Source organism: Streptomyces fulvorobeus, assembly GCF_013167895.1.
In the GTDB taxonomy this organism is placed as follows: domain Bacteria; phylum Actinomycetota; class Actinomycetes; order Streptomycetales; family Streptomycetaceae; genus Streptomyces; species Streptomyces fulvorobeus.
The window spans coordinates 6,105,712-6,162,779 of record NZ_BLWC01000001.1 but is presented as its reverse complement, the minus strand read 5'-3'; the positions used below and the strand labels follow the sequence as shown (position 1 = coordinate 6,162,779).

The 57,068-nt window shown below is 69.2% G+C and carries 47 protein-coding genes and 8 pseudogenes (1 of these 55 running past the window's edge); 22 read left to right on the top strand and 33 right to left on the bottom strand.

Going from position 1 to position 57,068, the window contains the following annotated elements:
- Nucleotides 1-27: 27 nt before the first annotated feature.
- The 8 genes from Sfulv_RS27920 to Sfulv_RS27885 form a co-directional block, all read right to left on the bottom strand.
- Nucleotides 28-1,713: an alpha-keto acid decarboxylase family protein gene (locus Sfulv_RS27920; protein ID WP_173317202.1), complete on the bottom strand. Its 1,686-nt coding sequence runs from the start codon at nt 1,711-1,713 to the stop codon at nt 28-30.
- Between the two features lie 181 nt (nt 1,714-1,894).
- Nucleotides 1,895-3,106, bottom strand: coding sequence for a metal-dependent hydrolase family protein (locus tag Sfulv_RS27915; RefSeq protein WP_173317201.1), 1,212 nt, complete (start codon nt 3,104-3,106; stop codon nt 1,895-1,897).
- A gap of 45 nt (nt 3,107-3,151) precedes the next feature.
- Complete coding sequence (locus tag Sfulv_RS27910) at nt 3,152-4,768, bottom strand: flavin monoamine oxidase family protein (RefSeq protein WP_173317200.1); 1,617 nt, start codon at nt 4,766-4,768, stop codon at nt 3,152-3,154.
- Nucleotides 4,769-5,100: 332 nt separating this feature from the next.
- Nucleotides 5,101-5,946, bottom strand: coding sequence for an oxidoreductase (locus Sfulv_RS27905; protein WP_173317199.1), 846 nt, complete (start codon nt 5,944-5,946; stop codon nt 5,101-5,103).
- 393 nt (nt 5,947-6,339) lie between these two features.
- A complete protein-coding gene (locus tag Sfulv_RS27900; protein WP_256669163.1) occupies nt 6,340-7,614 on the bottom strand; it encodes a metal-dependent hydrolase family protein in 1,275 nt (424 codons plus the stop codon).
- A gap of 90 nt (nt 7,615-7,704) precedes the next feature.
- Nucleotides 7,705-9,444, bottom strand: coding sequence for a flavin monoamine oxidase family protein (locus tag Sfulv_RS27895; RefSeq protein WP_173317198.1), 1,740 nt, complete (start codon nt 9,442-9,444; stop codon nt 7,705-7,707).
- On the bottom strand, nt 9,444-11,018 hold the full coding sequence (locus Sfulv_RS27890) for a glutamate--cysteine ligase family protein (RefSeq protein WP_173317197.1): 1,575 nt from the start codon (nt 11,016-11,018) through the stop codon (nt 9,444-9,446). Before Sfulv_RS27890 ends, Sfulv_RS27895 begins: the two co-directional genes overlap by 1 nt.
- 154 nt (nt 11,019-11,172) lie before the next feature.
- Nucleotides 11,173-11,826, bottom strand: coding sequence for a hypothetical protein (locus tag Sfulv_RS27885; protein WP_173317196.1), 654 nt, complete (start codon nt 11,824-11,826; stop codon nt 11,173-11,175).
- 887 nt (nt 11,827-12,713) lie between these two features.
- Between Sfulv_RS27885 and Sfulv_RS27880 the strand changes: the two genes are divergently transcribed.
- The gene (locus tag Sfulv_RS27880; RefSeq protein ID WP_173317195.1) at nt 12,714-13,715 is read left to right on the top strand and encodes a GlxA family transcriptional regulator; all 1,002 of its coding nucleotides are present in this window, start codon (nt 12,714-12,716) and stop codon (nt 13,713-13,715) included.
- Nucleotides 13,712-14,320, top strand: coding sequence for a DJ-1/PfpI family protein (locus Sfulv_RS27875; RefSeq protein WP_173317194.1), 609 nt, complete (start codon nt 13,712-13,714; stop codon nt 14,318-14,320). Before Sfulv_RS27880 ends, Sfulv_RS27875 begins: the two co-directional genes overlap by 4 nt.
- A 397-nt stretch (nt 14,321-14,717) precedes the next feature.
- Here the strand turns inward: Sfulv_RS27875 and Sfulv_RS27870 are convergent, their stop codons facing one another.
- Entirely contained in the window at nt 14,718-15,089 is a 372-nt protein-coding gene (locus tag Sfulv_RS27870) for a substrate-binding domain-containing protein (protein WP_173317193.1), read from the bottom strand.
- A gap of 179 nt (nt 15,090-15,268) precedes the next feature.
- Between Sfulv_RS27870 and Sfulv_RS27865 the strand changes: the two genes are divergently transcribed.
- Nucleotides 15,269-15,844 carry a hypothetical protein gene (locus Sfulv_RS27865; RefSeq protein ID WP_173317192.1) on the top strand — a complete coding sequence of 192 codons (576 nt, stop codon included), beginning with the start codon at nt 15,269-15,271 and terminating at the stop codon, nt 15,842-15,844.
- Between the two features lie 112 nt (nt 15,845-15,956).
- Nucleotides 15,957-16,559 (top strand): annotated as a pseudogene (locus tag Sfulv_RS27860) (transposase); the annotation flags it as partial.
- A 291-nt stretch (nt 16,560-16,850) separates the two neighbouring features.
- On the opposite strand, the pseudogene Sfulv_RS27855 reads toward Sfulv_RS27860, so the two are convergent.
- Nucleotides 16,851-16,986, bottom strand: a pseudogene (locus Sfulv_RS27855) (helix-turn-helix domain-containing protein); the annotation flags it as partial.
- Nucleotides 16,987-17,752: 766 nt separating this feature from the next.
- Here Sfulv_RS27855 and Sfulv_RS27850 point away from each other — a divergent pair.
- Both Sfulv_RS27850 and Sfulv_RS27845 read left to right on the top strand, forming a co-directional pair.
- The gene (locus Sfulv_RS27850; RefSeq protein ID WP_173317191.1) at nt 17,753-18,505 is read left to right on the top strand and encodes a 3-methyl-L-tyrosine peroxygenase-related protein; all 753 of its coding nucleotides are present in this window, start codon (nt 17,753-17,755) and stop codon (nt 18,503-18,505) included.
- A 58-nt stretch (nt 18,506-18,563) separates the two neighbouring features.
- Complete coding sequence (locus tag Sfulv_RS27845) at nt 18,564-19,247, top strand: O-methyltransferase (protein ID WP_173317190.1); 684 nt, start codon at nt 18,564-18,566, stop codon at nt 19,245-19,247.
- 262 nt (nt 19,248-19,509) lie between these two features.
- On the opposite strand, the gene Sfulv_RS31625 is transcribed toward Sfulv_RS27845, so the two are convergent.
- Nucleotides 19,510-19,797: an SPW repeat protein gene (locus Sfulv_RS31625; RefSeq protein ID WP_173317189.1), complete on the bottom strand. Its 288-nt coding sequence runs from the start codon at nt 19,795-19,797 to the stop codon at nt 19,510-19,512.
- 319 nt (nt 19,798-20,116) lie between these two features.
- Here Sfulv_RS31625 and Sfulv_RS27835 point away from each other — a divergent pair, with 319 nt between their 5' ends.
- A complete protein-coding gene (locus Sfulv_RS27835) occupies nt 20,117-20,527 on the top strand; it encodes a RidA family protein (RefSeq protein ID WP_173317188.1) in 411 nt (136 codons plus the stop codon).
- An 839-nt stretch (nt 20,528-21,366) separates the two neighbouring features.
- On the opposite strand, the gene Sfulv_RS27830 is transcribed toward Sfulv_RS27835, so the two are convergent.
- Nucleotides 21,367-21,936 (bottom strand): hypothetical protein, encoded by a 570-nt coding sequence (locus tag Sfulv_RS27830; RefSeq protein WP_173317187.1) that lies wholly within the window; start codon nt 21,934-21,936, stop codon nt 21,367-21,369.
- 1,190 nt (nt 21,937-23,126) lie between these two features.
- Nucleotides 23,127-23,627 carry a hypothetical protein gene (locus Sfulv_RS27825; RefSeq protein WP_173317186.1) on the bottom strand — a complete coding sequence of 167 codons (501 nt, stop codon included), beginning with the start codon at nt 23,625-23,627 and terminating at the stop codon, nt 23,127-23,129.
- 219 nt (nt 23,628-23,846) lie between these two features.
- Between Sfulv_RS27825 and Sfulv_RS27820 the strand changes: the two genes are divergently transcribed.
- Both Sfulv_RS27820 and Sfulv_RS27815 read left to right on the top strand, forming a co-directional pair.
- On the top strand, nt 23,847-24,629 hold the full coding sequence (locus Sfulv_RS27820) for a helix-turn-helix transcriptional regulator (protein ID WP_173317185.1): 783 nt from the start codon (nt 23,847-23,849) through the stop codon (nt 24,627-24,629).
- Between the two features lie 554 nt (nt 24,630-25,183).
- Nucleotides 25,184-25,690: a hypothetical protein gene (locus Sfulv_RS27815; protein WP_173317184.1), complete on the top strand. Its 507-nt coding sequence runs from the start codon at nt 25,184-25,186 to the stop codon at nt 25,688-25,690.
- Between the two features lie 501 nt (nt 25,691-26,191).
- On the opposite strand, the gene Sfulv_RS27810 is transcribed toward Sfulv_RS27815, so the two are convergent.
- The 4 genes from Sfulv_RS27810 to Sfulv_RS27795 form a co-directional block, all read right to left on the bottom strand.
- On the bottom strand, nt 26,192-27,022 hold the full coding sequence (locus tag Sfulv_RS27810) for a glycoside hydrolase domain-containing protein (RefSeq protein ID WP_173317183.1): 831 nt from the start codon (nt 27,020-27,022) through the stop codon (nt 26,192-26,194).
- 20 nt (nt 27,023-27,042) lie between these two features.
- A complete protein-coding gene (locus Sfulv_RS31620; protein ID WP_371874708.1) occupies nt 27,043-27,291 on the bottom strand; it encodes a hypothetical protein in 249 nt (82 codons plus the stop codon).
- A gap of 120 nt (nt 27,292-27,411) precedes the next feature.
- Nucleotides 27,412-27,939, bottom strand: a complete 528-nt coding sequence (locus Sfulv_RS27800) for a DUF6584 family protein (RefSeq protein ID WP_173317182.1) — start codon at nt 27,937-27,939, stop codon at nt 27,412-27,414.
- Nucleotides 27,940-28,359: 420 nt separating this feature from the next.
- Complete coding sequence (locus Sfulv_RS27795; protein WP_173317181.1) at nt 28,360-28,887, bottom strand: hypothetical protein; 528 nt, start codon at nt 28,885-28,887, stop codon at nt 28,360-28,362.
- 481 nt (nt 28,888-29,368) lie between these two features.
- On the opposite strand from Sfulv_RS27795, the gene Sfulv_RS27790 reads away from it, so the two are divergent.
- A complete protein-coding gene (locus tag Sfulv_RS27790) occupies nt 29,369-29,809 on the top strand; it encodes a VOC family protein (protein WP_173317180.1) in 441 nt (146 codons plus the stop codon).
- A gap of 524 nt (nt 29,810-30,333) precedes the next feature.
- Here the strand turns inward: Sfulv_RS27790 and Sfulv_RS27785 are convergent.
- Entirely contained in the window at nt 30,334-31,194 is an 861-nt protein-coding gene (locus Sfulv_RS27785) for an SDR family oxidoreductase (protein WP_173317179.1), read from the bottom strand.
- 136 nt (nt 31,195-31,330) lie between these two features.
- Between Sfulv_RS27785 and Sfulv_RS31615 the strand changes: the two are divergent.
- Nucleotides 31,331-31,540: pseudogene (locus Sfulv_RS31615) on the top strand (winged helix-turn-helix transcriptional regulator); the annotation flags it as partial.
- Nucleotides 31,541-31,785: 245 nt separating this feature from the next.
- On the opposite strand, the pseudogene Sfulv_RS27775 reads toward Sfulv_RS31615, so the two are convergent.
- Nucleotides 31,786-32,063 (bottom strand): annotated as a pseudogene (locus Sfulv_RS27775) (hypothetical protein); the annotation flags it as partial.
- A gap of 260 nt (nt 32,064-32,323) precedes the next feature.
- On the opposite strand from Sfulv_RS27775, the gene Sfulv_RS27770 reads away from it, so the two are divergent.
- Both Sfulv_RS27770 and Sfulv_RS27765 read left to right on the top strand, forming a co-directional pair.
- Nucleotides 32,324-33,088 (top strand): hypothetical protein, encoded by a 765-nt coding sequence (locus Sfulv_RS27770; RefSeq protein WP_173317178.1) that lies wholly within the window; start codon nt 32,324-32,326, stop codon nt 33,086-33,088.
- Between the two features lie 9 nt (nt 33,089-33,097).
- Nucleotides 33,098-33,760 carry a class F sortase gene (locus tag Sfulv_RS27765; RefSeq protein WP_173317177.1) on the top strand — a complete coding sequence of 221 codons (663 nt, stop codon included), beginning with the start codon at nt 33,098-33,100 and terminating at the stop codon, nt 33,758-33,760.
- A 175-nt stretch (nt 33,761-33,935) separates the two neighbouring features.
- On the opposite strand, the gene Sfulv_RS27760 is transcribed toward Sfulv_RS27765, so the two are convergent.
- On the bottom strand, nt 33,936-34,844 hold the full coding sequence (locus tag Sfulv_RS27760) for a hypothetical protein (RefSeq protein WP_173317176.1): 909 nt from the start codon (nt 34,842-34,844) through the stop codon (nt 33,936-33,938).
- The gene (locus tag Sfulv_RS27755) at nt 34,841-35,302 is read right to left on the bottom strand and encodes a hypothetical protein (RefSeq protein WP_173317175.1); all 462 of its coding nucleotides are present in this window, start codon (nt 35,300-35,302) and stop codon (nt 34,841-34,843) included. Before Sfulv_RS27755 ends, Sfulv_RS27760 begins: the two co-directional genes overlap by 4 nt.
- Before the next feature lie 135 nt (nt 35,303-35,437).
- On the opposite strand from Sfulv_RS27755, the gene Sfulv_RS27750 reads away from it, so the two are divergent.
- Together Sfulv_RS27750 and Sfulv_RS27745 are read left to right on the top strand one after the other, a co-directional pair.
- The gene (locus Sfulv_RS27750) at nt 35,438-38,797 is read left to right on the top strand and encodes a CHAT domain-containing protein (RefSeq protein ID WP_173317174.1); all 3,360 of its coding nucleotides are present in this window, start codon (nt 35,438-35,440) and stop codon (nt 38,795-38,797) included.
- A 30-nt stretch (nt 38,798-38,827) separates the two neighbouring features.
- A complete protein-coding gene (locus tag Sfulv_RS27745) occupies nt 38,828-39,991 on the top strand; it encodes a tetratricopeptide repeat protein (RefSeq protein WP_173317173.1) in 1,164 nt (387 codons plus the stop codon).
- 667 nt (nt 39,992-40,658) lie between these two features.
- Here Sfulv_RS27745 and Sfulv_RS27740 read toward each other — a convergent pair.
- Nucleotides 40,659-41,074 (bottom strand): annotated as a pseudogene (locus Sfulv_RS27740) (zinc-binding dehydrogenase); the annotation flags it as partial.
- 170 nt (nt 41,075-41,244) lie between these two features.
- On the opposite strand from Sfulv_RS27740, the pseudogene Sfulv_RS27735 reads away from it, so the two are divergent.
- Nucleotides 41,245-41,355, top strand: a pseudogene (locus Sfulv_RS27735) (transcriptional regulator); the annotation flags it as partial.
- A gap of 562 nt (nt 41,356-41,917) precedes the next feature.
- Complete coding sequence (locus Sfulv_RS31295) at nt 41,918-42,550, top strand: hypothetical protein (RefSeq protein ID WP_173317172.1); 633 nt, start codon at nt 41,918-41,920, stop codon at nt 42,548-42,550.
- 631 nt (nt 42,551-43,181) lie between these two features.
- Here the strand turns inward: Sfulv_RS31295 and Sfulv_RS27725 are convergent.
- Entirely contained in the window at nt 43,182-43,724 is a 543-nt protein-coding gene (locus tag Sfulv_RS27725; RefSeq protein ID WP_173317171.1) for an SMI1/KNR4 family protein, read from the bottom strand.
- Nucleotides 43,725-44,286: 562 nt separating this feature from the next.
- A complete protein-coding gene (locus Sfulv_RS27720; RefSeq protein ID WP_218578069.1) occupies nt 44,287-44,418 on the bottom strand; it encodes a cupin domain-containing protein in 132 nt (43 codons plus the stop codon).
- A 612-nt stretch (nt 44,419-45,030) separates the two neighbouring features.
- Between Sfulv_RS27720 and Sfulv_RS30835 the strand changes: the two genes are divergently transcribed.
- Together Sfulv_RS30835 and Sfulv_RS27710 are read left to right on the top strand one after the other, a co-directional pair.
- Nucleotides 45,031-45,282 (top strand): hypothetical protein, encoded by a 252-nt coding sequence (locus Sfulv_RS30835; RefSeq protein WP_246353260.1) that lies wholly within the window; start codon nt 45,031-45,033, stop codon nt 45,280-45,282.
- A 274-nt stretch (nt 45,283-45,556) separates the two neighbouring features.
- Nucleotides 45,557-46,549 (top strand): bacteriocin fulvocin C-related protein, encoded by a 993-nt coding sequence (locus Sfulv_RS27710; protein WP_173317170.1) that lies wholly within the window; start codon nt 45,557-45,559, stop codon nt 46,547-46,549.
- Nucleotides 46,550-46,808: 259 nt separating this feature from the next.
- Here the strand turns inward: Sfulv_RS27710 and Sfulv_RS27705 are convergent, their stop codons facing one another.
- The 6 genes and pseudogenes from Sfulv_RS27705 to Sfulv_RS27685 all read right to left on the bottom strand — a co-directional run bounded on the left by Sfulv_RS27705 (nt 46,809) and on the right by Sfulv_RS27685 (nt 51,194).
- On the bottom strand, nt 46,809-47,147 hold the full coding sequence (locus tag Sfulv_RS27705; protein ID WP_173317169.1) for an STAS domain-containing protein: 339 nt from the start codon (nt 47,145-47,147) through the stop codon (nt 46,809-46,811).
- Between the two features lie 13 nt (nt 47,148-47,160).
- A pseudogene (locus tag Sfulv_RS27700) lies at nt 47,161-48,365 on the bottom strand (PP2C family protein-serine/threonine phosphatase); the annotation flags it as partial.
- Nucleotides 48,366-48,427: 62 nt separating this feature from the next.
- A complete protein-coding gene (locus Sfulv_RS27695; RefSeq protein WP_173317168.1) occupies nt 48,428-49,231 on the bottom strand; it encodes an alpha/beta fold hydrolase in 804 nt (267 codons plus the stop codon).
- Nucleotides 49,232-49,411: 180 nt separating this feature from the next.
- Nucleotides 49,412-50,194 carry a DUF2690 domain-containing protein gene (locus Sfulv_RS27690; protein ID WP_305961405.1) on the bottom strand — a complete coding sequence of 261 codons (783 nt, stop codon included), beginning with the start codon at nt 50,192-50,194 and terminating at the stop codon, nt 49,412-49,414.
- 86 nt (nt 50,195-50,280) lie between these two features.
- A pseudogene (locus tag Sfulv_RS31290) lies at nt 50,281-50,400 on the bottom strand (helix-turn-helix domain-containing protein); the annotation flags it as partial.
- Nucleotides 50,397-51,194, bottom strand: a complete 798-nt coding sequence (locus Sfulv_RS27685; RefSeq protein WP_173317167.1) for a peptidoglycan-binding protein — start codon at nt 51,192-51,194, stop codon at nt 50,397-50,399. The gene Sfulv_RS27685 and the pseudogene Sfulv_RS31290, both read right to left, overlap by 4 nt.
- Nucleotides 51,195-51,503: 309 nt before the next feature.
- Between Sfulv_RS27685 and Sfulv_RS27680 the strand changes: the two genes are divergently transcribed.
- Nucleotides 51,504-51,968 (top strand): hypothetical protein, encoded by a 465-nt coding sequence (locus Sfulv_RS27680; RefSeq protein ID WP_173317166.1) that lies wholly within the window; start codon nt 51,504-51,506, stop codon nt 51,966-51,968.
- A 204-nt stretch (nt 51,969-52,172) separates the two neighbouring features.
- Here Sfulv_RS27680 and Sfulv_RS27675 read toward each other — a convergent pair whose 3' ends face one another.
- A complete protein-coding gene (locus Sfulv_RS27675) occupies nt 52,173-52,973 on the bottom strand; it encodes a GNAT family N-acetyltransferase (RefSeq protein WP_173317165.1) in 801 nt (266 codons plus the stop codon).
- Between the two features lie 299 nt (nt 52,974-53,272).
- Between Sfulv_RS27675 and Sfulv_RS27670 the strand changes: the two genes are divergently transcribed.
- Both Sfulv_RS27670 and gap read left to right on the top strand, forming a co-directional pair.
- Nucleotides 53,273-54,229 carry a GlxA family transcriptional regulator gene (locus Sfulv_RS27670; RefSeq protein ID WP_173317164.1) on the top strand — a complete coding sequence of 319 codons (957 nt, stop codon included), beginning with the start codon at nt 53,273-53,275 and terminating at the stop codon, nt 54,227-54,229.
- Nucleotides 54,230-54,336: 107 nt separating this feature from the next.
- Entirely contained in the window at nt 54,337-55,335 is a 999-nt protein-coding gene (gene gap / locus Sfulv_RS27665; protein WP_173317163.1) for a type I glyceraldehyde-3-phosphate dehydrogenase, read from the top strand.
- Nucleotides 55,336-55,531: 196 nt separating this feature from the next.
- On the opposite strand, the gene Sfulv_RS30830 is transcribed toward gap, so the two are convergent.
- Nucleotides 55,532-55,990, bottom strand: coding sequence for a hypothetical protein (locus tag Sfulv_RS30830; protein WP_246353259.1), 459 nt, complete (start codon nt 55,988-55,990; stop codon nt 55,532-55,534).
- Nucleotides 55,991-56,167: 177 nt separating this feature from the next.
- Nucleotides 56,168-57,068, bottom strand: partial view of a YihY/virulence factor BrkB family protein gene (locus tag Sfulv_RS27655; protein ID WP_173317162.1) — the 3' portion only. It continues 65 nt past the right edge of the window; only the last 901 of its 966 coding nucleotides appear in the window; its start codon lies off the right edge, out of view; its stop codon occupies nt 56,168-56,170.

Sequence of the window (57,068 nt, the reverse complement as noted above, 5' to 3'; positions counted from 1 at the left end):
GGAGGAGTGCCACCATGTTCATGGACGTTACTGCGCGTCCTCGGCTTGCCGCCTCGCAATCTCGGCGAATCGGGACAGAAGTACGGGAGTGTCGTCCGGCGCTGTGCACGCTTCGATGAAGACCATGCGGTCCTCGGTGGCGGCGGCCATCGAAAGGGAGCGATCGAGTTCAGCCCTGGTGCGGACGGTGAGAACGAGCGGTTCGGGTACTCCGAGAGCGGCCGGCAGATCGGTCCATCGCCAGGGCGTGATGTCGTTGTAAACGGCTCGCGGATTGTGCAGGGCGCGTTCGACCGTGTATCCGTCGTTGTTCACGAGGACGATGACGGGTGTGAGCCGGTGGCGGCCGATGGTGCCGAGTTCCTGGATGGTCAGTTGTGCCGCTCCGTCGCCGATGAGCAGCAGACCCCGCCGTGAGGGATCGGCGAGCTGGGCGCCCAGAAGTGCCGGCAGGCTGTACCCGATGGAACCCCAGACGGGCTGGGCCAAGAAGCGGGCGCCTGCCGGCAGGCGGTAGGGCGAGATGCCGAACAGGGGTGTTCCCTGGTCCGCGACGACCGTGTGGTCAGGTCGCACGGCGGCGCTCACCGCATGCCACAGGTACGCCTGGCTCAGCGTGCTGTCGCCGGAGGGTGACGGGTGGCGGGGTGCGGATGCCGCTGGCGTGGATGCGGTCATGCGACGGTCCTCGACGAGTCGGGCGAGGCCCGCCAGCGCGGCGCGGAGGCCCACATCCGGGAAGGCAGCGCCGTCCACGCTCACGGTGGTGGGGCCGGCACTGATACCCCGGTCCGGGTCGTAGCCGTGGGTGAATCCGCCGCTGGTCGTGTCGGCGAGCCGTACTCCGGCACGGATCAACAGGTCCGCGCTGTCGATGGCGGTGCGGACGGTGTCGTCACTGCACGCTCCCGCGTACAGGCCGAGGCAGTGGGGGGCACTCTCGTCGACGACACCTTTGCCCGACACGACGACGGCGTGCGGGAGAGAACCGGCGCTCAGCAGGTCGGACAACTCGGCGCGGGCGTCGAACCGGTCCACCAGGCTGTCGGCCAGGACCGCGATGGTGCCCGCCGTCTCGATCCTGCGTGCGGCAGCGTCGAGGAAGGCAGCGAGGCTGTGCTGGTCGGCGGCGTGCCGGTCCGGGCGGCCCAGGCTTCCTGAGGGCGACGGGGCACTCGAAAGGGCCACGTCCTGTGGCAGTCGCAGGTATCCGGGACGACTCTCCCGCAGGCAGGCGGTGATGACCCGGTCGATCTCGGCAGGGCCGTCCTCGGGCCTGACCAGAGCGTCGGCGCATACCACCTGCCGGAAAGCGCGTGCGAAGTGTTCGTAGTCTCCGTCGCCCAGTGTGTGGTGGGCCACGGCGCCGTCCTGCTCCTTCGACCTGGGCGGACCGACTGCGATGTGCAGCAGGGGCACGTACTCGGCGTAGCTGCCCGCTACGCCGTTGATCGCGCTCAGCTCGCCGACTCCGTGGGTGGTGAGCACGGCGGCGAACCCGCGGACGCGTGCGTAGCCGTCAGCGGCGTACGCGGCCCCCAGTTCGCTGGCTGTGCCTACCCATTGCATGCCCGGATGCGCCAGGACCTCGTCGAGCATGCGCAGGTTGTAGTCGCCGGCCACACCGAACAGATGCCGCACTCCCAAGCTGTGAAGACGGTCGAGGAGGTGGCCGGTGATGGTCGTTTCCGGCGGGGAATCGGTCGCGTTCATGGGTGTCCTTCCGGGTTCGCGCGGAGCGACGGGTGCGGCCTGGGGAGCTGCCCTTCCCGGCCCCTGCCGCTCGCTCCGATATCGGCTGGCTTTCGTGTCCCGCCGGCCCCGGTGCGGACGGCGCCCGGCCGGCCGGAGGGCGGATGCAGGGATCGGTGGGAAACGCCTGTGGACAGTGGCCTCAGGGTTCGCGGTGGATGCGTCCGGTGCGCATGACGAAGTCCACGTGGTGGAGGGCCTCGATGTCGTGGAAGGGGTCGCAGGGGACGGCGATGAGATCGGCGGTGGCACCCGGGGTGATGCGGCCCAGGTCCGGTCGGTCGAGCAGGTCGGCGGCGATGCTGGTGGCGGAGGTCAGGGCCCGGTGGGCAGTGAAGCCGGCGCTGGTCATGGCGGGGAACTCGCGCCAGTTGTCCGCGTGGGGGAACATCCCGGCGTCGGTGCCGAAGGCGACGCGGGTCGTGCAGGCGCTGACACGCCGGCCGTGTCGGCGCAGGGTGTCGGCATGGCGGGCGAGCTTTTCGCGGGATTCCGGCAGTTTGTCGTGCCAGAAGTCATCGTTGTCGAGGTGGTCGAGGAAAATGTTGACCACATGCAGGGTGGGCACGAGATAGACGCCGGAACTGGCCAGCAGATCCAGGACGTCCGGAGTCGCCAGGCAGGCGTGTTCCACGGAACGTACGCCGGCGCTGACCGCGCGCCTGATCCCTTCGTCGGAGAAGGCGTGGACGGCGCAGGGCAGGCCCAGGTCCGTGGCGGCGCCGACCAGGGCGTCGAGTTCGGTCTGCGTGTAGGTGGGGCGGTCGGGTGCGTCGGTCGGGCTGGTGAGCCCGCCGGTGGCGGCGCACTTGATCCAGTCGGCGCGGTGCCGGGCGTCGTTCCGTACGTGACGGACCACTTCGTCGGCCCCGTCGGCTACCGCTCCCAGCTCCGTGGCGCCCACTGCGAAGGAGGTGCGGTCACCGTGACCGGCTCGCGCGGAGATCAGATGGGGTGCCACGAGCAGGCGGGGGCCGGGGATGGTGCCTGCCGCGATGGCATCGCGCAAGTGGATGGCCAGGGGTTCCCGCGAGGCGCCGCCCAGGTCGCGGACGGTGGTGAAGCCGGCGTCCAGCAGGTCCCGCAGTGGAGCGAGGGCGGCGAGGGTCCGCAGGCTGAGCGCATCGGTGAGGTCGGTGTCCGCCACCTCGGAGAGGTGCACGTGGCAGTCGATGAGTCCGGGCAGAACGGTGCGCTCACCCAGATCGAGCACGCGGACACCGCGGCTTGCCGCGGCGGCCCGGCCCACCGTCTCGATTCGTCCGCCGTGCACGAGGATTCGGGCCCCCGGTCTCGTGGTGTCGCTGGTTCCGTCCCACCAGCGCGCCGCTGTCACAAGGATGCGTTCGGGCACAGCTTTCCCCCCAGACTCCGGCCTCCCATCGAGGCCAGGCGGATGTCAGTCAGCGGATGTGGGCAACGGGGTGTAGTCGGGGTCGTTCCACAGGTCGCCGGGCCCGGGGTTCCCGGGATCCGAGCCGCCGCCGAGGAGCTTGAGCACCCCCCAGGCCGCGTTGATGCCCGACGCCAGCGCATGGTCGAGCCAGCCCGGTGACCAGGCCGTGTCGTCACCGGCCAGGAACAGGGCGTTGTGCGGTTCGCCCGGCACCGCGGGGCGGCCGGCGAAGTCCTTCATGAAATGCGAGAACAGATCGCGCTGGTAGGGGTGGTCACCGGGCCGGGACAGGCGGCACATCCCCCGGAAGTTCGGCTGGTTCTCCCAGGAGACCGTGAGGGCCACGCCGTCCGCGGCTTGGCGGCGCAGTTCTTCGGCCGCTCCGGGGTGGATCGCGGCGAGCTCCCTCACGAACAGGCGCACGCGCTCCTCGATGCCGGACGCGGATATCTTCATGGCGTCCTGGCCCCAGGTGTAGCTGAGGTCGATGACGCCCCTGCGGCCACCGGCGCCCTTGGGGGGTCCGTAGTCGGTGGTGTACGTGGCGCGGGGCAGGCGGTCGGTGATGGTGACCCCGTCGAGGGAGGTGCCCTCCCAGAACGGTTCCCGCGTCACCAGCAGCGTCTTGGACGACTGCCAGTAGTTCAGCCGCCGGATGGCGCGCAGCATCCTGGGGCCGAAGGCGGACGCCCCGGGTGTGGTGGAGCGGACCTCCACCGTTGTTTCCAGCAGGTGCAGCTGTGGAGTGAAGATGACGGCCGCGAAGCGTTCGCTCCTGCCGTCGGCACTGTGGACGACTACGCCGCGACGCGCGTCCTCCTCGATGTCCAGCGCGGTGACTTCCGGGCGCAGTACACCTGCGTTGCTCTCCTGGAGACTGACGGGCCGTCCGTCGGGGCCGGTGGTGGGGTGCGTCCAGAAGCCGTCGGCCAGGGCACTGATTCCTTCGAGCGGGAAGTAGTGGGTCGCGCCCTGGGTCACCGTCAGCATGCGCAGTACTTCCAGCATGCTCAGGTCGAAGAAGGAGTCCCACATCCCCGGACCGATCCCAGCGGTGCCGAGGAGGCGGGCCTGTGCGTGGTTCAGTCCCGCCCCGTGCTCGTCCCGGAGGAACCGGTAGAAGGTCCATTGCTCGAACCGATCCACCAGAGCGCGCCAACGGCGGCGTACGGCCGGAAGGTCACGGTCGGCGGCTTCCCGCAGCAGTTGGTGCAGGCCCAGGTCGTCTATGGCCTGTAGCCAGCGGGTGTGGGCCTGATGCAACTGTTCGCTTTCCGGACCGACGTCGGCGAGGCTCCGCGTCTCATGACCCACACCGTCCATGTCCAGGAAGGTGACCGGAGTGACGGCCGCGAAATTGTCCCGTGACGCCTGCCAGTGCAGCCCTCCGAAGTTACGCGCGTACTGGCGCAGCAGCTTCGACGAGTCGGGGAAGCGCATGCATCCCAACTCCGCGACAGCGCTGTCCGCGTCGTCGATGCGACGCGAGTACATCCGGCCGCCGAGGCGGCGTCCTCCCGGGCCCTCGGCGCTGGTCTCGGCTTCGAACAGAACCGGACGGCATCCTGCCCTCATCAGTTCGTACGCGGCCGCCAAACCGCTGCCACCGGCGGCTCCCACGACCGCTATGGGTGCACCGCGTGAAGCCTCGGGAAGACACCCGATACGCCGGTCCCCCGACAGGTGGGCAGCATAATCGAAAGGAAAGTCCACCTGCAGATCACAGGCGGGGACGGGTTCGTCCGCCATACGCGTCACCGCTTCTCGTTGGACCAGCAACCGATGGTGAGATAGAACGAGTATTCCGAAATATGCGGGCCATCCACCGGGCGTATCGGCAATCCAGGGAGTTTCACGCGGAACCGTCGCGTGCTGCACCGGAAAGAGAGTGAGTTCCAGAACGACGGTGTGCCCATCCCGGCCGTCGCGACACCACGGCGCACAGCGCGGGGTTACGCGCTCATGGGAAAATCAGCGCTGCGGGTCGTGTCCTTCCAAGCCTGGAACTCATGGGCGCGGGCTCGGAGCTGAGCGGTGGCAACGTCGTAGGCTTCGGCGCCGAGCAGCAGGTGATGGGGCGGCTCCGGAGCGGTGACGGCCCTGAGCAGGGCGCGGGCCGCACGGCCGGGGTCTCCGGCCTGCTTGCCGACGGAGTCACGGTAAGCGCGGCGCGCGGCGCCGGCGGTCTGGTCGTAGTCCGCGATCGGATCCTGCGTCTCCTGTGCGGAACTGGCCCAGTTGGTACGGAACGCGGACGGCTCAACCGTCATGACGTGGATACCCAGGGGCTCCACTTCGTGCCGCAGGCTCTCCGACAGGCCCTCGACGGCGAATTTCGTGGCGCAGTAGTAGCCCCCGGACGGGTGTCCGACCAGGCCGCCCATCGAGGTCAGGTTCACGATCATGCCCGAGCGGCGGGCCCGCATCCCCGGCAGGACCGCGTGGACGACGCGGGCGACACCGTGGAAGTTGACATCGAAGAGACGCTGCACGGTCTGCGGGGAAGTTTCCTCCACCGCGGCGAAGTAGCCGATGCCCGCGTTGTTGACCACCACGTCGATCCGCCCGAAGTGCTCCTCCGCCCGCGCCACCGCATCTGCCACGCTGCTCTCGTCGGTGACGTCCAGGGCTACGGCGAACGCGTTGTCGTGATCACCGAGATCTCCGACCCGCTCGGTCCCGCGGGCGGTGACCACCACTCGGAAGCCCTCCTCCAGCAGATGGGCGGCGATGCTTCGGCCGAACCCGGTCGAACAACCCGTCACCAGCCAGACGGGTGTTTTCTGCACGCTTTCCATGCTCTCTCTCCTCCAGATCTGCCGGTTCCCCGATACCGGAGCTGTCGATCGAACGACTGAAGAGTCATTTTGAGATCTCCTCGCCAAAGGCGCCTTGACAGCCGATCGCGGAAAGATTCTTACTTCGGGCACCCCTTGCGATGAGCATTTTCCCGGCTGCGGACGCCATTATCCTGAAGCCTCTGCGAGGTGCTTTCTCTCGGGAGATCAGATGTCGGACGTCCGCCTTCCGCAGGAAATCTCGGACGCTGTACTTTTGCCCCCTCGTGGACTGATCAGTACACAAGGGCAGTATTTGGCCGAGAGCGAGCCAACCATTCATCACATGGGTACTGCGCAGGAACTCACGCCACACCGGCATGAATATTCGGCGGGCATACTGTTCGAGCACTGTCAGATGCAGCCAGGAGGCGGCGCCTCCGCAGGCGCGCTCGCCGAAACCGTGTCCCGTGCTGCGCTGACCAGACGACCGTGCTGAAGCACGTACCGGGCACGGCCGGTAGCGGTGATGTCGTCGAAGGGGTCGCCCGCGAGGGCGACGAGGTCCGCTGTCGCGCCGGGAGTGACAGTGCCCAGATCAGGGCGCTGGAGGAGATCCGCCGCGACGCACGTCGCTGCCCGCAGGGCGCGCAGGGGCGTATAACCGTGGGCCACCAGGGTGGGGAACTCGCGCCAGTTCTCGGCGTGCGGGAACATCCCGGCGTCCGTGCCGAAGGCTGTCTTCACGTCGGTGCGTGCCGGCCGGAGGAGTCCTTCGCGCAGGACATCGGCGTGTTCGCGGTAGTTCTGCCGGGTGGTGGCCGTGGAGCTGTCCCAGAAGTCGTCGTCGTCGAGCCGGTCGAGGAAGTAGGTCTGGACGTAGTGGGTGGGTACCAGGAAGGCTCCCGCCTCCTCCATGGCCCGGTACGTGGGTGCGGTGGCGAAGCAGCCGTGTTCCACACTCCGCACTCCCGCGGCCACGGCGCGCAGCACGGCGCGGTCGGTGAAGACGTGTGCCGCGCAGGGCAGGCCGAGGTCGTCGGCGGTGGAGACGATGGTGTGCATCTCCACCCGCGAGTAGGAGGTGCTGGTGGGGCGGCCGACCCGTGAGGAGAAGCCGCCGCCGCCTGCGAATTTGATCCAGTCGGCTCCGGCGCGGGATTGTTCGCGCACGGCCCGGCGCAGCTCTTCGACGCCGTCGGCCAGGGTGCCGATCTGGTGTCCGTACCGCTGGGCCAGGTCGGGCTCCTTGTCCCCGTGGCCGCCGCGGGGGGACAGGATGTTGGGGGCCGCGATGATGTGCGGACCCTCGATCAGACCGTTCTCCACGGCCGTGCGCAGTGAGACGTTGAGGGGGAGATGGGCGCTGCCGAGGTCTCGGACGGTGGTGAATCCGTTGTGCAGCAGGGTGCGCAGGACCGGCACCGCGGTGAGGGTCTGGTACGCGGAGGGTGCTGTCTCCGCGCTCTCGTCCAGGAGGTGGACGTGGCAGTCGATGAAGCCGGGCATGAGCGTGCAGCCGGGCATCTCCAGGATGTCCGTCTTCTGGGCCGGGCGGAGGTCGTGCCCGACCGCTTCTATCCGGCCGTCGCGCACGAGGACGGACACGTTGTCGACCGGGGTGTCCGCGACCGCGTCCCAGACCCGGTCGGGTCGCAGAAGGAGATCTCGGTCGGGGGGCGCTTGCACGGTCACCTCCGGAGTCGGTGGTACGAAAGGCAAGGGCGTCCGGGTGGTCGGCGCCGACACGTTTCCGATCCCTTGGTAGGGCGTGTGGCGTCAGGGTGTGGCGAGAGGCGTGTAGCGGGGGTCGTTCCAGACGTCTCCTGGTCCACGGTTGCCCGGTTCGGGGCGGGCGCCGAGTTGGCGCAGGACTCCCCAGGCGGCGTTGAGTCCGGAGGCGAGGGCGTGGTTGAGCCAGCCGGGGGACCAGGAGGTGTCGTCGCCTGCGAGGTACAGCGCGTTCGGGGGTTCACCCGGTACGGCCGGCTTACCGGTGAAGTCCTTCATGAAGTGGGCGAACAGGTCCCGTTGGTAGGGGTAGTCGCCCGGGCACGACCAGCGGCTCAGACCACGGAAGTTCCTCTCGTTCTCCCATGAGATGGTCACGGCTTCGCCCGCGCGGGCGTGTGCGCGCAGATCGTCCGCCACCTCGGGGTGGATGTCCGCAAGGTCGCGGACGAAGAGGGCTATCCGTTCCTCCAGGGTGGAAGGGGCGATCTTCATGGCGTCCTGGGCCCAGGTGAAGCTGAGATCCAGCACGCCGCGGCGCCCGCGAGGGCCCCGCGCAGGCCCGTAGTCCATGGTGTAAACAGCCCTTGGCAGGCGGTCGGTGAGGGTGACCCCGTCCATGGACGTCTCCGTCCAGAAAGGGTGATCGACGACGAGTGCGGTCTTGGCGGACTGCCAGTAGTGGAGGCGTCGGACGGCCCGCCACAGCCGGGGTCCGAGCACGGGGGTACGGGCAGAGGTGGAACGCACTTCGACGCCGGTCTCCAGAAGACGCAGCTGCGGGGTGAAGACGGCAGCCGCGAATCGTTCGCTGTGTCCGTCCTCGCTGTGGACCACGACGCCGTGTGCGGCATCGGGTTCGACCTCCAGGAGGCGCACGGCGGGCCGCAGTGATCCCTTGTTGATCCCCTCCACACTGCACGTCCGACCTTGCGGGTCGGTGGTGCGGTGGGTCCAGAAGCCCTCCGCGAGCCGGCTGATGCCGTCGGGCGCGTACAGCAGGCCGCTGCCCTCGGTGCACAGCAGCAGGCGCAGTATCTCCATGGTGCTGAGGTCGAAGAAGGAGTCCCAGACGGCCGGCCCCACTCCGGCGGTGCCGAGGACGCGCGCCTGGTCGTGGCTCAGACCCACGGCTTCGGGGTCGCGCAAGAAGCGGTAGAAGGACCACAGGTCGAACCGCGTCAGCACATCGCGCCAGCGGCGGCGTACCGCGTCGAGGTCGCGTGCGGCCAGGTCCCGCTGGATCTGGAAGAAGCCGATCCGGGTCAGCGCCTGCTGCCAGCGCGTGTGTGCCTCCCGGAATCCTTCGTGGAGCCCGTACAGGTCCTCGATCTCTCGTGCGGCGTACTGTTGGCCATCGACATCGAGCAAGGTCAACGGTGTGGTGGGAGCCGCGTAGTTGTCGCGGAACGCCTCCAGCCGTACCTCGAACGTCTGAGCGTACTGGCGCAGCAGCCGTGCGGTTTCGGGGAAGCGCAGACAGCCCAGCTCCACGACGGCGCTGTCCTCGTCCAGAAGGCGCCGGCTGTACATGCGGCCTCCCAGGCGCCGCCCGCCCGGCCCGTGCGCGCTCTCCTCGGCCTCGTACACGATCGGGTGGCAACCAGCTCGTAACAGCTCGTACGCCGCGGCCAGTCCGCTGCCACCGGCACCGATGACGGCCACACGTGCTCCGTGGGCCTCCTCGGGCAGTCGGCCCATGCGCCGGGCGCCGGCGACGTGGGCGGCGTAGTCGAAGGGGAAGTCCACCTGAAGGTCGGTGGCGGGAGGCGGGGCACTTGGGCTCATCACTGACTCCAGGGCGGGTCCGCGGGCAGGTTCCAGGTGTGTACCGGAGCGGCGCTTTCGGCCAGTCGCGCGTACCGCACGGTCAGATCGCCCAAGGGGTGCCGACCTGCGCCACCGGTGTTCCCGGTCTCCCCCGGCACCGCTTCGGAGCGCTGCTCGGCGCGTGCCGTCGACGGTTCCGAGGTGGCGGTCTCGCGTCCGGGCAGGCTCTCCGTCCGTTCTTCCGAGGTGGAGGCGGTCCGGTCCGTCGGCGACGCCGCGCCTTCTCCGCGCGGTGTCTCCCGTCGCCGACTCAGCACCTCAAGGGTCTTCTGCTGCCACCAGGCTCCCGTACGGCCTGTGGAAACCCGCTCATGCAGGAGGTGCAGCATCGTGTCCGCCTCGTCGGCGTCCACCCCCGCCATGGCCAGTCCTTCCCGGGCCTGGGGCAGCAGCTTCAGCACCAGAGCGCCGGCCTCGTACTCCTGCGGGGCCGATCCGGGCGAAGGCCACCACAGGGACGCGCGCAGACCGTCACGCGCGGCCCGATAGAAGTTGGCTTTGGCGCAGGTGAAGGGCAGACAGTGTGCCACGTCGCGTCCTTCCGCGGCCAAGGACAGGGTCAGGCCGACCAGGAAGGCGGTGTTGGCCGCCATGTCCATCGGAGTGGGCCCCGAGGGCAGCGCCCTGAACTCGATGCGCAGGTGTCCGAGCGGGTCATAGACCGGGCGGTTCCATGACCACACCGTGCTGAGGTGCAGGCGGAGCTCCTCAAGTGACGGATACTCCGCTCCCCCGCGGTCGCCGTCGTACGGATCCCGGTTGTGCGCCGGAAGCAGGACGTCGTAGGCGTGGACGGCTTCCTCGAACCCGGCGAGAGGACCGCCGCGCAGCCACGCCCGACCGAAACCGACCCGGGGGCGGGGAGCTCCGGGGCGAGCGCCGCTGCGATCGCCGAAGCCCTGCTCGTACAAGGGAATCCGAGCCTCCTGCCCTCCCCTGCGACCCAGCGGAAACGGGGAGTTGCCCGCCGCGGCCAGGGCAGGCGCCGTGGCGAGCTGGGCGGCATTGAAGGTATGACGGAAACAGTCCGGCGCCACCGTCAGATGGACCTGCCAGGAGCAGGCGGCCCCTTGGACCGCTACGGACTCCGCCCGGAGCACGCCCTCTCCTCCCTCCGCCACGCGGAGGGCGAACGGCGTGGGGCGACGCCGGGCCCAAGCATGTTCCAAGGCGTGGAAGCGCGGCACCGGAGTCAGCGCCTCCGTCGTCACATCCGCTGAGGTCAGTGTGGGCAGCGTCCCGATCGGCACCGCCCTTGCGCCGTGGTGCGGCAGAGACTGGGCCGTGATCCGACGCAGTTGGTGAGCCGCCTGCTCCGCCATCGCGGTGAACGGACGTCCCCGGAGAGGAACGGGTTCCAGATTCGCCTCTAGGTTGAAACGCGCCACTTCCAGGGTGATCAGATCATCCTGGAGAGCCTTGTGCACGGCGACGTTGACCGGGGCCGGGCCACCGTCCTCCCCGATGAGGGACACCTCCAGCTCCGCACCCAGAGACGCCGGAACCACTCCGAACTCCGGTTCCCCCAGCACCTTTCTCAGCGTGGAGAGACAGTCTTCCAAGCGGGCGCGGAACTGCACGTGATCCTGTTCCGTGAAGGTCACCCGTCCGACATCTCTGCCCATGCCCGCTCCCACCTGTGTGCCCGCTCCTGATGTCCGGCACTGCCTCTCATGCCCGCGGCTTTCAGCCGGATGTGGCGACCGCGCGCCACCAGGCCCTGAGCGCCGGTTCCATCCGTACCGCGCTGCGAGTGATCCACTCGTCCGGCTCGCGCTGCGTCCGACCGTACTCGATGACTTGCAGCACACCGTCCGCCACCTCCGGCGGGTTGTCCCGGTAGGCTCCGATGTACTCCACGACAGCCTCAGGCACCTGCTCCGCCTCGCTGAGCACGTCGGCGAGGACCGCGCAGGTGTTACACCACAGGGTGAAGTCGGTACGTGCCAGGAGAGCCGCCTCCGCGGCCCCGGCGTGAAGGGCCACCCAGGAGATGAACTCGGTGAACTGTCGCACCGGTTCCAGCCGGGGAGCCCGGCGCATCTCATCGGGTGACATGCCCAGGGCCGGCGCGAGACCGGCCACCATCCGGTGACGTGCCTGCATCAGCTCATGACCGACGAAGGAAAAGAACCCGCCGGGCACTTCGTGCGGAAACCGGGCCGACAACACGCCGTAAGCCGTGAACTCGGCCTCCTGCGACTGGAACTCGGCGAGAGCGAACCTCCGCAGGTGCTCCTCCTCGATCATCCCCTCCCGGGCCAGGGACAGGAACTCGTTGGCACTGAGATGTTCAGGGATATTGATCCCGACGGTGTCGATGAACTCGGTCGCAGGCACAGAGGAACCTCTCCGGTCGGGAAGCGGTGCGGCGGACATCGCTACAGTCCTACGGATTTCACGGAATCAGAACCCTCTTACGGTGATCATGCCCGCTGTAATCCGTGAGGCGGTTCACTTACGCATCCGCTCCCCTACCCAGTGAGTGCGTCTCAGGCACACGAGGCTGATTTCTCACGAGGGCATGCCTTCCTGTTCCTGGGTCCGCTCCGCCGTACGCCGTGACGCAGCAGAACCCGCCCGGCCTGCGCAGACTCATGGGCCAACGCTCGCCGGTCGCCGCCCTTTGGAGCGGACCCGGCAACGGACTGCACATGACCGGATAACGCGCTGAACGAGCTTCACACGGAATACTTCCGCCTCACTTGACGCGTACCTCCCTCCAGCCTCTGACAAGGATCTGATTTGAGTCGATTCCGCGTACAGCGATTACCCATGCGTCCCCTCGCCGGTTTTTGACGAGAACTCACCATTGCAAGCACCATCCGGCCAGGCTGGCCGGATCAGCCAAACAGAACTCCCGGACGGGCGCGCCGCTGCCCTGCAGCCGTTCGGAATAGAATTGATGCATTCGTCCGATTTCCGATGCCCATCGAGCTCTGCCCATCGGGCTTCGATAATGCCGGACGAGCCGTGGGGGGTTTCAGCGGGTGATGCCGAAGGCGCCGTCTCGGCCTCAGGGCGGTGGCCGGCGTCGGCACGGTGACCGGCGCCGAGCGGGGTGTCATCGCCGACGCAGAGCAGGGGAGCCGACGCGGCTCGGCGAGAGGCTGAGGTTTCCGTGACGGTTGCCGTCACGTACCCCATGATCTTCAGCAGCTTCTCATGGCGCGATCTGTGGGGAGTGTGTCGTAGACGCCATCACGCGGCTCCCCGAGAGTGGAGGCGTGAAGGAGCGCAGCATTGTTTTCGTGATCTACGAGGGGTTTCAGCCTCTCGACCTCGTCGGCCCGCACGAGGTGTTCCAGCACGCCGGGCAGCTGGCCGGCGGATATCGCCACCTGGTGGTGGCACCTCGATCCGGACCGGTGCCGGCGGCCAGCGGGCTTTCCGTCCACGCCGAGTACGGGGTGGACGAGGTGGATCCCGAGAGTGTCGACACCCTGGTTGTGGCCGGCGGCAAGGGAGTCGACCACGCGCGCCTCGATATGGGGCTGACGGGGTGGATCCGAGACGTAGGGGCGAGTGCCCGCCGCGTCACCTCGGTGTGCAGCGGGGTGTTCCTGCTCGCCGCCGCCGGACTCCTCGACGGGCGCAGGGTCACCACCCACTGGGCGCGCGAACAGCAACTCAGCCGGGAACATCCGGATGTCGAAGTCGACTGCGAGCCCATCTTCGTCCGGGACGGGCATGTGTGGACGTCGGCCGGTGTCACCGCCGGAATGGATCTCGCCCTCGCGCTCGTCGAGGACGACCTGGGGCGGGACGTCGCCCATGCCGTCGCCCGCGAGATGGTCATGTTCCTGCGCAGGCCCGGCGGCCAGTCCCAGTTCAGCGTGGCGCTGTGGTCGAAAGAGCCCGCGACCGACCCGATCCGTGCCGCGGTGTCGGCCATACACGCCGACCCCGGCGCCCGGCACGGAATCGCCGACCTGGCACAGAGCGCGCGGTTGAGCCCGCGTCATCTACAGCGCCGGTTCACCGCCGAACTGGGGACGCCGCCCGCCTCGTATGTGGAGCGAGTACGTATCGAGGCCGCCCAGCGTGCGCTCGCTGAGGGTGACGACCCGGTCGAGGCCGTTGCGCGGCACTGCGGATTCGGCACCGCCGAGACGCTGCGCCGCACCTTCCACCGTCACCTGGGCATCGCGCCCTCCGATTACCGGGCGCGGTTCCGGTCCACCACCACCGCCCATGCGGAACTGCAACAGGAACAGGAGCGTTCATGACCACCTACGGACTGCTGATCTTCAACGATGCCGAGGAGTTGGACTTCGTCGGCCCCTGGGAGGTGTTCACCGTGTCCTCGATGCTGCGCGACGGTGTGGACACCGCCGTCCTGATCTCCGAGAAGGCCGGACCCGTGCGTTGCAGCAAGGGCATGCGCGTCCTGCCGGACCACACGTTCAGCGACCACCCGCCCCTCGACGTGCTGCTGGTCCCCGGTGGACTCGGGGCTCGCGAGACGGAGCCGCTGAACCCGGTCGTCACCGGCTGGATCGCCAAGACCGCGACACAGGTCTCGTGGGTCAGCAGCGTGTGCACCGGCGCGGTGCTCATGCACGCCGCCGGGCCCGCGCGCGGGCGGCGCGTCGCCACGCACTGGAGTTACGAGGACGCGCTCGAAGCGCGCGGTGACGTCACCGTCGTCCGTGACGCCCGCTACGTCGTGGACGGCAACCTGCTCACCAGCCAGGGGGTGTCCGCCGGGATTGACAGCGCCCTGTGGCTGGTGGGCCGGTTGCACGGGCGCGAGCACGCACGCGCGGTGCGCCGGTACATCCAATACGAGCCCGCGCCGCCCTACCTCGCCGACGAGCCCATCATCGGCTGACCGCTCCTGACCTCCTGGCGAGCCGCGCTCGGCGCTGTCGACCGACCGCGCCGAGCACCACGCCTACTGCGAGGAACGCGGCGAGCCGACGCCTGCGGACAGTCCGCGGAATGGATCGTGCGTCAGCGATTGACTCGCCGGGTGCAGCTCGACGTGCCGACTGCCATCTGCGATCCGCTGCATGGATTCCGAACCGCACGAACGAATTGCCTCGCGGCGTGCGCGACTGGACGAACTCGGAGAACGGCTGGCCAAGCAGCGGGCGGAGGTGTGGGGCGAGCGCACCAGCTGGCTGTCGCCGAAAGTTTGGAAGCGGATGAGCGTCGAAGCGACGCTCACCATCGGCCAGTCGATCCGGTCTTCCGCCTCGGCGCCGGTCAGCGATGTCAATCGCCCGCTACGCACCGTCTTCCGCGGCAGAAAGGGAGGATGCCCGGACCACCAGTTCCGGCTCGAAACGCCCTTCCGCTTCCCACTCGCTCTCCAGACCGAGCAGGATCCGGACGGCGCTGGCCCCCAGTGCGGCGGACGGATGGCGGATGGTCGTGAGCGGCACAATCGCGAAGTCGGTGGACTCGATGTCGTCGTAACCGATCAGGGAGAGATCCGCCGGCACCCGGACCCCGCCCACGATCAGCCTGTGCAGCAGGCCCAAGGCGAGCAGGTCGTTTCCCGTGACGAGGCCCTCGGAGAGCTCGGTCGCCGGGCGCCGGAGCAGTGCGCGTGCGGTATCGGCCTGGGGGTGAGACTCCCGGCTGCGGGCCTCCACGCCGGTGCCGGCCGGGTCTCAGCCTTACGAAGCCATGGCATGCCCGCGCCGGTGGAGCCCCCCACCCCCCCCGTCTGTACCGGCTCGACGTGCGGGTGTATCCGACCGGGGTGAGGGTGAAGGTGTAGGCGGAGCCGGTGGCACCGTCGGTCATCCGTACTGATCCTGAGGAGCTCCAGATGTCGGAACGCAATACCGTCCTGCGCAGCATGCACGATTTGGGGCTTGCGGCGTGGTTCGGCGGCTCTCTGATGGGCGCGGTCGCTCTGAACGGCGCGGCCGATGCCGAGGGCGGGACATGGCGGAGCGCGGCGCGGATCGCAAGCGTCGGCTGGGCTAGGTGGACACCCGTCAACGCTGCGGCGATCGCCATGCACCTGGTCGGCGGCAGCGGACTTCTGGCCGCCAACGCCAGCCGGGTGGGCACGCAGAAGGGCGTGGCCGCGTCCACGATCGCCAAGACGGTGCTCACCGGCGCTGCCTTGGCCGTCACCGCATACAGCCGTGTGCTGGGCAAGAAGATCGAACTCGCGTCATCGGACAGCCCCGAAGCCCAGGACAAGGCTGTGAAGCATCCCATCGATACCGACAAGGCCCAGCGCGACCTCGCCCGGGTGCAATGGGTTCTTCCCGCAGTCACCGGTGGTCTGATCGTTCTCAACGCTCTGCACGGCGAACAGCAGCGTCCCGCCGAGCAGATGCAAGGAATGTTCCAACGCGTCGGATCGATGACGGCGTGGCCCGGGATGCACTGAGCCCTTTCAGAGTGGCCACTGATGGGGTGACGGCGAGGGGCTGCGACGCACGAGGCACCCGTGCCGTTGAGGGAGGTGTTCGACATCTCAACTCATCGGCGCAGGTGCCTCGTTGGTTCCTTGTTCTGCCGCACTCGACCTGCCGAACGAGCTGGTCGAGTGGGTCACCATGCTCATCGTCACCTGCGCGGGTGACCGCCGCTGCAAACTGCCGCCGCACCAGCGTGCTCTGATCGGTCTGGTGTGTCTGCGCCGGCACGACACTCTCGCGCAACTCTCGGCCGGGTTCGACATCTCCGTCGGGACCGTGCACGCCTGCGTCGGTGCCGTCATCGATCTGCTCGCCGCTCGCGCGCCGGGCCTGTTGAAGGTGTTGCGGGAGACGGATCCCGACTTTACCCTGCTCGACGGCACACTGGTCGGGTGCGACCGTGTCGGAGACGGCCAGGCGGACTACTCCGCCAAGCACCGGCGTCACGGCGTCAACGTGCAGGTCGTGACCGATCCGACGGGTCGGCTCCTGTGGCTCTCGCCCGCGCCGCCGGGCCGCACCCATGACCTCACCGCCGCCCGCACCCACCAGATCATCGGGATCTGCGAGCGCCAAGGCGTCCCACTCGTGGCCGACCTCGCCTACCTGGGCGCCGGCCCCTGGCTGGCCACAGTCGTCAAACGCCGACCCCACCAAGAATTCACCGACACCCAGAAAACCGTCATTGCAACCGATCGGACAGCTTGCGCCCAGGACGGGCTGAATATTCAAACTGGCACCAACTTGGGCCTGAGCTTCACCCGCGACGCCATCTGATCCCGCGCAGGACACTCGAAGCCAAAGCCTTGGCAGATGGCCGCGGGCGAGACAGTACAGGGCGGTGAACCGCTCCGGAAGGGCTGTTCATAAACATGGACCCTGCACGCCCCACGATCCGGCGTTCAGTCCGCGTTGCGTGCGTCGAGGACCATGACGGGGGCGCTGGAATGGTCACTCGTCCCCGCCTCGCCGATTGGCGGTAAGGCCCGGCCCACCGCTGAGCTGTGGTCGGCGAGACCTGGAAGCGTTCGGCGGCCCGGCGGAGCGGCCAGCCGTCTTCGGCAATGCAGCGGGTCAGACGCAGCCGCCCGGGCTCGGTCAGTAGGGGCATCAAGGCGGGGCATGAGGGTCTTCCGGGCTGGTGAGACGTCGCAACCCGCACCGAACCCGGAAGGCTCCCACTCGTTTTCCGGCGCCGTGTTCGTGTGGTCGCGCGTGGCCGCCTTGGCCTCCGCCTCTGCATGCTCCTCCTGTCAACCGAGCGTGAACCAGCCCGCTCAGCCGTCTGCGAGGGCCGCCGCAAGACCCATCCATGACGGCGTTCCTGCCACGACACGGCGTCCGGCGTCCCGTTTTGCCCTCATTTGGTGATCGACATGCTGGGCGCGGGCAATTAGTGCAGTCTGGTGTTTGCGGTGGACTACCGTCCGCGGGAATGAATCCCGCCCTGCTCCGCGGCCGCACCCCCGGTAGGGGTCGTGGCCGGACCACAGGCGGTTTCGGCTTGTGAGTAGGCCACAGGGCACCGCCCGGCCGCGAGTGCGTCGGTCTGGAAATCGACTCAGTGAGGCGTTCGGCGATATGGATTCGTGGCCTCCAGCCTTTGCTGAGGTGCGCCACCCTGGCACCCCTCGGGTGTGTGTGACCGCGTGGCGACGTTCACGGTCTGAGGGCGAGCGTTCGCGACCTGCGAGCAAGCGCAGAGATGCGCGAGTCGGCATACCTGGGGCGCTGAAATGACGGCCGCCCGGTACGACGTGGCACCGCCCACGCTGGACCTGGTACTGCCCGAGGCGGACTTGCCGCCCTCCGGTGCCGAATGCCCGCCCTCTTGCGGGGCGGCGCTCGAACACCGATGGCAGACATCGGAGTGGGTCATGCTGACCCGGCAGGCCCAGCACGGGAAGTCCCTGGTCGGCTTCCCTTCTCCGCGCCAACCGGCGGATCTGGCCTGGCACCGGTGGCTGGTCGGCCACCAGGTCACGTTCCTGGAGTGGTCGCTTCTGCGGGACGTGCTGACACACGAGCAGTCCGCACCGGCTGAGGAGGTGGTCCGGTTGCTGGACCTGTACTCGGCATTGCTGCTGTACGCGGGAAGCTGCTCGCCTGCCCTCTATCACCGCATTGTCCGGCCGCGCATGACACAGGCTCATCCCGCATTCAGTGGCGAGTGGGCACGCGACTACCAGGGACTGCCCCGTCTCCTCAAACGCGCGGCGGACGCCGGCCCGCCCGCCATGGCCCAGGCCGCGCGACGCAATCACCGCGTGCACGCCGCGGTGGCGGCCTATCTCGTCCCCGAAGGGGCCTCCCTGCTCCAGCAGGCCGGGCGCGGGGCGGGAGAAGAGCCCAGCCAACAGGAAGCCGACCTCTACGACCGGTTCTTCCTCAGCCGCCGAGGCCCCGTATGCCGCCATGCACTGAAAGCCCAACTGCTGCCTCGTCTGCTGTGGGTCATCGCGGATCTGGAAAGCCGCGGCCTCTACTACGCCAGTCCACCCCTCTCCCGGGAGGCACTACCCACCACACGGGAACATGTCGTCCACACTGAAGAAACCATCCAGATCCGACTGCGGCAGCAAGCTGTGCAGCTCGCCGACTCACTCGAGACCAACACTGCTCAGACCTGACGTGACCCTCCCACCGGCACTCCGAAAACTTTCACCTCCACCGAAGCACGGAGTTCACATGAAACCGGTAAAGGACGTCGTACTGACCGACGAGCTGCGCCGCTACATGATCGGCCACGGAACGCCCCCGGACCCGGTCGCCCAGGCCCTTATCACCCGCACCCAGGCCCTGGGGCCGGAGGCGCAGATGCAGGTACCACCGGAACAGGGAGCCCTGCTCACTCTCTTGGCGAAGCTCCTGAGTGCCCGCCACATCGTGGAGGTCGGTACCTTCACCGGCTACTCCACCCTCTGTCTCGCCCGCGGGCTGCTGCCCGGCGGCCGCGTCGTGACGTGCGACCTGTCAAGCGCATGGACCTCCCTCGCCCAAGACGCCTGGCGCCGGGCCGGGGTGGCGGACCGTATCGAGCTGCGCCTCGGACCGGCCGTTGACACTTTGAGGACACTGCCCGCTGAGCCACACGTGGATCTCGTCTTCCTCGACGCTGACAAGACCGGATACATCAACTACTGGGAGCAATTGGTCCCCCGCCTGCGCTCTGGAGGTCTCCTCGTGGCCGATAACGTCTTCTACGGGGGCGCGGTTGTGAACGGCAGCGAGGAAGGCAACGCCGCCGCGATGCGAGCCTTCAACGACCATGCGCGGGACGATTCACGTATGGAGACGGTCATGTTGCCCATCGCCGACGGCGTGACCCTCGCTCGCAAACTCCCTCCCAGCGCCAGCGTAGCCACTGAATAGTGCACGTCAGGCCGATCCGGGGGCCAAGCAGCTCCCGCACGACTTCGGGTCCCGGCCGTCTAGCCTCCCGAGGGCCGTGGCGGCGCAGAAGGCGGCACCCTGGTAGGCGTGGTCGCCTCAGACCGGTATGACTGGGCGTTTGCAAATCCGGATGATCAGGCGCGAGCTGTCGTCAGGTCATGGCACCGGCTCGGCAACGCCATCGTATGTGCCCGGTCAGGCCGCCGTACGACCGCTTGGACGCCTGGCGCCACAAATCACGTCAGGCGTTGTTCTCCTTGCGATGCAGTAGCACCCGCAGAGACATTGACACTGCCCCCAAGACGAGCAGGACTGCACCTGCAGCCACGTCGAAGACGTGAGCCCCGTCGCACACCTCGGTGTTCTGCAGCCCGAGTACCCACGGTGAGGCGACCAGCCATGCACCGGAAATGAGAATGGTCCAGTCCGATAGTTGAGGGTGTGCGGGGAGCGGCGCAGGTGGTAGCAGCGCGCTTGATCCCGGACGTGCCGGAGGGCGGCTCCCGTGGTGGGTGCCGCCCTCCGGCATGAGGGTGTGGGTGGGTCAAGGGCGGTAACCGCCCTCGATCGCGAGTCGGGCCGGACATTTCGCGGCGCAGTCCCACTCAACACCCACTCGTGTCCAGCACGCCACCAAGTCTTCCGGGGACCACTCCCGCTGGCTTCGCTGACCTCCGGAGACAGCGTTTGTCGACTGGTTCCGGAGCCGGTTGGTGATCATATGGCTCATGAATGTCGAGCAGAAATGACGGCGTCGCGGTGGGGCGGCGATAAATGGGAAGGCGGGAGTTGCCGAGGGCTGGCAGGATGTCCGCGCTCAGCACCCGAAAAGAGAGGCCCCCACGACCGTGGCTCGTGCCATTACTTTGATCCGCTCCGCTTCCCTGTCCGACGTCGCCGAATACGCCTACGCGGCGACGGCGCCCGCCGAGTCGCGCCTGATCTTCCTCGCTGGGGCATGTCCGCTGAACGATGACGGCTCCACGGCCGCGATCGGGGACTACGTGGGCCAGGCAGCGAAAGCCATCGAGAACATGCAGGCTGCGCTTACTGCCGCAGGCGCGTCGCTCCAGGATGTCATCAGCACACGGGTTCTCGTCGCATCGACCCGGCAGGAGGACCTGGTGGCCGCCTGGCAGGTAGTTCGGGACTCGTTCGCCGACCATGACGTCCCCAGCACCTTGATGGGTGTCACCGTGCTCGGCTACAAAGACCAACTCGTTGAGATTGAGACCGTGGCCGCCGTGCTCGATTCTTGAGACCTCGTCGTTGGCAGAGCGGGATGTGACGGTGTGACCCAAGGCCGACGCCGAGCGCATACGCGATGCGACGAAGTCTTGGATCTTCGTCGCGAGCGGGGCTGCGTTGCGGGATGATCTCCTGATTCGCACGGACGCTGTCTCTGTGGAGGCGTGGCTGAGATCTGCCTTCCGCGCGTGCGTGAGCTTGGTCGGTGATTCCCGGTTGACCGCGCGGTCCGGAGTGGGCAACGGGCTGTGATCGAGCTTCCCGAAGGGGCGTGGCGGGACTGGAATATCGTCGCCTGGGACCCCGGGCGGTTGCGTCTGGGCGCCGGGCACGACATCTCGTATGCCCACTGCTTGGAGCTGGTGTTCAGCGACCCGGTCTTCGCCACGTGCTCGACCGCCTTGCAGGATCCGGCGTTTGGGGCGCCGACGGCTGACGAGGTCCGGCTCGTTGCCCGGCCGGTCGGTGAAATTCCCTCCCATACTGATCATTTTCGAGGCGGATGCGGGCGGGCCCAGTCTGGCGTCCGGCCTAATCGCGGCCGGGCAGCCCGACATCGTCGAGGGAACCGTCTTCCGATACTGGCACGAGAATCTGGCGGCCAGGGAACGTCTGGCTCCCAGGGTGAGACCTCCGGCTTGACTGTTCCTCGGCCTGTGCGGCCGCCGCACCAAGTTCGCTCAGAGCCACTCCCGCTGCATGAACTGCCCCTCTCCGCCGACTACTGGTACCGACCTTGCACCGCAGGTCAGAAATGGAGACCGAGGCCAGAACTGATGCCGGTCCTCTGCGGTGGCCCGTCCGGACCCAGCACGGTCGGGCAGGAGGGAGCAGCTGGAGTCGGGGATGTTCAGAGGGGCAGGATCTCCAAAGCGCCGGGGCCGGCGACGCGCCGGACTCCGCTGGTCAGGCATTGGAGGGGGTTGATGGTCAGGCGGGCGCTGGTGAGAACGAGGGTGCGGCCCTGGAATTCACCGGAGTTGATGGTGGCCACGACGATCCCGACGTTTTCACCCAGGGGCCGCTGACTCAGGGTGATGCCGCCGGTGAAGTGCGAGGTGCCGGAGTGTTCGCCGCCCTCGTCCTGCCAGCGCACGCTGCCATTCGCGTTGGTGATGGGTACGTTGAGGGTGCAGCTGAGCAGTCCTGTGGCGCTGGCCGTGTACTCGGCGAAAGCATGCTCAGGATCGATGAGCTGTCCCGTGCAGGTGTGGAAGTCTCCCGTCACGCTGACCTTCTGGCTCTGCGGCAGCACGGTCAGTCCAGGGTCGATGGTCTGCTCGACATCACCGGCGCAGACCGCGAGCGGGGCATCGTCTTGAGCCTGGGCGGGTTGCGCGGTGCCAGCGATCAGAGCGCCGACCAGCGCGGGGCTGCTCAGCAGGGCCGTCAGACGGCGGCGCGGGAAGGTGCGGGGCATGATGATGCCTCCTTCACAGGCAGTACTTTGAACTCTCCATTGCCATACCGACACGAGAGCCACTGCACACAAAAAGTAACCGGCCCATTCCGCATAGTAAATACCTCTGTGGCCTGGCGCGGAAAGTGATCCAGAACATTCATTTCGGGGCCCGTCCCAACTTGATCACCCGAACCGCGATCCCCCGACGGCGGCCCGATCGACGCGACTTGGTCAATCTCTGCGCACACAAGGGCAGCAAGATCCGCACATGGGTGCGGGACAAAGACCTAGGTGTGCTTCACCTGACGAACACCCCCTGGGTGTAGACGCGCATTTCGGGTCGTTACGGCAGTCAATGCGTCCGCCACCTCCACGTTCTCGCCGCCCAGAGGCGCGAACCTGCCCGGGTCAGCAGCGAGACAGACATCCGCTGGGGCGGTCGTTCTGTTCCCGCCGCATGATCCGGCAACATGACGAAGGTTCCAGGTGACAGCATGACCTCCGCCGCGGATCTGTCCGGGTTACTTGATCAGCGCGAAGGCGCGGTGCCTAACCCTGGGCGGCCCCTTGTACCTGCCGCCTGTGCCCTCGGTGGTCGGCTCCTCGGGCCGCACCGAAAGCCCGCACGTCGTCGCCGCAACCACGCTCGCCTTCCTGGACACCACCCTGCGACACAAACCCGGGGACCTGGCCGGCGTGCTGTCGGCCTACAGCGACCTCAGCGTCTTCGTCGGCGGCACAGCGGGTCGAGGCGCGCAGGCTGCCCATGACGTAGTCGCGTACGGCGGTGGGCGCGGTGTCAAGCGCATAGGTGAAGATCCGCACAGTGTCCCGCGCGGACAGAGCGGTGTAGCCCCAGTAGCCGGGCTGGGGTCGCCGGGGGCCTGACGGTGTCAGTGAGCCCGAGTCTGGTCACCATCCGGTCAATGATGGCGCCGCCGCAGCCCGCGACCGCACGCCCGCGGTGTGTGTGATGCGGCGGCGGAAAGCGAGGAAGGGACTGGTGTGCGGCGAGGTCATGGTTCGTCCGGGCTCCCTACGTAAATGAGGTCGGAGCCGGAGTCGGGCATGCCCGTGCACACCCAGCAGCCTCACGGGTGTGCACGGATACACCGAGGAGGACCGCCGTGGGGCGCAGATCATGCTCATCGGTCCGCGATCCACGGTGCCCTCGGTGCGGTGGGCCGTGCCCTACGCCAGCGGGCAGGTCACCACCAGTCGGAACAGCGGGGGATGTTGTCGGAGTTGAGCGAACCGCACACCCGGAACTGGTACTCAGGGTCGGTGCTGGTGCGCTTGAACGGGGTCGTCAGGCTCTGCCCGATACTCTGGACGACGAACGGTCCGCACTGCAGCCAGGGGTACATCTCGGTGCCGGCAGGGCCTCCCTTGTCCCAGCCTGTGGCCTTCCAGTCCATCCAGACATCGTCACCCGGGAACGTGACACCACTGATCTTCCCGAAGGCGATCTGCTGTCCCGCGTACACCCCCTTCTCCAGGGTGAAGACGACGTTGTTGCCCAGCTTGAAGCTCCTGGGCTTGTACGTGTCCCCGGAGGCGTTGTCAGGGTGGTCGGTGAACCCACGGGTGCCGCCCGTGCAGTCGGACGCGGCGGCCTGGGCGGGACCGGCGGGGCCGGCCACGGTGACGCCGGTCGCGAGGGCACAGACGGCCGTGAGGGAGGCGAGTACGGAGCGCAATGGACGCATGTCGATGATGACCCTTCCGATGCTTGACGAAAGCGGCGTCAGCCACGCCGAACCCCGGCACAAGTGACTGTCTTGACCAGCGGACCTTTGGGACAGCGGTCCGCCGATGACCGACCATGATGCGGATTGGGCAGCGTGGGCCATGGGGAGAAATACGCATGGACAGGCGCCCGTCACCGTGGATGCGCGCAGTCGGCTGTGGCTCTTGCGGAGGTTGTCATGAGGGACCGGCATGCGCGGATGCTGGACTGGGCGGTGGAGGTGATGAGCACCGAAGACCCGGAACGCGTATGGCCGTTCCTCACCGAGGAACTGCTCACGGCGCTCGACGCGACGCTGATCCTGGTCAAGGAGGAACCCTGGACCCGTGAGCGGGGCAGCGTCGAGATCTGGCCGGCTCGGCTGCCTCCGGGGGACCACGACCACGATGAGCCGGTCCAGCGCCACATCCGAGGGGGGTATCCCTTCGCCGACCGGTACGGGACCGGCCATGACTGGACACCGCAGAGCGCCGCGCGCATCACGGGGGCACGGGTCTGGCAGCACAGTGCGGCCGCCGACGCTCTTCACCAGGCGTTCGGGACACGGCACATGCTCGGCATACCGTTCCCCAGTACGGGTCCGCACGTCAGTGGGTTTGTGGTGCATCGGTCGGGCAAGGATTTCTCCCCGCACGACGAGCGGTACGCGGCACGCGTGCAGCCGCTGCTCAAGGCAGCAGCGACCCATCGGTCCTTTCTGACCGCACTACGGGACGCCTCCGGCCGCGACCGGAGGCGGCGGCAGGCCAACCAGTCCTTGGCGGTGCCGCTGACCCCTCGTGAGCTGCACGTCCTGCACCTGCTCGCCACCGGGATACCAGCCGATGCCATGGCACGCCGCCTGGGCATCTCACCGCGCACCGTGCACAAGCACCTGCATGCGCTCTACCGGAAACTCGGGGCCGCGGACCGGCTCAGCGCGGTGCTGCGCGCTCAGGAGGCCGGCCTGCTCGCCAACTAGCCGGAACCGCGTGGCGCGGCGCGACGTGAGCCGTGGCCAGCCCGGAGGTCGGTGGCAGGGGTGGCGTCTGAGACGTTGCGGCCCCGTGATCAGCATGGGACAGAACGACGAGTGCGTACGCGCGGTGCACATGCGGCTCCAGCAACGGGCGCCCCCATCGGGGTGGACGGCTCGTTCGGTCCCGGGACACTGCGCGCCGGGTGACGGCTTCTCAGGTGCTCGCGGACCCCGTACGTCAGGGACCCGGCGAAGAAGGCTCTCCGCAAGTCGCACGTACGCATGGAGTCCTGGTCGCCGCGGAGGTTCGCCAGCGCGTCCGCGAGGTCTTCACCACGACCTCGGTTGACGCCTCGTCATCGTCGAATGCCACCCCTTCCTGGCTCCTCTGCACATCCTGGCGAACACCAACGGGTCAAGGATCCAAGGGTTGTTCCGATCTCCGACTCGCGTCTCCCCGAAGCGACTTCGTCTCACACTGCGCTCCGCAGCTGGCCGATTGAGCGTTATGGCCGACGGCTTTCAGTGCCGAGCGGCATCACAGTAAGGTCCAGCCCATGGACTGGCTGGCCCCTGTGAACACTCTGATCGGCGCCGCGATCGGCGTCGGATCCACGCTTCTCGCTGATCGATTCCGCTGGCGCCGCGACCGTGCGGCGCTCAACCAGGACACGCGTCGACAGGCGTACGCGGCGTTCATGGGAGCGCTGTCGGATGCGTACACACGGCTGCACGAGATTGCACACGGCGCACGCCCGGCAGAGGAAGCGCGGACGGCGGCCCATGAGGTGTTCGTCACCAGCAACTTGTACCCGTTGCGTTACGAGCTCGCTCTGATCGCCCCATGGGAGGTGATGGATTCGGCTAATCATGCCTTCTGGAAGGTTCGTGCCCTGCGAGACCTGGTGGCAACGGGCGCCACCACCCAGGATCCGGACCTCGGCCGCCACATTCGCGGCTATCTCGCGGCAACCGAGGAAGCGCAGGTGGCCATGCGCCGGGATCTTGGTACTTCCTGGCCCCAACGAGATCAAGCCCTTACTTCGCCTGTGCGCGAAGTATGAATCGCCAGCCGGCTCTGTCCCTCAACCAGCCACCCCAAGCAAGTCAGGACCACTGCGACCGCCCCGGCCCGGCGGGGTACGGGACGGGCCAGTGCCCAGGGCGGTGCACGGGCCCCCGATGCGGTGGCGCGCTGTGAGTTCTTGGTCGGGGTGCAGGCGATTTCCACGCTGTTGGCCTGGAACCACTCGGTGACGGGACGGCGGCGTTCGGTGGCCAGGTGCGGGAAATAGCTGTCGCAGATGATCGCGGTGCGCTTGTCGACGGGGTCGAGGGATCGCAGGTGGCGGATACCGTGCGGATGGATGCGGGTCGGGCGGCGGCGCGGGCGCGGTGCGCTGGCGAGGTCCTTGCGCACCGTGCCTGTGCGCACGCCGTCCGGGCCATCCCTTGACCAGGTTCGGCCCGGCCGACGCCGCCTCCTCGGCCAGGTTCGCTGCCTGGCACATTTCCCCTTCTCCACCCTCGTTTCATCCGCCGGTCAGGCCCGTCGTACCGACCGGTCAGCCGATGATGGCGACCGGGGCGTCCCACGCGTTGCGGTCGACGGTGATGGTGTGACCGCCGCGGATCTCCTTGCTGTTGGCCTTGTACTGGTGGCCGCGGCTGTGGTCGGTGTACAGCTTCGGGTTCCAGGGCCAGTCCTTGGTGGTGGTCTCCTGGCCGTTCCACAGGGCGTACCAGAGGTTGCCCGGCAGGTCCGTGCGGTTCTTGGCGGTGGCGATCGCCTTGGCGCTGGAGCTGCTGAAGCCGTAGAGGCCGGCGCGGTAGGTCTTGGCGCGCAAGGTCTTGGTGAAAGACCGCACGTAGGCGAGGGTTGCGTCGTTGCACGCCTTGTCGGCGATGTCGTACGACTCCATGTTGAGGTAGATGGGGCTGCCGGCCTTCATGCCGAGCGCCGAGCTCTTGACGATGGCGTCGTTGGCGTTGCTCACCCCGACCGAGTTCGCAGTGGCCGCCGTGAACCTCTCCTTGTTCCCACTCTTCTGGCAGGGCGGCTGGGCGCCGACGTAGAGGGGGATGACCCGCCAGCCGAGCGTGTCGACCGACTTCACCCAGGACTTGGTCAGGTTCGGCTGGGCGCAGCCGCGGTTCTTGCCACCGACGTAGACCGCGACGCCGCCGTAGTAGGCGTCCCTCTTCCACGCCTTCATCGCTGTGAGCGAGGGTGCCGTGCAGGCGTCGAACGCCCGGCCCGTGTAGGTCTTCTGCGCCGGCCACGCCGGGGCGGCCGTCGAGGTCTGCGCCGCGACCCCGGCTCCGGCCACGACGACGACACTCGTCGCCGCCAAGGCGATGTAACGGTTTTTCCTGGACAACCGGTGCTTCGGCATTCCCCACCCCATACGACGTATCAGATCGCGCTCCGGTACTCCGGAGCCGACCACAACTGGATCCCGCCCAGTCTTGCAGGTTGCACCAGCGGTCGTTCCACCAGCCAACGGAACGGTGAGTCGGAGCATGCGGCCCAACAGACAGAGCGGGTGGGGCCGACCACGTCCTTGATGACGGCCTGGTGGTTGGTGCAGTAGCGGCGGTTCTTCGACCGCTCGGCCACGGAGGGGTCGTGGGTGGGGACCCGGCTTCCGTCCACGATGAGCACGGACCTATTACGGAACCGTGCAGGGCTTGTGCGCGACAGGGGACCGAGATGCGAGATGGCTGATGATGCGGGCAGCCGCGGACACTTCATGGCCCGCTTCTCCGGCGCCGGTGACCTGAGTCAGTCGAAGAGAGCAACGACCCCGTTCACCCAGATCGCCAGGAACGCGAGAGCCCCCACCAGGCAGCCGACACCCGCCATCACAGCGCTGAACGACCACGGCTCGGAGGGCTCCTCGTGCTCCTCCTCCAGGCCGCCACGGTAGGAGGCAGGGTCGTCCCAGTCGACGGAGTGCCCCAGCTCCTCGGCGCAGGCGGTCCGCACCGCGACCAGCTGCCCCTGCGCGAAGGCGGTGGCAGCCATCGCCTCGGGACCGCGCCAGGCCAGGGCTTTCATCCGCCACCCGGGAGACCCGTACCGCGCCTCGAAGGCGGCGGTCTCGTCAGCGTTGCGGTCCTCTTCGAGGTACATCCAGCGTCCGGCCTCGGCGGCGTCACCGTAGAGCCGGTACACCTTGGCCAGGCGCCGGCGGAGGGTCAGGTCGTACGGGAAGGACGAGACAAGACCGCGCAAGCGCTGGCGCGCGATGGGAACCCGGCCGGCGGTCAGATCGGCTTCGACTCGGGCAAGGGTCTCTCTCAGAGGCATGAACGCATGATCGGGTACCGCACTGCTCTACGTCGACCGGCTTTTCTTGCTCAGCACTCGCTCGCTCGCCACGGAATCGGCTGTGCCTCACCCGAATCGCCGGGGCACCCCTTTACGGGAAAACCCGAGCGACGGGAGGCGGGCCGTACGGAAGATCTTCCGTACGGAGCGGGCGGGCGAGGATCATGGTGAGGAGCCGGCCGGGAAGCGCCGGACCGTCTGCTGCCGGCCCGGACCGGCCGGAACAGGCCCTGAACGATCAAGAACCGATGCGGCGGCCGAGCTCGAAGACTCGGAGCGGCCGCAGCAAGGTCGAGCCGGGGCGGGGGGGGGCACACAGCCGGACCACCCGACAGCGCAAGCGCCGGGGCACCGGGGCGCCGGCAGACCCGTATCTCGCGCTCAGCCGCCCTGACCGCCCTACAGCCGGTCCCCCGTACTCGGTGGTGCAGGAGGATGCGTCCCACCACCGTCCTTCATGTCCGTCTCGCAGGTTGGTCCGTCGTACGACTGGTCATTGGGGATCAAGAGCACTCCGGCAACCTGATCAGGGTGCTCGACAGCGAGCCAGCCGTCACCCGTAAGGGCACCATCCGACCCGGACGCCTCGGATGAGTGAACCGTCCGACATCCCAACGCCACGCGCTCCTTGTCGACCGCACAGGCATCCACTGCGGGGCCGGATACCTCGTCGGCGCCATCGAATCGGTAGTCGAAGTGGACCCGGTCGCCTTCGGAGGGCACTTGCGGGTGCGGCTCAAGACGCCAGTCGACGACCTCGGCGATCACGCCGAGAGGCTGCCCGGACGTGTCCTCGACTTGCACCCTCACGCCGGCCTCACCGCGCTCCGCCGTCGTGTCGGTGCACTGCCAGAGGGAAGAGCAGCCGGACAGGGCGAGAATCACCAGAGCCAACGGGGCACCGGCGAGTACCCGTGCGGGGAACACTGAAATGACCTCCGGTCAGGGGGCGGAGCGGTGCAGCCCAGGGCGGCAGCTGCGGGTGTTGACGGCGAGCGCCTGCGGCGGTGAAGCCGAAGCACAGAGGAGCCCTGCGAACTGGGCGGCCCGGACGGGCGCGGCGAGAGCGAGCGCCATGGGGAACTCTACCCGTCCGAGGTGACCCGGCACCGCGCGTTGATAGGGCAGCACGATGCTCAAGCGCGCACACTGCGAATCGTCGAGGAGGCATGGAAAAGCGAGGACGACACGCCGGGGGGGCTGATCATCTTCACAGGAGCGGCCACCTGCGCCGCACTCGCTCCCGTTGGCGACGTCCGGCTCGGAGGTCTGCTGGAGCGGTGCTGAGGCGCGATCCCGGGTTTTGTGGAGTGCCGGCGGCCTGAGGACGTCGAGAACGCGCCACCGGCTCCGTCCCAGAGGCATCAGCGGCCTCCACCGGCCGCACGAGGAAGAAGGAGATACCAGCATGGCGATTCAGCGGATGGACAACGTCGGCATCGTCGTCGAGGACATGGATGCCGCCATCGCGTTCTTCGTGGAACTCGGCATGGAGCTGGAGGGCAGGGCGGAGGTCGAGGGCCTCTTCGCCGACCAGTGCACCGGACTCGACGGCGTCCGCTGTGACATCGCGATGGTACGGACCCCGGACGGTCACAGCCGGATCGAGCTGGCGAAGTACCGCAGCCCCGCGGCGATCAGCGCCGGGCCGCGCAACCGGCCGCACAACATTCTGGGCACGCACCGCGTCATGTTCGCCGTCGACGACATCGAGGACACCGTTGCCCGCCTGCGTCCTCACGGCGCCGAACTCGTCGGCGAGATCGCCCGGTTCGAGGACAGCCACCTGCTCTGCTACATCCGTGGCCCGGAGGGCGTCATCGTGGGACTGGCCGAGCAACTGCGCTGAGAGAGGAACCGAACCAGGCAGTCGAACGTGACCTTCCTGCCCTACGTCGCCCGATGACGGAACCTCGCGCAACGTACCGATCGCTTAGACGAGGAACGGGTCGCGGACCGTCGCTCGTACGACGAAGAAGGCGCCCGAACTTCCGTGGCCACCCTCGCGTACAGGCCCTGAAATGACGGCATCAGTAGGTGAGAGACATCCGCGTGTCTGGAGAGCCGTCGAACCTGGCCTCGAATCCCAGGTTGCCGGGCAGTTCACCCGGGCCGAGCATCTCGCGGGCCAGGGCAGGCATCGGCTTCAGGGAAGGCGTGAGTACTGAGCGGTCAGCCGGCAGGGTTCACGCGGTGGGCCTGGGTCCGCAGCGTCCAGGACTCGTTCCGGGCAGCCGGCCGGCAGCGGTGGGGAGAGGTGACCCTTCTCGTCCGTGCTCCAGAGCATGTTCTGCTGCGCGGTCGCACTCGTAGGTCCCGCCGGCGGGCCCGCGTCTGTGCGGGTACAGCGGTGTGGTGCTTGTACGGGGGGCGTCAGACCGCAAGGGCCTGGGCGACGGCGGTGGACAGTGGTGTGGTCGGCCGGCCCAGGAGTCCGCTGAGGTCGGTGGTGATGTGGGCCAGTGCCCCGTGGGAGACCTGCACGTCGGCGTCGACGATCAGGTCGGTGACGAAGTCGGGCAGTCCAGCTCCGGTGAGGATCTGCCGGTACTGCTGGGCGGGCAGGTCCGCGTAGGTGACGCGCTTGCCGGACTGCGCGGCACTCTCGGTGGCCAGTTCCGGCAGGGACCAGGCGGTGTCGCCGGTGAGGTCGTAGACCTTCGCGGACTGGTCGTCGCGGGTGAGGACCACAGCGGCGGCTTCGGCGAAGTCCGCCCGGGTGGCGGAGGCGATCCGTCCCTGGCCCGCGCTGCCCGCGATGGCGCCGCGCTCGACGGCGTCGGGGAGGGTCGCGGTGTAGTTCTCGGTGTACCAGCCGTTGCGCAGCAGTACCGCGGGCAGTCCGGAGTCGGCGATGGCCTGCTCGGTGTCGCGGTGCACGCGCGCCAGGCCCAGCGGGCTGGTGGGGGCCGCGGTGACGGAGGTGTAGGCGATCAGGCCGACGCCGGCCTTGGCCGCGGCCTCGACGGCCGCACGGTGCTGGACGATGCGGATGTCGTCCGGGCCGGTCGAGGAGACGAGCAGGAGCTTGTCCGCATTTGCGAAGGCGGCCAGGAGGGTCTCGGGCCGCTCGTAGTCGGCGAGGCGGATCTCGACGCCCCGGGCGGCGAGGTCCGCGGCCTTGGCCGGGGTGCGCACCGCCGCGGCGATCCGCCCGGCGGGCACTCCGCGCCGGAGGAGGTGCTCGATGACCTGGTGGCCGAACTGTCCGGTGGCGCCGGTGACAACGATCATGACGGAGTCCTTCGTGGGCTGGGGGTACCGCCAGGCGATACCCCGGCGGCATCACCCACCATACGCTATCTAAAAGTTAGTGCAACCTTTTGCGCAGCGCCTCGATCGGGGTAACGTGAAGGGGTAGGAGGGACTCATGAAAGAGCTGTCCACTGAGGACGAGCGCCAGGCGGCCGCGCTGGAGTTCGACGTCTTCGCCAAGCACTGTCCGTCCCGTCAGGTGCTCGACCACCTCACGGGCCGCTGGGGTGTACTCGTGCTCGCGGGCCTGCGCAAGGGGCCTGTGCGCTTCAATGCCCTGCGGCGGCGTATCGACGGAATCAGCGAGAAGATGCTCGCCCAGACACTCCAGGCTCTGGAGCGCGACGGGTTCGTCAGCCGCGAGGTTCTCACCGCGATGCCCCGAGCGTCAACTACTCCCTCACACCCCTGGGCGAGACCACGGCCGATCACCTCATGGCTTTCATCGGCCACGTCGAAGCCCACATGCCCGCAGTCCTCGCATCCCAGGAAAAGCACACCGCCACCACTCCGGGGTGAAGCGGCTCCAGCTCGCAGCCGGACGATCCACTCGCACGCCGACCAGCCAGGCATACGCGCCGATGTGCTTGCTCCAGAGAGCCATTTCGGCGGGCGGGGGACGTCATATGCTTTGTCCGCGCGAAGGCGCTGGGGCGTGAAGTACCGGCCGCGGTGGGGGTCGTATCTCGTCTGCCCGTGACAGGTCGAGGAGGCCGACGCGTCCTGGCGGTGCAGGACTCCCTCGCGCAGCCGGCCCTGGACGCCGGCCCCGAACACCGGTTCCTGACGAGAACGTAGATGACCGCGGCGAACAGCGTCTCATCAGGCATGTCTTGCGTACCAGCGCCCCACACACATCCCCACGAGCCAACCCCGCGTAGGACAGTCCGAACGCCGCACTGGCAACAGCCCTCGCACCGCCTGGACGAAGAAGCCCAAGTCCGGCGAGTGATTGACCGCTGGACGGTTTCCACCGGTCCCCCGAATGCCTGTCTGAGATGGCTCCCCAGCCACGAGGAACCCAGCATGTCGTCTAAGCGCCGGTATGCGCTCAACAACGAGCGCCCTGCCACTGGGTAACCGGCCCCGACTCTCAGCTGGAGTACGTATGACGAAGAAGACGGCCACCTCTGTCGCTGCCCTGATGGCGATAGCTTCCGGAATGGTCCTGGCTCCTGTGGCGTTCGCGGACAGTTCCTCGCACGACGACGAACTGCACACGGCACTCGCACCGATTCCCACCAGCAAGGTGACCGGATCGGGCACGGCCATGGTTCACCTCAAGGGGAACCAGGCCACCGTGACGATCAAGACGCAGGGTCTGCTCGCGGACGCACCGCACGCCCAGCACTTCCACATCGGGGCCAAGGGCCAATGCCCGCCGGCTTCCGCGGCCAAGCAGCACAACGGGCAGCTGAGCCTCAACACCACGGACGGCCTGCCCTTCTACGGCAAGATCGGTGCCTCACTCACCACCACCGGCGACACCGGAGCCGACCACTCGGCCCTGGCGGTGGATCGCTTCCCCAAGGGCTCCGCGTACACCTACCACCGCACCATCACCGTCGACGACGAAACCGCGAAGAGCCTGCGCGACGAGAACGCCGTGGTGGTCGTCCATGGCATCGACTTCAACGGCAACGGCAAGTACGACAACGTCCTCGGTGCCAGCGACCTCGACCCCAAGCTGCCCTCCGAGGCCACGAACCCCGCCCTGTGCGGCCCGCTCAAGATGGCCCCCGCGGCAGCGGTCGCCGGCGGAATGGGTGGCACACAGAGCGCGGACACGATGGCACTGACCGCCGCCGGTGGCCTGCTCACCGCCGCCGCGGGCACGCTCTACCTCCGCCGCCGCAGCAGCCGCCAGAGCTGACCGGCACGCATGACCGGCTTCCGGCCCCGTGGCCGCCGTGGTGCCTACACCGCGGCGGCCATCGCCTTCACCACCAGCGCACTCGTCGTCCTGGCCACAGCCCTGTTCGGACAGCACCCCCCGCCGGCCCCTCCTGACACCGCCCGCGCCGCGTCCATCGACGAGCCCAGGACCCCCGCACCGCGCAGCTCACCCCTGCCCCGCTCAGAACCCACCGTCATCCGCATCCCCAAGATCGGCGTACGAACGCAGATCGAAAAGGTCACCAGGTCGGCCGACGGCTCCGTGGACATGCCCACAGACCCCGACCACGTCGGCTGGTACACCGGCTCAGTCACCCCGGGCGAGACGGGCAACACCGTTGTCGTCGGCCACCTGGACTCCCGTTCCGGCCCCGCCGCCTTCTACGGCCTGGGCACCCTGCGCAAGGGGTCTCGGATCACGGTCACCCGTCGCGACGGGAGCACCGCTCACTTCGCCGTCACCGCTATGGAAGTCTGGGCAAAGGACGGCTTCCCCTCCCGCCGCGTCTACGGCCCGACCATGACCCCCACGCTCACATTGATCACCTGCGCCGACTGGGACGACGACCGTCACACCTACCGCTCCAACCTGGTGATCACCGCGGAACCCACCACGTCCCCTCCTGGTGGAGCCGACCGCGGCTTCTGAGCGACCGGTACCCGCCCCCGCCCTGTGCGAGTTTCGAGCGTTGCCCCAGGACCGAGGGCTGGAGCAGATCGCACAGCCGGAGCGCGTGAACACGAGCTCGAGTTCCAGCCTCCGAGGTCAAAAACCTGGAGACCGACCGACGGACGATGCACCGGCCGGTCTCCAGGGCACCCCGTCAGTCCGGTTTGCTCAGCAGCCGCGTCACGCTCTCCCCCAGCGTCGTGGTGAGGCGCCCCTCGCACTCCATTCCCACCGCCACCGCCAGGTCCCTGCCGTGCAGGTCCGCCAGGGCCTCGGCCAGTTCCGCGAACGAGGCAGCCGCCGTGCGACCGCGGAGCACGCCCGTCGCCACCGTGGCCGCGCCGATCAGTGCTGCCGGCCACCACCAGGCGGACAGCAGGAGGTACGCCGAACCCCAGGCCGTGAGGCGGGCCGCCGCGCTCAAGGCCGTTCGCGCGGCCGTCAGTTCGGCCCGGGTGGTGTCGGGGGCGAGAAGCCAGAGGTGAGGCCAGGCAAGGGTCAGGTCCAGGCGGTAGGCGCGCCAGACCCGGCGGTCCGGGCCGGTGATCCTGTCACCGGCCCAGAGCGGGTGCCGGGGTGGGACCAGGGATATCCGGTTGCGGGCGGCGTAGCGCAGTTCCGCCTCCTCCGTGAGGGCGGCGGCGTCGGCCGCGCCGCCGATCCGGGCGCGGCCCGCGGCCACCAGGGCCGAGCGGTACTCCGCGTCAGCCGCCCGCCAGCGGCGCACTCGGCGCCTGGTCAGGCGTCGGCTCAGCGGTCCTCGCGCGTCCATGAGCCAGACCTTCTCGATCAGGGCTCCGGCGGCCTGCGCGACGGTACCGGTCAGCGCGGCCCCGGCCAGCACGGCGACCGCGGCCACCGCGATGGCGCCCGCGCTGTTGGCGCCAGGCGAGGCCGCCAGTGAGTCCAGCCGCGTCCGCAGCCGCCCGATGTCGTGCCACTGGCTCTGGCCCAGGGTGACGGCCGTGGCCAGGGAGACGAGGTACACCAAGCCGGGGATCGCCAGGAGCGCCAGCCAGCGTTCGGCGAGTTTCCCGCCGAGCGCGTTGAGAAACGCGCTCACGGGTGCAGCCCGATCTCTCGCAGGGGACCGCCGAAGACACATCGAACCGGCGGCCCGCCGTCCTCGGGCGCCGGCGCCTCGACGCGCGCACAGTGGCCGAGCGGGCAGGTGAGGACGTAGAGCAAGGGGTGACCGGGGCCGGGGAAGCTCTGGTAGGCGGGGGCGTTCTGGTAGCTGGGCGGGGTGTCCGTACGGTAGGAGCCGAGGCCCGCGCTGTATCCCGCGGCGAGAAGCTGGTCCTCCAGTTCGTCGAAGGAGTCCTCCAGATCCTCGGGTGGAAGGCCGGCGCGCACCTGGGAGATGATGAACTGGACGAGGTGGTCTCCCTGCGCGCCGAGAGTCGGCATTCCCGGTGCGGACGTGAGCCGTTGGCAGAGCGCCGCCAGCCGTTCGTGCCCCGGCCCGCCGTCCGCCCCGTTGGTTCCGCCTCCCTCGCCGCCGTCGCCGAGTCCGCTCACCGCCGCACCTCCGTGAATCCGCCGACTCCCAGCATAACGAGCGTGCTGGAAGCGATACTTGGGTAAAGTCGGGTCTCGGAGTTCCCGGCGTGTATCGCAGTCGAGAGCCCGCAGTGAGACACCCGAGGGCCGGTAATGTCGGACGTGTACGGAACAGCCGAGGAATCCGTCGAGCGGGTGGACGCGCTGCTCGGGCAGTTCCGCCGCACGGGCGAGCGGGCTCCGTTGGACGCCGCCGTCGACATGTGCCGGACGGCACTGGGCAGGGCGCCTGCCGCCGAGACCGTACGGGTGTCCTGGCTGGCGGCGTTGCGCACCGCCCTGGCGATGCGCTGGTGGTCCTTCCGGCAACGGCCCGACCTGGACGAGTCGATCGACGCCGGGCACCTGCTGGCGGCCGGGAGCGCTCCTTACGAGCAGGATCTGCGGGTCCTGGGAAGTATGTGCGCGGACCGCTTCAGTCTCGACCGGAACCCCGCGGACCGGGACACGGCGATGTCGGCGCTGCGGCGCGCGGCGGAGATGCCTCCGGACGGTACGGAGCAACGGCATGCGGCTCTCCACTCACTCGGCATGCTGATGCTGGAGCGCGCCGAGGAGACGGGCAGCGAGGCCGACATGGCGGAGGCGGTGCGGCTGCTGCGCCACGCCCTGGCCTTGCTGCTCGACGGGGAACCGCACAGGACGGCGGACATCGCAGCGGTCCGGAGCAATCTGGCGGCGGCCCTCGGCCATGCATTCGAGGTCCACGGAACACCTTCCGCCGCGTACGAGGCCGTCGAGCTCCTGCGAGCGGTCCTGACGGGGACACCTGCCGGCTCGCCCCGGTGGATACCGGTACTGCTGAATCTCGCCGACGCGCTGCGCAGGAAGGTCGAACTGACCTCGGCGGCGGCCGACATCGAGGAGATGGTCGCGGCGGCCCGGGCGGCCCACGCCGCGACACCGCCAGGGCACCCCGAGCGCACGCGGGGCCTGTCGGTCCTGGGCGTCGCACTGCGGCTGGCGGCCGAGCACACCGAGGAGATCGCTCCGCTGCACGAGTCGGTCGAGTTGCTGCGCGAGTCCGTCCGGGCGACGAGCCGGGCCGAGCGATCACGCCCGCACCGGCTGAACAGCCTCGCCAACGCCCTGCACCGGCTCGGCGAGCGCACCGGCGACGTGACGCTGCTGGACGAGGCCGTGCACCACCTGCGCGAGGCCGTCGCGGAGTCGTCTCCCGACGAGCCGGACCACTTCGTCCGGGTCGCGAACCTGGCCCTGGTCCTGCGCGAGCGCTACCACCAGTCCGGCGACCTCAGCGCCCTGCGGGAGGCCGCCGGACTGGCCCGGCTGGCTCTGGGCTTCCCCCGGTCGCCCCTGGACTCCGACACCAAGCTCGCCAACCTCGGTGTCATCCTCCAGACCTGGTACGAGCGGACGGCGGACGGCGCTGCCGCTTCCGAGGCCGTGCGAGCGGCCCGGCAGGTCCTGGACCGCACCCCCGAGGACAGCGCGCAACTCGCCACGCGGCTGAACCACCTCGGCAACGCCCTGGACAAGCGCTACCAGTCCGAAGGCGAACCGGCCGACCTGGAGGAGTCCATCGCCGTCCTCGCCCGCGCCGTGGCGAACACGGTCTACGGCGAACCGGACCACGCGTCTTCCCTGCACAATCTGGGCTCCGCGCAGCTCACCCAGGCCCGCGCGACCGAGGACGATGCACTGCTGAACCGAGCGGTGGCCACGCTCGGCCGTGCGGTGTACGCCTCGCCCGCCGGCGCCGCCCACACTGCCAATCACCTCCAGTCGTACGCCTCCGCACTCCGCATGCTGCACGAGGTGAACGGAGACCCCGCCGTCCTCCGCGCGGCTGAGGACGCCTACCGGCAGGTCGCTGCCACCGAAGCCCTCCCGGCCGCAGTCCGCATCGACGCGGCCTGTGCCTGGGGGGCCGCCGCGGGTGACGCGGGCCGGTGGGCGGAGGCCCTCGCCGGGTTCGGACTGGCTCTGGCGCTACTGCCCTTCAGCATCAGCAGGCGTCTGCGGCGTGGGGACCAGGAGTACCGGCTGACAGGTGTCCAAGGGCTGGCCGCCGACGCCGCCGCATGCGCCGTGCGGCTCGGGCGGCTCGACGACGCGGTACTGCTGCTGGAGCAGGGACGCGGTGTCCTCCTCGGTCAGACGATCGCCGCGCGTGCCGAACTGGAGCGGTTGCGCGCCGCGCACCCGGAGGCCGCCAGGCACTTCGCCCAGCTCCGCGACCGCATCGACGCGCTGGACTCGGGGATCACCGAGCAGGAGACCGCAGGGCACGACGCCGACGCGCGGCACGCCCTCGCGGCCCGGTGGGAGCGGCTGGTCGGCGAGATCCGCGCGCTGCCGGGTTTCGAGAGGTTCCTCGACGCGCCCACGTACGGCGAGATCCTGGCGTGCGCCGAGCGCGGGCCCGTGGTCGTGGCGTACTCCAGTGTCTACGGCAGTGACGCGCTGGTCCTGCGACCCGAAGGAGTGCGGCTGGTGCCGCTGCCACAGGTGAGTCCCCAGGCGGTGGCGGAGCAGGTGGCGCGGCTCGACGAGGCGCTCACCGCCGCGACCTCGCCGACCGGGGAACGGAGCGCCCAGAAAGCAGTCGAGGCGGTGCTCGCCTGGACCTGGGACCGGGTGGCCGAGCCGGTCCTCGACCGGATCGGGCTGCTCGACGCGCCGGCCGACAGCGACTGGCCCCGGCTCTGGTGGTCACCGGTCGGCGCCCTGGCCGCGCTGCCGCTGCACGCGGCCGGGCACCACGGCGAGCCACCGGGTCCCCGGCCCCGGACCGTCCTGGACCTGGTGGTCTCCTCCTACACGCCCACCGTCCGCGCCCTCGCGTACGCGCGACACCGCGCGGCGGGCCGTCGGCCCGACGGCTGCATGCTCGCCGTGGTCGTGCCCGACGCTCCCGCAACGCGGGCACTCGGCGGCGTCCGCCGGGAGGTGCGGGACCTGAGCGCGCTGCTGCCCACCGAGGTCGTCTCCGGCCCGCGGGCGACGTTCGCCAACGTTCTGCGCGCGCTGCCCTCGCATCCGTACGTGCATTTCGCCTGCCACGGGGTGAGCGACCCGGACGACCCGTCCCACGCCCGTCTCCTGGTACACGACCACCTGGAACATCCTCTGACGGTCCATCACATCTCGCGTCTGGAACTGCCGGACGCCCAGCTCGCCGTGTTGTCCGCCTGTGAGACGGCGCGCGGTTCCGGGCGGCTCGCGGACGAGTCCATCCACATCACCTCCGCCTTCCAGATCGCCGGCTACGCGCACGCTGTCGGCACACTGTGGCCGGTGCACGACGCGGTGGCGGGACGGGTCGCCAGGACTCTCTACCGGCAGCTGCGCGGGGACAGAGCCGCCGGGTCCCCCGGGCTCGACGCCGACCAGGCGGCCCTCGCGCTGCACCGGGCGGTCCGGCAGTGCCGTACCGCATTCCGGGGCAGTCCCAGCCTGTGGGCCGCGCATGTGCACTCCGGAGCCTGACGGAGCCTAAGGGAAGGAACTGGCCGGAACATGGCTTTCAACTGGCGCAGGAAGAGAAAAGACGACAACGCGGTGGGGGACCAGCCGTCCCCGTCTTCGCCCGAACAGGCACTGCCCCCGGCGGCGCACTGGGTCGTCACGCTGGAAGGGGAAGACGGGCAGGAGGAGGAGATCTCCCGGGTCGGCATCCCACCGGAGGAGTTCTTCGGGATGAAGGCCAACGCCGCCTACCGAAGCCTGGGGCCCGACCACCCCGAGACCCTGCTGGCCTTCCGGGAGTACGCGCGAGTCCTGGCGCAGATGGAGGGTCGTCGCGAAGAAGCCCGTGAGCGGTTCATGGACCTCGTAGGCAGCCAGAGCCAGGTGCTCGGTTACGCCCATGAGGACACCCTGACGACCGCCGCCGACCTGGCCGGCCTCGTTCGGGAGATGGGCGACTTCGCGAAGGCGGAGGAGATCTGGCGCAGCGTGTGGACCAGCCGGAGCGAACTGCTCGGCGCTGACCACCCGCAGACTCTGGACGCCGCGAGTGGTCTGGCGAGGGTCTGGGAGGACCTGCGCCGCGAGGCGGAGGCGATCGCGCTCCACCGGGACGTACTGGAGCGCAGGACCCGGCTGCTCGGGCCGGACGATCCGGCGGTGCTGGCCGATGCCGCGGCCCATGCGGCGGCACTGGGCAGAGGCGATCGCTGGGACGAGGCCGAACCGGCCCTGCGCGCGCTCATCGCCCGTCTGGAGCGCCGCAGCGAACTCGACAGCTTCCTGGGTCTCTCCATCCGGGCCAATCTCGGCGCCGCCCTGTGCCGACTGGGCCACCTCGACGAGGCCGAGGTGGTGATGCGCGACGCGCTCGTCGACGGGGAACGGGTCAAGGGCGTGGACCATCCGGAGGTGCTCACCTTGCGCAACAATCTCGCGGCCGTACTGCACGCCCGGAAGCGGTACGCGGAGGCAGCGGCGCTCCTGCGCGAAATCCTCACGGCTGTCTCCAGGAGGCTCGGAGACGGCCACCCGGAAACCGCGCACGCCCGCCACAACCTGGCCAACGTGCTGATCGACACCGGCGAGCGCGCCGAGGCCGCGCCACTGCTCGTACGCTGCCGTGACGACTTCACCCGAGTCTTCGGTCCGCACCATCCCCTGACCCGGGAGGTCGTCGAACAGCTCGAATGGCTGCGGGAGAATCCGGCCTAGGGGGTGTTGCAGCCTATCCAACTCCCTGGACCCGCTGGATACTTGGACCGAATCGGGCCAGGCGGTCCCGGCTCGACGGATGAGCTTGTGAAGGAGTCGCGCTGTGGGCTACGAAGCGTTGTTCTATCGGCCGAGAAACTCGCTAGCGAGCACCGTCCGTGCGTACTTGGGCGGACCGTCGCCGAGCCGCAAGGATGACCCGGCTGTGTGTTTCGACCGTACCGGGATCGAATACCACGAGTCGTACGGACGCGGGCCCACAACTCGCCTGACGTGGGAGGAGGTCCGTGCAGTCGCGGTTCTGCCCGGACCGGTCGAGGGCCGTCGTGCCTTGTGCGTGTACCCCCTGCATGAGTTACCGCAACCCGATATCCAGGTCGGCGAGCTGTGGTCGGGTGTCGGGCCCCGCCTCGCGATCTATTTCAGGGCGTTGTTCGGCACGCCGATCTCAGTGCATCTGCATCATGTTCGAGGTCCGTCGCTGGGGAAACTAGCTAAGCGCCTGCCGGCCTGGACGGAGGGCCGGATAGTTCTGACTTCGGCACGCCCAGTCTGATGCGGTGCGCACCGCGTACCTCGACGGCCGGTCCATCCGTCGCCGCCCTGGCCCCACGAGCACGGTGTCAGCCGGTGGGCGGGTCTGCGGCGCGGCTCGGACGGCCGCAGGTCAGGGCGTGAGGAGGGTCTTGATGGCGCGGCGTTCGTCCATGGCCTTGTAGCCCTCGGCGACCTGGTTCAGGGGGAGGGTGAGGTCGAAGACCTTGCCCGGCTCGCTCCGGCCGGTCAGGACGCGGTCGATGAGGTCGGGAGCGGCGGAACGGGGGCGGGGCCAGCGCGCAGGGCCACGTGGGAGAGGAACAGCTCCTGTCCGTCGACGGCGACGTCGTGGGGGACGCCGACGAAGCCGACGTGGCCACCGGGCCGGGCCGAGTGCAGGGCCTGCCGCATGGCCTGGTCGGTGCCGACGCACTCCAGTACGGAGTCGGCACCGATGCCGCCGGTGAGCTCCTTGATCCGGGCGACGCCCTCGTCCCCGCGCTCGGTGACGATGCCGGTGGCGCCGAAGTGCCGGGCGAGGTTGCGGGAAGCCGCCCCGGGCCCGATGCGGGCCCGCTGTCCGCCCGCGTTCACGGCCGGACGGAAGGTGCCACGTCATCCAGGTAACCCCCTCTTCGCGCGCCCAGCGAGTCACCACCGAAAGGTGTACCGGCAGTACACCCCTGCGGCCGTGCCCGGGACGTACCGTCGACGGCGTGGACGACAGTCAAGAGGTCCGCGAGTTCCTCACCTCGCGGCGAGCCGGGATCACCTCCGCGCAGGCCGGAATGTCCACCGGGCCCAGGCGCCGCGTTCTGGGCCTGCGCCTGTTCGCCGCCTGGGCAGCCACCCAAGAAACGATCTCCCGAGCGCGGCACCCAGCGGGCTGACGGCACTGCTGGCGGGCGCACTCCCTCCACCACCGGGGCGAACCGGTGTGCAGATGTGGCGACACCACGGCCCGGGGTCCAACCAGCCCAGTCGCGGCCCGGCGGTCAAGCGGCCGTCGTCGCCGTGCTCGCTGTCAGTGCTGTCCCCGTTGCCACAGCCGGCAGGGCCGCTTCACATAGCGACCGGGACACGTCACCGCAGATGACGGATCCAGTCAGCGGAAATATTGCGGAAATACTGGAGGCGTTATCACGAATGCGGTTGTGCCGAATTAACGAACAGGTGTTTGACTCGCCGGATATCGGCTGCCGTAGTTGATATTTCATCAACTACGGCACTCCGTTTCGAATTCGGGATTTCCGGCCGAAATTGCGCCGGTGCGGCCGTTTCAGGACATTTGATCAATGCGCGGTCTGTCAATGAGAGCTGCCTTAGCGTAACGTGATGAAGTGTCAGTCGGAAAATCTTTCCGACTGCGCAAATCGAAAGGCGTACCTCATGCGCATCACGCGCACCACCGCCATTCCTCGTACGATCCTGATCGCTGCGGTCGCTGTCGCCGGCCTCGCCGTGACCCCCACACTCGCTTCCGCTTCCGCCCAGGCCCAGGCCCAGGCGGACAACGCCCGGAACATCGCCGGTTACACCATCCTTGGCTTGCCCGGCGCCAATGGTGCCAACGGCGTAGGGACCAACGGCGGCGTCGGAGGCTTCGGCGGCGTCGGTGGCGCGGCCGGCTTCAACGGCAACGGTGGCACCGGCGGCGTCGGCGGCAACGGTGACGGCAGTGCGAGCACCGGTGGCGCCGGAGGCGCTGGCGGAGCCGGAGGCGCCAACGGCAACGGCGGCAGCGGGGGCGCCGGCGGCGGTGCGACCCTCGGCGGCACCGGAGGCAAGGGCGGCGTCGGCGGCGCGGGCAACGCCGGGGCCGGCATCGCCGGTGGCAAGGGCGGCAAGGGCGGTGCCTCCACGGTCGGCGGCGGGCACGCGGGCGGGGCCGGCGGGGCCGGTGGCGCAGCCAGCCCGGTGTGCCCGGGCAAGCCTGGCGGCAACGGCACCGCTGCCACCTTCACCGCAGACGGCACCGCCGGCGTCACCGGCGCTGCCGGCAAGACCACACTCCCCTGCTGACCGACACACCGGATGAGCACCCAGGTCCGTGCCCCGGCCTCACGCGGCCGGGCCACGGACCTGGGCCGCGGGACAAGGTGAGGTGCGGCGCGAGCTTTCAGCGGTCGCGCCCGTGTCCATACGGGCGCGACGCTCGGCTCTCCTGGTGGAGAAGATGTACGTCACCCATGTCGACGTGGGTTTTGATTGCTGCGGCTTCCGTATCCAGCGGAGGCCGACATGGCTAAGCACTTTCAGCACGCTGCGACGAAATTAAGACTGCCTACAAGTAGTGCGAAGTTCGTTAGCGGGGAAAGGGTTGCAAGATTGCGGCCTCGCGTTCAGTTCTCCCGTACCCTGATTCGCCTGGGGCTCGTTATCGCTACCGACGTTCAATCCCCACACCGTGGAACGCGGAGATACTGAGCGTCTTCGGAGTGGCCACCGATCAGGTGACGGGCTGGTCTCCCGCAACGCACGAGGCTCCTGTGCCGTTGAGGGAGGTGTTCAACGTCTCAACTCAGCAGCGCAGGAGTCTCGTAGGTTCCCTATCGTGTCGCACTCAACCTGCCGCATCACCGCCGCCTCCCGCAGGAGGGACGGCTTTGGCGATGACGGTCATCCAGTGGGACCGACGAGGCGGATTTTTGTCTCACGACCAGACGAGTCGCCCTTCGGCAACGGAACAGACCGGATGGTCCCCCGCGCCGATCCGCGTCAGCATCTCCGCCACGGAGTCGAAGTAGTGGGCCAGTGACGCGTACTCTCCGGTGATCGTGGGCTCACCCACGACCCATCTGCCGATACGTCCGTCCGTCGCATCGATGAACTGCCCCATCCAGCCGTCCTGATCCGACAGGAACGGGATCCACTCCTCGCGCCATTCGCCCCCACCGGACAAGGGGTGGTTCGCGTGGAGCTTCTCCATCGCCCGGATGCCCAGAAAGAAGCTCCCCTCGTCCGGGAACCCGGCGAAGCCGCAACATGCCACCTCGTCGTCCACATCTTCCTCAGGAAGATCCAGATTGTTCTGCAACAGCCACGCGCGCAGATCCTGAGGGAGGGAGATACCCATCCGTTCCTCGGCGCCCGCGAGCATCTGCTCCGTAGCGGGCCCAGGCAGATCCGCGTGATCGGCCGGGGCATGCTGCCGAAGAAGACTCATCACGCGGGACCAGCTCTCCGCCACGCTCATTCCCCTCTGCCCTCTCCACATGGATGCCCCATACGATCGCGCCACCGCAGAGGTTGCGGAGCGCCGACCTGGGGACCTCGCAGGGATGGTACTCCGAGCAGGCTTCCTGCCCCTCCCCTACGACCACCTTCCGCCCCGAAGTGCAGGACCGGCCGCTCAGCGAGGTGACCACCCGCCAACTCCTCACAAACCAAGCCGCTGTGCCCGGCGGGCGCAGCCGAGGTCGCCAAGGCCGTCCTCACCCTGGAGTGGCGAAGCTGAAAACGCTCGCTGAACGGATAGCGACGGTGCCCCGCATCCCTGCGGAGAGCATCACTCGGTGTTGTACGTGGACTATGAGCACGCCGGGCGCGGCGATCAGCGCCCCGCGCGGCGCGCCCTTCCGGCCTGCGGGTGGATCTGGTGCCATAGCCGCTTCCCGTAACTGGTGTGCACGATCGCGTCGGCCCGAGAGCGACGGGCCGGGCGCGCCAATTGCCCGGACGCCGCGTCGGCCGGTTCCAGGTACGTGGTGTCCCGCGCAGGTCCGGGGTGTTCCGCGTCGTGGCCGCAGTACGCCGGTTCAGAGCATCTTGAGATCCGCGAAGTCGAAGCCCGGGGCGACGACGCACGACACCAGGACCGGCTCGTCGCCTCCTGGCTCCGCGGTCTGCCTGCCGACTCCGTCGAAGGTGCCATCGGTTGCGACCAGCACGTACAGGAGACGGCCCAGTCGTACGGGCGAGTGAGGAGTCTTCTGCCCAGTGCGATATGTGTGAACGGTCGATCGGTTGTTGTGATCAGCTGCCATCTCGGGTTATCGATGGGCCCTTCGGGTGGTGTGGCCGGAATGCGGTGTCGCGGACGGGGCAGAAACGTTGGTGCCTATGTGGAGCCACGTGAACTTTGGGATCGAAACACGCTGTTGGCCGAAGCGTTCTGCAGCACGGACGACCGGGTGCGTGAGGCGCAGGCCGTGATGGACGAGGCGCTGGCCAACCGGACGAGGGCACTGGCTGCCTTCGCCGTGACTGTCGGGAGCGACGCCGCCGTGGCCGGCCTGATAGGGCTGAACGAGCGCGAGGTACGCGTGGCGCGCCGTACGGTCGGCAAGGAGGACGCCCGTACGGTCGCTGAACAGTTGCTCAGCTCTCCCCCCAAAAGGTCCTCCCAGCCGATCCTTCTCGAACCGGATCACGCAGGGGAGCCACGCACGGAAGTAGTGTGCGCCCCTGTGCCCCATCCACGCCCGGAGACCGTGTCGCCTGCCGCTCCTCCTGCCGTGGAAAGCGGGGCTTCGGGTACCGCGGTGACCTGGACGTCCGGGATGGACTCTGTACTGCAGTGGAGCTGGCAGTCCGGCCTGGACCTTCAGGCCGTCGCGGAAGAACTCGGCCTGCAGTCGAGAGACCTGCTCCTGCGAGCACAGATGCTTGCCGCCGAAGGGCGGCTGATGCCGAAGACCCCGGCGTACGACGCCAGCCAGTCCGGCCGCCACCGTCGGCACGAGTCCATGCACTACAATCCCGTCCCCGACAGCCCGGAGACCTTGTACCACTCGCCGAGCCCTCACCTCTGAACCGCCGCCGGTTGCCCCCGCTCGGGCACCGGACGGAGGGATGCGTTCCGGTCAGGCTGGTCCGTCCGCCCGGCCCCCGGGCGGAGAGGCCGCCGGTCGTGATCAGCGCGTCCGCCGGAGCCGTGCGCCGACCGCCCGCCGCATTCCGGCCAAGCGCCTCCGGTGCACCCCCCGAGCGCCGTTGCGCACCCGTGCTGTGGCCTGCAACCCTCGCTGACCGGCTACAACGCTCGCTTTCACATGGTCGTGACACAGGTACCACGAGGAGTAGACGGTGGCAGAACAGACATCACGCTGGGTTCTCGCGTTCGACGACAGCTGCGGCACCTGCCGCGAGATCTCGGCCGCGGTACGGAACGCATCGCAGGGGCGGCTCGGCGTCGCGCCCCTGCGCAGCCCGGAAGTGGAACGGTGGCGGACCCTGCACTTCGGCGCCGAAGCACCCTGGGCACCCACACTGTTCCGCCTCTCCGAGGTCTCCGGCCCGCAGGAGACCTCGGAGACGGTGGAACCGGCCGTGCTGGGCGCCTGGACCGGTCCGCGCATGGCCGCCCCGCTCCTGCGGGTCCTGGGAGCCAGGTCGGCCTGGCGCGTACTCCACGCGCTCGGGCGTCTGCGCCGCCGGGCGGCGGGCAAGGCGGACGCCCTCCCCGGCGCGCCACGGGGCCGCGTGGCCGTCAGCAGGGCCCAGTTCCTCCGCTACACCGGCGGGGCGGCGGTCGCCTCCGCCCTGGTCCTGACGGGCAGGACCCCCGCCTTCGCCGAGCAGGAGCAGACAAGCGCGCACCGCTGGGCGGCGCGGCGTGCGGCAGAGGGCCGGCTGCCGCGGACGTACACCGAGGTGTCCGCCTACCCACCGGCCTACCGCAAGGCCGTCTACGCCCAGTCCGCGCCCACGGTGCGCAGCTCGCTGTGGACGGACCACCTCTCGGCCTTCGAGGCGTCGCGCAAGGAGCTGAGCCCCGCTCAGCGGGCCGTGCTGGCCAACGCGCGGGCGATCGCGGCCGAACCGTCCAACTTCGACCGGGCACGGGGCTCCGAGGGACCGGCGGAGCCGCTCAGGGGGCGTCTGCTGGAGCTGCACCGGGACGCGGCCGACGCGTTCGGGGCCGAGGGCGCGTACGCGATGCTCGCGAACCTCGGGCCGGCCGGCAGCACGGAGGGGAGGGTGACATCCACGTGGCCATCCCCAAGTGCGGATGTTCCGTCCGCGACCCGTACTGCGTGCTGGGCGGCTGCGAGGCGGGCAACGGCCGCTGCCAGGTGATCGTCGACGACTGCGGCACCTTCTACGCCTTCGACTGCGACGGAGGGTGCCCCGGCATCCCCTGGTGACCGCGCCGGTGTTCCGGCCGTGCCGCAGTCGCGGCACGGCCGCCATCCGCGGCCGGACCGTGCGACCGGCGCTCCGTCGCGCAGCCCGCACGCCTGTCCCCGCTGCCGGCGCCTCTCGGACGCCTCCGCCGATTCGGGTGCCGCCGTGAGCGCGAACCGCGCCGGCGTTCCGGATCGACTGGCCCGGATGTTCAGGGCTGGGTGGCTGCCTGGCTGTCGGGGTTAAGACGGAAGACCTGGTCGAGGCCGACGATGTGCAGCACGCGCAGGGTATGGGCGGGTACGGCGGCGAGTGTGATGTCGGCCTGGGCCGCGAGGGCGTGGTTGCGGGCGACGATCAGGGCGGTGATGCCGCTGGAGTCGCAGAACTGCATGCGCCCCAGGTCCAGGACGAGACGCTGGCCCGGCTGGAGGGTGAGCGTGGCGAGCAGGTCGCGAAGCTGGGGGGCGGTGGTGTGGTCCAGTTCGCCGATGATCCCCAGGACGGGGCCCGACGCGGCGTTTCTGACAGTGATCTGAAGAGGGCTCATGCGGTGGTTTCCGTCGTGGGTGCGGGGCGGGAACGCCGAGGGCGAGTAGGGCGGTGTCGTCGTCGAGGCCGTCGCCGAAGCTGTCCAGCAGGCTGGTCAGGGCCTCGATGACGGCGTACGGGGGCCTGCCGGTGTGGGCGGCGGCGAAGGTACGCAGCGCCTCGTCGCCGTACAGGGTGGTGCGGTCCTGTCCGGTGCGGGCCTCGGTGAGGCCGTCGGTGTAGAGCAGGAGAGTGTCGCCGGGGCGAGGGTGGTGGAGGCGGTGGCGAAGGGCGCAGAGGGCAGGATGCCGACGAGGACGCCACCCGGGGTGGGCAGGAAGTCGACTCTGCCGTCGGCGCGCAGGACCAGGGCCGGGGGGTGGCCACCCGAGGCGAGGCGGACGGCGGTCTCCCCGGTGGCGGGGTCGGGTTCGAGGATGCCGAAGACGGCGGTGCAGTAACGCGGGTCCCCGCCGGTGTAGCGCTCATGGAGCACGGTGTTCAGGGTGGACAGGGCCGATACGGGGTCGGGGTCGTGGAGGGCGGCGGCGCGCAGCGTGTAGCGGGTCAACGAGGTGACCGCGGCGGCCTGGGGCCCCTTCCCGCAGACGTCTCCGAGGAAGAAGGCGAAGCTTTTGCCGTCGACGGGGAAGAGATCGTAGAAGTCGCCGCCGAGCTGGTCGGGCGAGGCGGCGCGGTAGTAGGCGGCCGTCTCCAGGCCGGGCACCGGCGGCAGGGTGGTGGGCAGCAGCGACTGCTGGAGCGCGGCCAGGGCGTCCTGCAGCCGGGCGCGGTCCGCCTCCGCCTCCCTGCGTGCCTCCTCCGCTGCCTTCCGTTCCCGCAGGAGTTCTTCTTCGTAGGCGCGGCGGTCCCTGGCGTCGAAGAGCGTGGTGCGGATCAGCAGCGGCTCTCCGTTGCCGCTCAGCTTGACGGCGGAGGAGACCAGCACGGGTCTGCGGTCTCCATCGGCCTGTCTGATCTCCAGGGCTATACCGCTGATCTCGTTCCGCATCCGCAGCAGGGGTGCGAAGTGCGTCTCGTGGTAGAGCTTGCCGCCCATGGTGAGCAGGTCGGTGAAGCGCATCCGGCCCACCACCGCCTCGCGCTCCATCCCGAGCCAGTCCAGCAGGGTGAGGTTGATCTTCGCGATGGTGCCGTCCATGAGCGTGGACAGATACCCGCACGGCGCACTCTCGTAGAGTTCTTCCGCGCTGTCCTCCAGCAGTGCGGCGAACATCGCGTTCGATGTGCCGTCGTCACCGGTTTCGTACGGGTCGGGCTGCGACCCGGCGCGCGCGGTCACCGCAGGCCGGCCAGGAACTCGGTGATCGCCGCGTTGGTGGCCTCCGGCGCGGACAGGTGCGGGCAGTGTCCGGTGGCATCGAGAGTGACCAGCGTGGAGCCGGGAATCGCCTTGTGTACAAAAGCGCCGACCTCGCGCGGCGCGATGACGTCCTGGGTGCATTCCAGCACCAGCGTCGGCACCGCCACACCCGCCAGGGCGTCCCGTGAGTCCGACAGGAACGTGGTCCGGGCGAAGACGCGAGCCATGTCCGGAGCGGTGGCGCAGAAACTGCTCGTCAGCTCCTCACCGAGCTCGGGCCGGTCCCCGTTCCCCATGATCACCGGTGCCATCGCGGCGGACCAGCCCAGGTAGTTCGACTCCAGGGACTCCAGGAGCTCGTCGATGTCCTGTGCGCTGAACCCACCCCGGTAACCCTCGTCGTCGATGTACCGCGGAGACGGCGCGACCATCACCAGCGCCCCGAACCGCTCCGGCGCCATCCCCGCGGCGAGCACCCCGATCATGGCGCTGACCGAGTGCCCCACGAACACCGCGTCGCGCAGGTCGAGTGTCTCGGCCACCTCCACGGCGTCCTGCGCGTAACCCTCCAGAGAGGCATAGCGGTCCTCTGAGAAGGCGGAGAGATCCGAGCGGCCGGAGCCCACGTAGTCGAACAGCACCACTCGGTACTCCGCGACCAGGGCGGGCACCGTCAGCCGCCACATGTTCTGGTCACAACCGAACCCGTGCGCCAGCACCACGGTGGGCCCGTCCGGGTTGCCGGTCTCGGTGACGTTGTTCCTACGTGCGATATCCATACCTTTACTCTCTCAGGCCCCGCTGACAGCTCCGGTACGGCCTCGCATCACCCGACGCCCCACCCGGTGCTTTTACCATCTGCGTACGTTTACGGCCCTCCGCCGCCGTCAGGGATGCGCGTGCGGGATGCGGGCCGGGTCGCCGCCTCGGAAGGCGCAGCGCGAAGGCGGCGGCTCCGCTCAGCAGGATGCCCGGAGCGCCGCGCGGCGGCCGGCCGGGGCCAGTTCCGCGACCGTGGTGGCAGCCGTGACCCGCGAAGCGGGCGAGGGCCGAGGAGGCTGCTCAGGGAGGGTTGCGCCTCGCTCCCCCGTGACGTGAGGGCGGCCGACAGTGGACGGGGGTGCGCCCACGCGGACCTCGACGCACTCGGGTTCGCCGTCGGCCGACGCGGGCCGGAAGCAGGCCCGGACCGTGCTGCCGGGGCGGGCCGTGGTCATCTCGGTGTAGACGTAGGTCTCCGCGTCGGCTCTGTCCTCTATGCGTACGTCGTGGGTCGGGCCACCAGCCGTGACCTCCACCCGGTCGCCGATCCGGGCCCCCCACGTCCGGACCCAGCTCGCACCGCACTTCTCGCTGTAGCGCAGCTCCAGGTGGGCGCCGGTGGCGGTGCGGTATGTGGTGAGGGTGTCGGGGCCGATGCCGCAGACCAGGCGCAGCGGGTCCCGGCCCTCGCAGGCGGCACCCCGGCATTGGGGGCCAGGGAGTACGGGGCGGAAGCCGACAGCGGTTCCTCCCGCGGAGTCCGCTCGTCGGGCAGCAGGAAGAACACCAGTGCCACCGCGACGACGATCACCGTGTACGCCGATGCCAGCGCCACCACGAGCCGGCCCTTTCGGCCGTGCGGCCGCCCTGTCTCGGACGGGCGGGGTGATTCCTGCGGCTGTCGCCGGGGGCGCGGTTCGGCGGGGGCAGGAGTGGGGTCCGCCGCGCGTCCGCTCCAGTCCGACTCGGCGATCTCCCACAGGGCCAGCAGCCGGCTGTCCGCTTCGTTCGCGATCCGGCACAGCTCCCTTACGGCCTTGCGAGGAGGCAGGCTCTTGCCGTTGAGGTAGCGCTCCCACGAGGACTTGCTGTACGCCGTGCGTTGCGACAGCGCCGCCAGGCTCAGACCGGTGCGTGCCCGCAGCTCCCGCAGCGCCGCGGTCAGCCGCGCGTGTTCCGCGGTCACGTCCGCGCCGCCTCCCTCAGGGCCTTCCAGGTGTGCGGGCCGATGACACCGTCCACGACCAGCGCGTCCCGCCTCTGGACGCGCTCGACCGCGCTCTTCGTCCGCGGGCCGAAGACGCCGTCGATCTCCCCCGGCGAGACGCCCGCCCGGCGCAGCAGGCACTGCGCCTCGGCCACTTCCGGCCCCACGTGGGTGTACGCCAGGATGGTCTCCGTGGTGTGGCTGAGGCCCGCGTACCACCGGCCGTCACGCCGTTCCAGCCGGCAGGTGTAGACGACCGGCACCATGGACTCCGACACGATGCCCGGGGTCGCCGCGACCGTACCGGTTCGGTCGTCCGCGAGCTTGGCGCGGGCATCGGCGAGCCCCACGGCCAGCAGCAGCGCCGCGGAGAGGGACAGCACCAGGGCCACAGCTCCCGCCCTGACCAGAGCGCGCGGGTAGCGCCCGTACCGCTGACGCTCCCGGGGTGTGGGTGCCGCCGGCGACGGGGCGCTCTGCGGGACTCCGGCGGTGCCCACGCGGCCGTCCGCCCAGCACTCGGCGGCGATCTCGTGCAGCACCAGCAGCCGGGCCGGATCATCACCCCCTACGCGGGCCATCGCCTCGACGGCCTCCCTCGGGGGCAGTGACCGGCCGTTCAGATAGCGCTGCCACGACCTCGCGCTGTACCCGGTCCTCACCGCCAGTTGTCGCGTGCTCAGTTCGCTGCGGTCCTTCAGCCTCCGCAGGCGCACGGTCAACCGGCGCACATGTGGATGCAGTTCCGCAGGCAGCACCTTCCAACGCGACATGTCTCCCCCACTCGCGTCAGGGCCCGGTGATCCGGTCCTCCGTGTCCCGGACTCATTCTGCATCAGGCACACCACAGCGCTCACGCGACGGCGGCCTCACCCAGAAAAAGAATTCAGCCGCTCCCGCCCGCGGCTGTCCCGCCGCACCGACTCGGTGGGAGACGTCCCGGCAGGTCAGCGGGTGGGACGTCCCTCAGTGACGCCAGATTCACTCCGCCTGTGGCCGAAATCGCGCCGGACCCGCAGGCTCGTTCCGAAAGTCGGCCGGTGCGGCCGGCTCCACCCACTCCCCCTCATTAGGAGCGACCCGTGAAACTGAACAGGAAGCTGGCGGCGACCCTGCTCACCTCCGCCGGACTGGCCGCGACCCTCACCCCGCTGACAGCCTCGCCCGCCTCGGCCGCCAGCATGCACGGCTGCTCGTACCCACGCGTGTGTGTCTACAACGGCTCCTACTCCGACGGCACCATCATCGGCTGGTTCCAGGACACCTACTACCAGAACATGCCGAGCGAGATCAGGAACGATGCGGACGCGGCCGTCAACACCCGTAACGACGATTCGGTCTGGCTGATCGACACGGGCGCCACCCCGGACGCGTACATCTGCATCCCGCGGAACACCGCCGTGAACCTGGGCAACTACGCGCATCCCAACGGCACCACCTGGGCAAACGACGTCGACACCATCAAGATCTTCGGTGATCCCGACGACGGGAAGTGCAACGGCACCTACCAGGTGCAACAGGGCCGCGTCCCCGCCAACTGGCCGTAACACGGACGGCGGTCCCCGGGCCTCAGCTCCTGGGACCGCCGTTCGCACCACCTGGCCCGGCTCCGGCGGCACCTCGCGTACGACGTGCCGGTGCGTCCGGTCACGGCCGGCCGGCTCAGCTCACCGCCCCACGCGGAACAGCCGGCTCGGCCCGCATCGGAACGCCGAACGCCGCTGTGCGCCCGTACAACGGCGTCGGTGAGGTCAGCCCGCCACGCTGTAGAAGTGCACCGGCGAGTTCGGCTCGAAGCCGATGCGCGGGTAGACGGGGGCACCGGCGGCCGTCGCGTGCAGGGTGGCCCGGATCAGTCCCGTGGCCCGGGCCCCCTCGTGCAGCGCCTTCCGCGTGACCGCCTCGCCGTAGCCTCTGCGCTCCCACCGGGGGTCCGTGGCGACGAGCAGGACGAAGAGGCGGCCTTGCGCCTCCGTCGTCGCGGCACACGTCACCGGGACTCCGTGGCGCAGTCCCAGGTAGGCGTGCACCTGGCTCTTCCACAGTGCGGAACCGGCGAGGCCGTCACGGCCGTCCTCCAGGGGAAACCCGTAGGCGCGGGAGTTGAGGTCCGCGTAGGCCCGCAGATGCTCCTCTGTGGTCACGCGCACGAACGTCAGGTCCGGGTGCACCGGTTCAGGGACGGGGAGCAGGTCACCGGCCATGCCGACGCCCGAGAAAGCGTGGACGAGGCCCGCTCGCGCGGCCGCCGCTCCCAGATCCTGACGCGCCTCCTCGTCGAGGAGATCCTCGAAGACCCAGAGAAAACCCGGGTGCTTCTTCGAGCGCATGACATCCGCCGCCTGTCCCAGACGCCGGGCCGCGAGTTCCGGCCGCGCGCCGACGTCGGTCAACGTGACGCAGTTCCAGAACGCGAACCGGTGATCGGCCCAGCGGACGGCGATGCCCGGAAGGTCGCGCACGTCCGCATCCGCGTCCCGGTCGAGCACCAAAGCACGCCAAGCCACAGTCAGCTGCTCCATCGATTCGACCGACTCCGCCTGCGTCCGCATAGAAACTCCTCCTGTGCCCTGCGCCGTGTGCTGACGAACATGGATACGACCTGGACCGGCCGCAGTTCACGTTCGGCACGGTCACCCGCTCGTCGGGATCGCCCGGCAGAATCATCGCCTCAGGACAGGCGGCCGCCAAGGTATTCGGCCAGGTACGGCACGAGACCGGACCCCGGTTCAAGCGCCGGGTCTCCGTCCTCGACGTCGAGAGGGCCCGTTCGCATACCGCGGGTCGATGTCGCCCCGGCCCGCGGGTTGCGGCAGTACGGCTCGGCGAGCCCCCACGTACCCTCTTCTCCGTGCCAGACTCACCGCTGCATCACGTCGCCGTCCTCGTGCTCGAAGGTGCGAAGCCGCTCGATGTCGGCATCCCCGCGCAGGTCTTCACGACCCGCGCGAGCATGCCGTACGAGGTGCGGGTCTGCGGGGCGGCACCCGGTCTCGTGGCCGGCGGTGACGGCCTGTCGTACTCCGTGGCCCACGGACTCGACGCACTCGCGTGGGCGGACATCGTCTTCGTTCCCGGCTACCGCGACCCGGACCGCGACGACCCGCCGCAGGCCGTCGTCGATGCGCTGATCGCCGCCCACCATCGGGGCGCACGGCTCGCCGCCATCTCCACGGGTGCCTTCGCGCTCGCCGCCACGGGGCTGCTCGACGGCAAGCGTGCCACGACGCACTGGCATTACACGCGGGCACTCGCAGCGAAACGTCCACTCGTGCGGGTCGACGCGAACGTTCTCTTCGTCGACGAGGGCAGCGTGCTGACGTCGGCCGGCGCCGCCTCGGGCATCGATCTGTGCCTGCACGTTCTACGCGGCGATCTGGGGGTGTCCGCGTCGAACCACGCGGCCCGCCGTCTGGTGGCGGCCCCCTACCGCAGCGGCGGTCAGGCGCAGTACGTGCCGCGCAGTGTGCCCGAGTCGCTCGGCGAGCGGTTCGCCGCCACCCGGGAGTGGGCACTGCACCGGCTCGGCGAACCCCTCAGCCTCGACGTGCTCGCCCGGCATGCGGCGGTGTCGCCGCGCACGTTCTCCCGGCGCTTCGTCGAGGACACCGGGTACACGCCGATGCAGTGGGTCATGAGAGCCCGCATCGACGTGGCCCGTGAGCTGCTGGAACGTTCGCAGCAGGGCATCGAGCAGATCGCGGCCGACGTCGGTCTCGGCACCGGCGCGAATCTGCGGCTCCACTTCCAGCGCATCCTCGGCACCACACCCAGCGAGTACCGGCGCACCTTCGCCCAGGGCCGGTAGCCCGCCCTGACCACGTGGCGTGATCCTTTCGGACCGTGGCGATCACGCCGCTGTCAGCAACGGACGCCGCGCGAGAACCTGGTGGCGAACCCGAAGGGACACCACTCATGACTCGCATCGCCATCAACGGATTCGGCCGTATCGGACGCAACGTGCTGCGCGCGCTGCTCGAACGCGACAGCGCCCTGGAGGTCGTCGCCGTAAACGACCTGACGGAGCCCGCCACCCTCGCGCGGCTGCTCTCCTACGACACGACCGCGGGCCGGCTCGGCCGTCCGGTGACGGTCGACGGGGACACCCTCGTCGTCGACGGCCGTCGCATCTCCGTGCTCGCCGAGCGCGAACCGGCACAGCTGCCGTGGGCCGAGCTCGGCGTCGACATCGTGCTGGAGGCGACCGGCCGCTTCACGTCGGCCACGGCCGCCCGGGCGCACATCGACGCGGGCGCGAAAAGGGTACTCGTCAGCGCGCCGTCGGACGGAGCGGATGTGACTCTCGCGTTCGGGGTCAACACCGACGCGTACGACCCGGCCGCGCACACGATCGTCTCGAACGCCTCGTGCACGACCAACGCGCTCGCGCCACTGGCCTCGGTGCTCGACGATCTGGCCGGAATCGAACACGGCTTCATGACGACGGTGCACGCCTACACGCAGGAGCAGAACCTCCAGGACGGCCCGCACCGCGACGCCCGCCGCGCCCGCGCGGCCGCTGTCAACATCGTGCCGACCACGACAGGCGCGGCCAAGGCGATCGGCCTCGTGCTGCCGAACCTCGAAGGCAAGCTGTCGGGCGACTCGATCCGCGTACCCGTTCCGGTCGGATCGATCGTCGAACTCAACACGACCGTCGCTCGCGACGTGACGCGCGAGGACGTGCTGGCGGCGTACCGCACCGCGGCGCAGGGGCCGCTCGCGGGCGTACTGGAGTACTCGGACGACCCGCTCGTGTCGTCCGACATCACGGGTAATCCGGCCTCGGCGATCTTCGACTCGGCTCTCACGCGCGTCGAGGGCCGACACGTCAAGGTCGTGGCGTGGTACGACAACGAGTGGGGCTTCTCGAACCGGGTCATCGACACGCTCGAACTCCTCGCCGCCAGCTGACCCGAGTCCGGGGCGGCCCATCCGGCGAGGGCCGCCGCGCCGAGCACCTGGTGCCCAGCGTCGCGGCTGGTCGCCCGGGCCGACTACCCAGCCGTGCGGTCCGGGCCATGTGCGCCTCGCGGGTATCCGGGTGGCCACCTGATCGACGGTGACGAGCCTGGCCCGGGCCAGCCGGCGGGCGGGGAGAGGTTTCCTCTCATCCGTCCGCGTGGGAGCACCGGCTGCCCCCGGCCTGCCTCGGCACCCGCATCCGGCGCATGAGATCGCGCGTCACGCGGCGGTCGAGCGTGGTGCTCCAGACGATTCCCGGGTACTGGGCCCGCAGGTGTGAGAGCGCCCTCGTGCCCAGCCCGCTGCGATGGAACTGTTTCTCGATCACCATGTCGGTGATGACTCCCTCCGCGCAGGAGTCGCAGAGGCGGAAATCCACCTCACCGATGACCTTGCGGACGTGCACGAGGAGCAGACACTGCGTCTCGCCGCTGTTCTGAACCGGCGGCTGCACCAACTCGACCTCGCGGTAGGCGAGCAGGCGGCGATGCCAGGCTCCTTTGCGGTGTCGGCGCAGCCGGTGGCGACCCCCGGCGCCGTGGTGCGCGATGGCTTCTGCATGGTGCGCCTCACCAAGAGGCGCACCCCGGAGTGGGTACGTCACGGGCTGTGCGTAGCTTCCCTGCATGTCTGGCGCCTGCCCCGTTTGCGGCGACCGATGCATCCCGCCGACGCGGGGGGCGGAACGGGACGCCGCGCGTCGCCCGCGTGACGGGTGCCTGTCAGTCCGTCCGGCCGCGCTGGAGTCCTGGAAAACGGAGGCTCCGCCGACCGGCCGCTGTCAGGGCCCGGTCCCGGGGTCCGGGTGGACGGGCTCGGTGATGCCGGCTCTGGCGGCCTCCAGCTGGGCCGCGAAGGCGATCCCGAGGAACAGGGCGATGCCGGTCACGTTCGCCCACAGCAGCAGCGCCACGAAAGCCGTCAGCGGCCCGTAGACAGCACCGAACGATCCGCTCTTGGCCACGTAGAACGCGAGCAGCCAGGTGGCCGCCACCCACAGGACCAGATGCACCGCAGACCCGAAGACCAGCCAGGTGTAGCCGGGCTGCACACGCCGGGGTGACCAGCGGAAGATCACCGCGGAGGCCAGTCCGGCGCAGACCGTCCCGACCGGAATTTCGAGAACGCCCCACCAGGCGAGCCAGGACGGCGACCAGCGAAGTGCCTCCACCACCGAGTCCCCGACCGCCTCGCCTGCGACCAGTACGAGGAACCCGAGCAGCAACGGCAGCCCCGCGGCGACGGCCAGCAGCAGGCTGCGGCCGTATTTGACGAGGAACGGGCGGTCGCGCTCGATGCCGTAGATGCGGTTGCAGCCCCGTTCGATCTGGCCCATCGCCGAGGCGAGGTTGAGCACGGCGAAGCCGAGACCCAACCACATGGCCAGCGCTCCCGCCGGCGTGGACCCCGCGCTGTGGCGGGTGTCCCGCAGCGCTCCCTGCACGAGTTCGGCGCTGGCACCGGGCACGATCCTACCCAGCGTCAGCTCGATCACGCGGGCGACACCTTCCGTGTGCACCGTCGTCGCCACGCCCACCAGCGCGATCAAGAAGGGCACCATGCCCACGACCACCTGGAAACCGAGGGACCTCGCGAAACTGAACCCGTCGGCGTACCGGAACCGTGCGAAAGCGTCGAGGAACAGCTTGCGGCCGCCGTAGTGGCGCAGCGCGCGGAGAGCT

What these genes read in the sequence shown, in the direction of transcription:
- Sfulv_RS27845 (WP_173317190.1), top strand. Translation starts at nt 18,564, where the DNA reads ATGAAACCGGTAAAGGACGTCGTACTGACCGACGAGCTGCGCCGCTAC.
- Sfulv_RS27820 (WP_173317185.1), top strand. Translation starts at nt 23,847, where the DNA reads ATGAGGGACCGGCATGCGCGGATGCTGGACTGGGCGGTGGAGGTGATG.
- Sfulv_RS27705 (WP_173317169.1), bottom strand. Translation starts at nt 47,147, where the DNA reads ATGAGCCCTCTTCAGATCACTGTCAGAAACGCCGCGTCGGGCCCCGTC.
- Sfulv_RS27695 (WP_173317168.1), bottom strand. Translation starts at nt 49,231, where the DNA reads ATGGATATCGCACGTAGGAACAACGTCACCGAGACCGGCAACCCGGAC.
- Sfulv_RS27865 (WP_173317192.1), top strand. Translation starts at nt 15,269, where the DNA reads ATGTCGGAACGCAATACCGTCCTGCGCAGCATGCACGATTTGGGGCTT.
- Sfulv_RS27810 (WP_173317183.1), bottom strand. Translation starts at nt 27,022, where the DNA reads ATGCCGAAGCACCGGTTGTCCAGGAAAAACCGTTACATCGCCTTGGCG.
- Sfulv_RS27800 (WP_173317182.1), bottom strand. Translation starts at nt 27,939, where the DNA reads ATGCCTCTGAGAGAGACCCTTGCCCGAGTCGAAGCCGATCTGACCGCC.
- Sfulv_RS31625 (WP_173317189.1), bottom strand. Translation starts at nt 19,797, where the DNA reads ATGCCGGAGGGCGGCACCCACCACGGGAGCCGCCCTCCGGCACGTCCG.
- Sfulv_RS27725 (WP_173317171.1), bottom strand. Translation starts at nt 43,724, where the DNA reads ATGAGCGTGGCGGAGAGCTGGTCCCGCGTGATGAGTCTTCTTCGGCAG.
- gap (WP_173317163.1), top strand. Translation starts at nt 54,337, where the DNA reads ATGACTCGCATCGCCATCAACGGATTCGGCCGTATCGGACGCAACGTG.
- Sfulv_RS27905 (WP_173317199.1), bottom strand. Translation starts at nt 5,946, where the DNA reads ATGGAAAGCGTGCAGAAAACACCCGTCTGGCTGGTGACGGGTTGTTCG.
- Sfulv_RS27765 (WP_173317177.1), top strand. Translation starts at nt 33,098, where the DNA reads ATGACCGGCTTCCGGCCCCGTGGCCGCCGTGGTGCCTACACCGCGGCG.
- Sfulv_RS27920 (WP_173317202.1), bottom strand. Translation starts at nt 1,713, where the DNA reads ATGAACGCGACCGATTCCCCGCCGGAAACGACCATCACCGGCCACCTC.
- Sfulv_RS27830 (WP_173317187.1), bottom strand. Translation starts at nt 21,936, where the DNA reads ATGCCCCGCACCTTCCCGCGCCGCCGTCTGACGGCCCTGCTGAGCAGC.
- Sfulv_RS30835 (WP_246353260.1), top strand. Translation starts at nt 45,031, where the DNA reads ATGGACTCTGTACTGCAGTGGAGCTGGCAGTCCGGCCTGGACCTTCAG.
- Sfulv_RS27770 (WP_173317178.1), top strand. Translation starts at nt 32,324, where the DNA reads ATGACGAAGAAGACGGCCACCTCTGTCGCTGCCCTGATGGCGATAGCT.
- Sfulv_RS27685 (WP_173317167.1), bottom strand. Translation starts at nt 51,194, where the DNA reads ATGTCGCGTTGGAAGGTGCTGCCTGCGGAACTGCATCCACATGTGCGC.
- Sfulv_RS27790 (WP_173317180.1), top strand. Translation starts at nt 29,369, where the DNA reads ATGGCGATTCAGCGGATGGACAACGTCGGCATCGTCGTCGAGGACATG.
- Sfulv_RS27875 (WP_173317194.1), top strand. Translation starts at nt 13,712, where the DNA reads ATGACCACCTACGGACTGCTGATCTTCAACGATGCCGAGGAGTTGGAC.
- Sfulv_RS27750 (WP_173317174.1), top strand. Translation starts at nt 35,438, where the DNA reads ATGTCGGACGTGTACGGAACAGCCGAGGAATCCGTCGAGCGGGTGGAC.
- Sfulv_RS27815 (WP_173317184.1), top strand. Translation starts at nt 25,184, where the DNA reads ATGGACTGGCTGGCCCCTGTGAACACTCTGATCGGCGCCGCGATCGGC.
- Sfulv_RS27745 (WP_173317173.1), top strand. Translation starts at nt 38,828, where the DNA reads ATGGCTTTCAACTGGCGCAGGAAGAGAAAAGACGACAACGCGGTGGGG.
- Sfulv_RS27850 (WP_173317191.1), top strand. Translation starts at nt 17,753, where the DNA reads ATGCTGACCCGGCAGGCCCAGCACGGGAAGTCCCTGGTCGGCTTCCCT.
- Sfulv_RS31295 (WP_173317172.1), top strand. Translation starts at nt 41,918, where the DNA reads ATGCGCATCACGCGCACCACCGCCATTCCTCGTACGATCCTGATCGCT.
- Sfulv_RS27895 (WP_173317198.1), bottom strand. Translation starts at nt 9,444, where the DNA reads ATGAGCCCAAGTGCCCCGCCTCCCGCCACCGACCTTCAGGTGGACTTC.
- Sfulv_RS27675 (WP_173317165.1), bottom strand. Translation starts at nt 52,973, where the DNA reads ATGCGGACGCAGGCGGAGTCGGTCGAATCGATGGAGCAGCTGACTGTG.
- Sfulv_RS27825 (WP_173317186.1), bottom strand. Translation starts at nt 23,627, where the DNA reads ATGCGTCCATTGCGCTCCGTACTCGCCTCCCTCACGGCCGTCTGTGCC.
- Sfulv_RS27785 (WP_173317179.1), bottom strand. Translation starts at nt 31,194, where the DNA reads ATGATCGTTGTCACCGGCGCCACCGGACAGTTCGGCCACCAGGTCATC.